The following is a 57,671-nucleotide window of genomic DNA, read 5'->3' as shown; positions in this document are numbered from 1 at the left end:
GTGCTGGCAGGGGTGACATCAGGTGGGGCGGTGACGCTGCTGGTGTCGGCGTTAAGCAAGGCGCCGGTGGCAGTGGTGACGCCCGTGGCGTCGCTAAACCCGATTTTCACGCTGACCATGGCGCACTTATTCCTTCAGAGGCTGGAGCGTGTTACTCTGAGGGTTGTGCTGGGCACTGCCATGGCCCTGAGCGGAGTCCTTATGGTTATTCTGGGGAGCACTTTGCTATGAGTCCTGTATCTAAAGCAGTCCTGGATGAGATAGCCCTCACGCAGGAGGAATACCAGGCTATCGTCGATCTCTTAGACAGAGAGCCGAACCCGGTGGAACTGGGGATGTTTGGCGCCTTGTGGAGCGAGCACTGCGGGTATAAACACTCTAAGCCACTGCTGCGGCTTTTTCCTTCCAAGAGCCCGAGGGTGCTGCTGCCGCCGGGGGCGGAGAACGCCGGGGCGGTGGATATTGGCGACGGGCTAGCGGTAGTGTTCAAAATTGAATCGCACAACCACCCGTCGGCCATCGAACCTTTTCAGGGGGCGGCGACAGGGGTGGGAGGGATAGTGCGGGACATACTGGCGATGGGGGCAAGGCCGATAGCGCTGATGAACTCACTGCGGTTTGGGCCGCTGGCGGAGGGCCGCAACAGACATCTGTTTGGCGGTGTAGTGGGTGGAATATCGTGGTACGGCAACTGCATAGGGGTGCCTGACGTGGGCGGGGAGATACAGTTCGGCAAGCCGTATAGCGGCAACCCGCTGGTGAACGCGCTGTGCGTAGGGTTAGTGGAGAAGCGGAAGCTGGCTCGGGCGACCGTCGGTGGGACGGGGAACCTGCTGCTGCTGGTGGGGTCGGACACTGGGAGAGATGGGATACACGGGGCGTCGGGGCTGGCGTCGCGGACTTTTGAGGAAGAGAAGGAGATGCGGCCTACGGTGCAGGTGGGGAACCCGTTCTTGGAGAAGGTTTTGATAGAGGCCTGCCTGGAGGCTGCTGAAACAGGGTGTTTAATCGGCATTCAGGACCTGGGCGCGGCGGGGCTGACCAGCTCGACGGTGGAGTCGGCGGAGCGGGGAGGCAGGGGCGTAGTGGTGGACGTGTCAAAGGTGCACCGCCGCGAGGAAGGGATGACGCCGTACGAGGTCATGCTATCGGAGTCGCAGGAGCGGATGCTGCTGGTGGTGAGGCCTGAGAATAAGGACAAGATAGCGACGGTGCTGAAGAAGTGGGACCTGCCGTGGGTGGAGCTGGGTAGGGTGGTAGATGGGGATAGAGTGAGGATTGTGGAGGGAAGGAAGCCGGTGGCGGACCTGCCGGTGCATGCGCTGACTCACCCCAAGCTGTACCGGCTGAAGGGGGTCATATCTGATGAAGTACTGAGGGCGCAGGAGTACCCATTAGCCAAGCTGCCGCTGCCGAAGGAGAAGCCGTCGGAGGTATTACTGAAACTGCTGGCGTCGCCGAACATTGCCAGCAAGGAGTTCGTGTACAGGCAGTATGACCACCAGGTGCAGACCAATACAGTGGTCCCGCCGGGTCGCGGCGACGCGGCGGTGCTTCGAATAAAAGGCACGAAGAAGAGCATTGCGCTGTCGACGGACGGTAATGGACGGCTGTGCTGGCTGGACCCGTATCGAGGGGGCGCGATAGCAGCGGCGGAGGCCTGCCGCAACGTGTCGTGCGTGGGGGCGGAGCCTATAGCGTTGACGGACTGCTTGAACTTTGGCAACCCAGACAAGCCGGAGATTTATTATCAACTGGAGTGGTGCATTCGAGGCATTGCCAAGGCGTGCAATGCGCTGGGCGTGCCTGTGGTGAGCGGCAATGTGAGCCTTTATAACGAGACGAGAGGTGAGGCGGTATACCCGACTCCAGTCGTGGGGGCGCTGGGCCTGCTGGAGGATGGGAGTCGATATGTTGGGCAAGGGTTCAAGCGAGAGGGTGACGTGGTTGTGCTGCTGGGAGCGGAGGGGGTGCGGGGGAAGGCGGCGGACCTGGCAGGGAGCGAGTATCTAGAGATATTTCACGGGCTTGTGGCCGGCAGGCCGTCGATTGACCTGTCGCTGGAGGCGAGGGCGCAGGCGCTGTGCAGACGCGGCATTGAGGCGGGGATAATAGCATCGGCGCACGACTGCTCGGACGGCGGGCTGGCGGTGGCGCTGGCGGAGTGCGCGATAGTCGACGGGATGGGGTTTGAGGGGGATATAGAGGTGCGGGGTCGGTGGGACGCGGCTCTTTTCGGGGAGGCGCAGTCCAGGATGGTGGTGTCGATAGCGCCGCAGCGGCTGAAGCGTCTGGAAGCGATGGCCGAGAAGGCGGACGTGCCGATGGTGGTGTTGGGAACGGTGAAGGGACAAGGAGTGAAGATTGGCCGATTGGTAGACCTCTCGCTGTCGGAGGCGGAGGGGGCGTGGAGGAGCGGGTTGCAGCGGGCGTTGGGAGAGGGATAGATGACAGGGTGCCGTAGATGCGGATTGTCAAATGGACGGGGCAAGTGGAGGTGCGTGGGATGCGGAGTGTGGCTGGCGTACCTAGAGCCTCAGCCGGTGTCGCAGGAGCCGGTGACGTGCCCGGCGTGCGGCGTGGTAAGTCCGTGGGATGCGCTGTACTGCGCGAGCTGCGGCAAGTTGCTAGTGACGCCGCCGTCGCAGGCTGCATCGGCGGAACCAACGACGGTCCCGGAAGCGGCGGGGGCGGAATACATGGGGTTCTGGATCCGGCTGGTGGCGGCGATAGTGGACGGAGTCATTCTATTTGTCATACAGACTGTTGTTTTGGGGTTTTTGGGTCTAGCAGTCGCGGTCACTGATGAGGGCATTGGTTTTGGCCTGGGCTTTTTTATCGCACTAGCTGTGAGGTGGGTCTACAATACACTGTTTATCGGCTTCAAGGGGACGACGCCTGGAAAGATGCTGGTGGGGGCTAAGGTGGTGGATCGGAACGGACAACAGCCCAGCGTTGGCACAGCATTTGTAAGAGAAGTTCCCGGAAAGATAGTTTCAGAGTTAACGTTGGGGTTTGGGTACGTGTGGGCGGCGTTAGATGGGAGGAAGCAAGGGTGGCACGACAAAATGGCTGGTACCTACGTGGTGCGCGCTAGGAGGGAGGGCTAGCTTTTGGGGTTGGTGGGCGGGAAGCCCTGCGAAGAGGGGATGGGATTTTTAGGCGCAACTCCAGATTTTGAGAGGGCATCTTGCAGGGCTTGGTGGAACTGTTTGGGGCCTAGGGGCTGCAATAGCAGAGTCCTGCCACGGGCGCGTCGTATTCGAAGCTCGGTCCCCAGAGGGTGGGTAAGCACGTCGACGCTGGCTACGTTGTCGAAAGGGACGGAGAGGATGCGGGGACGACCATAGGTGACAACGAGGCGGTCGCTGTAAACTTGATATTCTCGCGGCACCAAGAACCAGTGGCTGCCTGCCAGAACTAAGCCCAGAGCAAGGGAAAAGGCGGCGTCACTCCAGAGGTCTCGGGTCCCCACAGCGGACATGCCGGCGGCCACGAGGGCTATGATTATCAAAGCCAGGCCCAGGAGGCCCAGAAGGGTGGTTATGAGGGCGCTGCGGTGTTTTTCCGAATAGATTAGCTTGGATGAGGCCACGGGGGTATTTTAGCACAGGGGGTGGGGAAACTATCATCTTGGGCTATGTTTGGCTTTGGAGGTGAGGCCTGTCTTAAATCGGGATACCATCCCCTTTGTCCCCTTCCTGCTGGAAGGGGAAGAGAAGTAAGGAACCACAACCCACTCCTTCGGCATACTCAGGACGGTCCTATTGCATCGGACTCCGCGATATATGCTTTAAGGTAGCGGAGCTCTTCCAGGCCGAAGGGGGAGAACCAGAAATACGGCGCTTTCTCGGTCTAAATATATGCAGGTATTATCTGCGTTGAGAGGCTGATATCACATAACTGTATGGCAAGACATATAGACGCAATGGATATACAAAGAGGATAAGTTGAATGTTGCGGGTGTGGTTTAATGGGGTGGGAACGGGGGGCAGGGACTAGCGGTAGGCGGGGCGACCTACCTCGTCATTCGCCATTTGATCCAGTAGACAGGTGGAGTTGGGGACAGGGGAGTTGGGGGTGTAGAAGGGGGGACGATTTTCGCCCAGGCGGCGGGAGCGGAGCAGTTCATCCTCGACCAGATGGAAGTCTAGTTTGGATATGAGGTGGAGGCTGCCGTGGAAGGCGAGGTACCAGTCTTCCGGCACCCATCGTCGGGTGTAGTCCATTCGAGGGGCGATATGGTAGGCGTAAATGTACTGGCTTTCCTGAAGGACAACGTCCGGCTTGATGCCGACTCGGAAGGGAAAATTGCTGCCGCCTTCGGCTTTCCAGATGGGGGTATGGTCTTCTACGAATGGGGCGGTGACCGTGGCGCTGGTAGTGAAGCATCGCCAGTGGGAGACGTAGAGGAGGACGCGGTCGCCCGGCTCCATGCGCTGGACTTTTTTTCGGTGCTGGCCCACGAGGCCGATGATATCGAAGCCGCGTTGACGGGCGATTTTAAAGTTGTCGGGACTGAGGACCACCATCCAATAACTTTTGGGCATAGGACTCAAAGGAAAGATAAAATGTCAATTTCATTATCCCACAGGGGAATGCCGATGTTAAGGTCTTTGAGGGGCACTTCTGAAAGTAACAAACTTGGCATCTATTGATAGTGGCAGGCCGCTCAGATACAATTTTCATCTAAGAGGCGAAATCCGTAATTGCTGACTGGACTTACGGCTAAGTAGAGAAAAACCCATGGATAGAAAAGAGCGCATAGCCCACATGAAAAAGCTGATGTCCCAGCGTATTTTGCTGGTGGATGGGGCTATGGGCACTCGCATACAGCAGTACAAACTGACGGCGTCGGATTTTGGCGGGACGCAGCTTGAGGGATGCAACGAGTATTTAAACATTACCCGGCCTGACGTCATCGGAGAGATACACCGGTCTTACCTGGAGGCGGGGGCGGACATCATTGAGACAAACTCGTTTGGAAGCACACCGCTAGTGCTGGGGGAGTACGGGCTGGCGGAGCGGGCGGTGGAGATAAGCGCGGCGTCGGCGAGGATTGCGAGAGAGGCGGCGGACGAGTTTTCGACCAACGGGAAGCCGCGGTTTGTGGCGGGGTCTATGGGGCCGACGACGAAGGCGATATCGGTCACGGGAGGGGTCACCTGGAATGAGCTGGTAGAGCACTTCTACACGCAGGCCGCCGGTCTTTGGGAGGGCGGCGCCGATTTTATGCTAGTGGAGACGCAACAGGATACGTTGAACGTGAAGGCTGCGCTGGCGGCTATTGAGAAGCTGTCGAAGGACCTTGGGGAGGAGGTGCCGGTGGCGGTGCAGTGCACCATCGAGACCATGGGCACAACGCTGGGGGGGCAGGACATTGAGGCGTTTTACGTGTCGCTGGCGAATCGCGAGCTGCTGTGGATTGGGATGAACTGCGCCACGGGGCCGGAGTTCATGAGAGACCACGTGCGGACGCTAGCTAGGCTGTCGCGGTTCCCGGTGGCTGTAATACCTAACGCCGGGCTGCCAGACGAAAACGGCCAGTACAACCAGACGCCGGAGATGATGGCGAGGACGTTGGGAGTCTATGCACACGAAGGATGGGTCAACGTCATCGGCGGATGCTGCGGGACGAGCCAAGAGCACATCGCCAGGCTTCACTCCATAACAGAGGTTGAGAAGCCAAGGAAGCTAGCGCAACTGAACATTACTATGATATCGGGGCTAGAGCCGCTGACGGTGGACGAAAGCACGCGTCCCATTTTAGTGGGAGAGCGGACGAACGTGCTGGGCAGCCGCCAGTTCAAGAAGTTGATTGCCGAAGGGAAGTTCGAGGAGGCGTCGGAGGTGGGGCGGCGGCAGGTACGGGGCGGCGCGCACATACTGGACGTGTGCTTGCAGGACCCGGACCGGCACGAGATGGCGGATATTTCGACGTTTTTGGACCACCTGCTTCGCAAAGTTAAGGTCCCGATTATGCTAGACTCGACGGACGCCAATGTGCTTCACCAGTCGCTGAAGAAGCTGCCAGGGAAGGGTGTAATAAACTCGATAAACCTGGAGGATGGCGAGGAGCGGTTCAAGCGTGTGGTGCCGCTAGCCCGGCAGTTTGGGGCGGCGCTGGTGGTGGGATGCATCGACGAGGATAAGAAGCAGGCGCAGGCGATAACGAGGGAGCGGAAGCTTCAGATAGCGGAGCGCTCTTACAAGCTGCTGACGGAGAAGTACGGCATCCCGCCGGAAGACATTATTTTCGACCCCTTAGTGTTTCCCATCGGAACGGGAGACCAAAACTACGTCACGGCAGGGATGGAGACCATTGAAGGCGTGCGGCTGATTAAGGAGAGGTTCCAGCTGTGCAAGACAGTGCTGGGTATATCAAACGTGTCCTTTGGGCTGCCAGCGTCGGGGCGGGAGGTGCTGAACTCCGTATTCCTTTACCACTGCGTCCAGGCCGGACTTGATATGGCGATAGTTAACAGCGAACGGCTGGTGCGGTATGCGTCGATTCCCGAAGAGGAGCGGAGGCTGTCGGAGGACTTGATATGGCAGCGGGGCGAGGACCCGGTGGCGGCCTTCGCAGCCCACTTCCGGGAGCGGAAGGTGGAGCGGACGCTGGAGGATAGGAAGAAGCTGCCGCTGGACCAGCGCATAGCTAACTGCATAATCGAGGGTTCCAAGGAGGGGCTGCTGGAGGACCTGGACGAGGCGATGAAGGGCCGGAGGCCGCTGGAGATAATCAACGGTCCGCTGATGGCAGGGATGGATGAGGTGGGAAGGCTGTTCGCAAGGAATGAACTTATCGTGGCGGAGGTGTTGAGCTCGGCGGAGGCGATGAAGTCGGCGGTGGCGCACCTGGAGCCGCACATGGAGAAGGCAGAGGCGGCGTCGCGGGGGTCTATTATTCTGGCGACGGTGAAGGGCGACGTCCATGACATCGGCAAGAACCTGGTGGACATAATATTGTCCAACAATGGCTATAAGGTAATAAACCTTGGCATTAAGGTGCCGCCGCAGGACTTGATTGCAGCGTACCAGCAGCACAGGCCGGACATGATAGGGCTGTCAGGGCTGCTGGTGAAGTCGGCGCAGATGATGGTGGAGACGGTGCGGGACCTGCGGGACGCGGAGATAGAGTGCCCGATACTGGTGGGCGGCGCCGCGCTGACTAATCGGTTTACTCGACTGCGTATTGCGCCGCAGTATGAAGAAGGTCTTGTGGCTTACGCCAAGGACGCCATGACGGGCCTAGAACTGGCGAACCGTATCCGCGAGCCGGAGGAGCGGGCGAGGATGAAGGCGACAGTGGACGAGGAGGGCCGGCTGCTGGAGGCGGACGAGGCGGCGAAAGAGGCGGGGAGGCGGGACTTGAGGCCGACGGAGCTGCCGAAGGGTACGGTGTCGGTGGTGGAGTCTGTGCCCGCGCCGCCGGACTTGAAGCTGCATATCATCAAGGGCTACGACCTATCGGAGATATTCGACTATATAAACCCGGTGATGCTGTACACACGTCACCTGGGATTCAAGGGGCGGTTTGAGGAGGCGCTGGACGCGGGCGATGCCAAGGCGATAGAGCTTCGTGACCAGGTGAAGGCGGTAGAGGATGCGATGCTCATCCGAGAGGATATAAAAGCTGACGCGGTGTACAAGTTCTTCAGGGCGGCGTCAGAAGGAGATGATGTGGTGGTGTTGTCGCCGGACGGAAGGGATGTGCTGGAGCGGTTCCGATTTGGGAGGCAGTCTGGAGGTGATGGGCTGTGTCTGTCGGACTATTTGCTGCCGAGGTCGTCGGGGAAGGCGGATTACATCGGCGCGTTTGTGACGACGATAGGCCCAGGGGTGAGGGTGCTGGCGGAGATGTGGAAGGGGCATGGACGGTATTTGGACTCGCATATATTGCAGGTGCTGGCGCTGGAGGGGGCGGAGGCCTTTGCCGAGCTACTGCACCAGAAGATGCGTGCTATGTGGGGATTTCAGGACCCCGCTGGCATATCCAAGCAGGACTTGTTCAAGGCCAATTATCAGGGGCGGCGGTTCTCCTTTGGCTATCCGGCGTGCCCTCGATTGGATGACCAGGGACAGTTGTGGAGGCTGCTGGAGCCGGAGAGACACATTGGCGTCGGTTTGACGGAGGGGTTCATGATGGAGCCGGAGGGGTCGGTGAGCGCGCTGGTATTCCACCACCCGCAGGCCAAGTATTTCAACCTGAGCCCTTCGGACGCGGAGAGGCTGGAGAAGGCGCTGGCCGCTAGTTAATCCGTCTCGCCTATTGTTTGGGGAGCTTGTCGGCGGAGAGGATTTGGGTCCAGGTCTTGCCGCCATCAGTGGACTTATATATGGAGGCGTAGGGGCCGACGAGGAAGACAGTGTTGGGGCTGCTCAGGCTCCATTCGATGTCAGTGGGGACGCCTTTATCAAAGGATACATAACCAGGCGTCTTGGCTATATCAGTCCAGGTCTTGCCGCCGTCTTTGCTCTCTTTAATGAACTCGCCTTTGGTGGCCAGCATGTGGAGGCCGGTGGAGTCGTGGGGGTTAAAGGCCATGGTGGACATGCGAGGAGCGCGATTGAAAGTGACGCCGCCGTCGTTAGACCAGTAGGACTGGTTGCTGGAGGCGGTGACGTATACGCGGGAGCCGTTCCTAGTGGACATGGCCATGCCGAGGAGGGCCTGCTCTCGGGGGTCGGGGTTCATGCCGTCGATGGAGGCGGTCCAGGTCTTACCGCCGTCGGTAGAGCGAAGCAGACCTAGCTGCTTGGCGTCGCCGAAGCTACCGGGGCCAGCGAGGTTGGGGGGAAGCTTGGAGAAGGTGGAGGCGATGACGACGTCTGGGTTGTTCTGGTCTATTCGGACAACGTTTACCCGCAAGTCCTTGATATACAGCGCGTCCAGCTCGGTCCAGGTCTTGCCGCCATCGGTGGTCTTGTAGATGGCGCCGGTGGTGTTGTAGTAGGTGCCGACCTCGCAGACGGGAGGGCCGTTGGAGCAGGGGCCGCCGTTGACGCCAGCGTACATGACGTTGAAGTCGCGGGGGTCCGCAGCCAGGGTATAAACAGCGGTGTTCATGGTGTCAGTCATCGTCTGGGTCCAGGTGTTGGCGGCGTCGTGGGAGCAATAGACGCCGTTATTGCCGGCGCTAGAGGGGGTCTTAACAGTGCCGGGGCCGCCGGCCATGGCGATACATATATGATTGGGATTCTTGGGGTTGATAATAGTCTCGTAGAACTCCTCGTAGCAGAAGCCGGTATCGTTCAGGCGCTCCCAGGCTTTGATGCCTTTGGTGGCGCGCTGCCAATTAAGACCACCGTCGGTGGTCTTGAAGAAGCCTTCCTGTTCGACACCAATGTAGAGCTTGCGGTCGTCGGTCGGGTCAACGGCCAGACTGGCCTGGGTGCGCTGGGGAAAGGAGTGAGGACGGCAGTCCAGCTTTATACTTTTGGGTGTGGGGGTGGAGAAGGAGCCGGTGGTGGGCTGTGGCGAGGCGGTGGGACGGGTGGGAGTGGGTGTGGGTGCGGGGACGCGGGTCGGGGTGTGGGAGGGTGTAGGAGAGGCGGTGGGAGATACGAGGATGGGAGAGGCTGTCGAAGGCAAAACCAAAGGCAGAGTAGGCGTAGGGGGAGGAGTTGGAGAAGCGGAAACAGTGGGATTGTCGAGGGTGACTGTGGGATGAGGTGTGAGAGACCCCGGGTCTGGGGAGATGGAGGGGGTGTCGCCGGCTTGGGCGCAGGCGAGGGTGAGAAGTGGAATTGCCGCCAAGGGCAACCGAGCAATGCGGGGTAAAAGCACGGTTGGAATTGTAGCAAGTCGGTTTGGGAGGCATCAAGGGTGGACGCACCCAATTAGATTGACTCTCCACATTTGACTGAATGCTACGGGGGGTATAGAGTCCTGCCAGATCGGGGTTCAGGGGTGAAATATGGTCAACGTTAGCGAGAGGGCCAGGAAGCTGCATTATTCATCGATTGTCATCGATACACATACAGACAGTATCGATAGGGAGACGGACACGCACGAGGATCTGGGGCAGCGGCTGGGGGACGGGTTTTCAGACCTGCCGAGGCTGAAGGAAGGAAACTTAACGTCGCAGTTCTTCGCCTGCTTTGTCGATCCAAAGTACATACCGAGGGGGCAGTCCATCAAGCGGGTGCTGGACATGGCGGACGCGGTGAAGCGGCTGTGCGAACGCTACCCCAAGGATATAGGGCTGGCGAAGACTGCATCGGATGTGAGGGGCCTAGCTAAGCAGGGGAAGCGGTCGGCGATTCTGGCCATCGAGGGCGGACACGCCATTGAGGACGACCTGGCGGTGCTGCGGATTTACCACGAACTGGGCGTTCGGTATATGACGCTGACCTGGAACAACTCCAATAACTGGGCCGACGGGGTGCTGGACAAGTCAAGGCATAACGGGGTCACGGACTTCGGGCGGGAGGTGGTGCGGGAGATGGAGCGGCTGGGGATGATGGTGGACGTATCTCACGCCTCCGAGAAGACTTTCTGGGACGTGATGTCGGCGGCTAAGAAGCCGGTCATCGCGTCGCATTCGTCGGCGTGGGCGCTGTGCCAGCACCCTCGAAACATGAAGGACGAGCAGATCAAGGCAATGAAAAAGAATGGCGGCGTGGTGTGCGTGTGCTTCGTCAGCCAGTTCTTGTGGGAGCCGTACCGGCAGGAGTTCGAGGACCTGACGCAGAAGACCAAGCTGGAGATATGGGAGCTTCGCAACAAATACAAAGACCCGCAGGCGCTGGAAGGCGAGATGAAAAAGCTACAGGCTAGGTTTGACGCGACGTCGGCGCGGTTTGAGAGCAGGCCGCGGTTGCAGCACATCGCCGACCAGATTGACTACGTGGCGAACCTGGCGGGGATTGACCACGTGGGGCTGGGAATCGACCTGAACTTCTACTGCATACCCCAGGACATCGACGACTGCACTAAGCTGCCACTGTTGACGGAGGAACTGCTGAGGCGGGGATATTCGGAACAGGAGGTGCGGAAGGTGCTGGGGGAGAACGTGCTGCGACTGATGGAAGAGACGGTGGGACGTTAACTATAAGCCTTGCATTGTTGTAAGTGAAGGCTTACAATCCTACGACTCTTAAGTTTGCAGGAGGAGTTACATGGCGACGTAGCAGATGCCGAATCCCATTGACCTATTTGAAGCCGCGGCTAAAAACACTCGAAAAATCCTTTCCGGAGTAAAGCCCAATCAGCTTAAGGACTCCACCCCCTGCTCGACGTGGAATGTGTAAGCATTAATTGATCATATTACCGTCGACGTTCCGGACTTCTGCTCTTCGATACTTTCTGGAAAGCAACCCTCGGAGACCAAGCCTGGCTCCGGCAATCTGGCTGCCTACGACGCTGGCATTAAAAATGTAGTCGCCGCAATCAAGGCTCCTGGAGCCCTACAGAAGAGTTATCCAACTCCTTTTGGGCCCATGACCGGCGCTCATTTTATTATGATGCCGTTCATGGATTTGGTCGTCCACGGCTGGGACCTGGCAAAGGCCACCAAGCAGGATACCAAGATGGACTCCAAGCATGCGGAAATTCTTTATAACGCGTTCAACCAGCAGATAGACAAGATGCGGGACCCTCGATTCTTTGGGCCGCGGGTGCAGGTGCCGGCCAATGCCAGCACACAGGATAAACTGCTGGGGGCGATGGGAAGGAAGCCATAAGGCGGGCGATGCGTGGTAGAAAGCTGGCGAATTCAAACTCGCCAGCTTTTCTATTAGCTGCAGGCTTAGCACGCAATAGTTTTTTACTACAAGGAGACATAAATGACGACTCAGCAGATGCCTAACCCGGTGGAGCTGTACGAGGCGGCGGCGAAGAACACACGAAAGATTATCGCGGGAGTGAAATCCAACCAGCTTAAAGACTCGACCCCGTGTGCAAAATGGAATGTGCAAGACCTCGTTGACCATTTAGCTGGCGGGACGGACTTTGCTATAACTATTTTGAAGGGAGGACAGCTGGCGGGCGAACCTAAACCCGGCTCTGGGAATCTGGCTAAATATGATGCCGGTGTTAAAAACGTGGTAGCGACGGCAAAAACTCCGGGCGTTATGCAAAAGACGGTGAATACCCCTATCGGTCCTATGCCCGCTGCTCAGTTCATGATGGCTTGTTTTATGGACCAGTTAGTGCATGGGTGGGACCTGGCCAAGGCCACCAAGCAGGACACGAAGCTGGACGCTAGACACGTGCTGGTATGTTATAACGCCTTTGCTCCGCACATCGACAAGATGCGAGACCCCAGGGTGTTTGGGCCCGCGGTCAAGGTGCCTGACAATGCGAGCGCCCAGGACAAGATGATCGCGATGTTTGGTCGAAAGCCTTAGTCGCAGTTCTGACGCATGCGCAGAAAGCCCGCCATAATTAGGTGGGCTTTTCTATAAGCGGACTGCGTGGCCGCCCTTGAAACAGACGAGACGATGGCCTGGCTGGAGCCAGACCCTGACCCGGGCGCCGGCAGGATAGCTGCGTGGGGAGGCGCTGAGGGCGTGGACGGTCTCGCCGGAGTCCAGGAGGAGGCGGTAGAGGGTGGAGGCGCCCTGAAATCGGCAGGAGATAATGCGCCCCTGGCCGTTTTCAGAAGGCTCAAAGGCCACGTCGTCGGGGCGTACCATGACTTCGAGGCCGTCCTCAAGCGCTTCGATGTTGCCAGGGGGGATGGGGCCGGCGTCGGTGACGGGGGCGCCGCTTTGGGAGACGACGGCGAGGAAGTCGGCGACGCCGACGAACCTGGCGACGAAAGCGGTGGCGGGATGATGGTAGATGTCCTCGGGCGTTCCCGCCTGCTCAAGGCGGCCCTGATTGAGCACGGCGACTCGATGGCCCATATAGAAGGCCTCTTCCTGGTCGTGAGTGACGAAGACGGCGGTGACGCCGCTGGTCTCCAAAATTTCCTTGACCTCCTCTCGGACTTGCTGTCGGAGCTTGGCGTCAAGGTTGGAGAATGGCTCGTCCAGGAGTAGGATGGCAGGCTCGGGGGCCAGAGCGCGAGCCAGGGCGACGCGCTGCTGCTCGCCGCCGGATAGCTGGTGGGGATATCGGGAGTGGAGGAGGAGAAGGCCGACCATGGAGAGAACGTTGCGGACTCGCGCATCCCGGCGAGGGTTATTGGGGAGGCCGAAAGCCACGTTTTGAGCCACGGTGAGGTGAGGGAAGAGGGCGTAGTCCTGGAAGACCATGCCGACCTTTCGCTTTTCGGGAGGGAGGAAGGCGTTGTGGGCAGCCACCGGCCGGCCAGCGATATCGATGGCGCCGGAGTCCGGGGCTTCGAAGCCGGCGACGAGCCTGAGGGTGGTGGTCTTGCCGCAGCCGCTGGGGCCGAGGAGTGCTACGACTTCGCCCTGACGCACGTCCAGGCTTAGGTCAGAGATGCCGCCGCCGCCCGGAAAGCGCTTGGACAGATGGGCGCATTGAAGGGCTAGGGGTGTTGTCATCGTGACCTGTAATCTCGTAGAACGAGGATAGCCATTGGAATAGATGATACCAAAACAAGAATGAGGGCACTGGCGGCGGCCCGGGCGAAGAAGGCCTCGGAGGAGGCGTCCCAGACCTGGGTGGCGAGGGTGCGGAAGCCGATGGGGCTGAGGATCAGGGTGGCGGGGAGTTCTTTCATGGTCAGGAGGAAGACCAGGGCGGCGCCCGCCAGGAGGCCGGGCCGCATGAGGGGGAGGGTGATAGAGCGCATAACGGCCAGCCCGCCTTTGCCTAGGCTTCGTCCGGCCTCCTCCAGCCGGGGGTTAAGCTGAAGCAGGGAGACTCGGGCTGCGCCGACGGCGGCGGGGAGGAAGAGGATGCCGTAGGCGAATATGAGCATAGGGAGGGTCTGATAAAGAGAGGTGGCGTATTTGGCGCCGAAGAAGACAAGAGATAGGGCGATGACGATGCCTGGCAGCCCAAAGCCGATGTACGTAGCCCTTTCCAAGAGGCTGGAAAGCCGGTTGGGAAATCGAACGGAGAGGAAGGCTACGGGGAGGGAGGCCAAGACTACAACTAATGCGGCCAAGGCCGAGACTTTGAGGGAGTTAGCGGTGGCTCCCCATAAGTTAGGAAAGGACTGGTCGGTAGCGATGCCGCGGACGGCCCAGTAGGTGAGGATGGAGAGGGGAAGGGCGAGGGTCAGGGCGAGGACGATGGCGCAGAAGGCGAGGGCAGGCCATTTCCAGGAACCCAGGGGGACAGGTGTGGATTTTCTAGCAGCGCCGGCGGAGCTTTTGTAGTAGCGGCTCTTTCCTCGAGTTCGGGATTCCAAGAGGAGGATAGCTATGGCGACGATTACTAATACCGAGGAAAGGGCCGCTGCCAGGGTGCGGTCAAAGGCGGACTCGTATTGGAGATAGATGGCCCAGGTGAAGGTCTGGTACCGCATGAGCGAGACGGCGCCAAAGTCGCTGAGGGTGTAGAGGGCGACTAGGAGGCCGCCGGAGGCGATGGCGGGTCGGAGGAGGGGGAGGGTGACGCGCCGGAAGGTGGCCCAGCGGGACATGCCTAGGCTGCGGGAGGCTTCTTCCAATGAGGGGTCCATCTGGGACAGGGCGGCGCGCATGGGAAGCATGACGTAGGGGTAACTGAGAAGGGTGAGGATGAGGAGGGCGCCGGGGAAACCGTAAAGATCAGGCAGGCGATCGACACCAAAAAGATTTTCGAGAGCGCCTTGAAGCATTCCATGGGGACCCAGGGCAATGATGACCAGGAGCGCACCCACGTAGCTGGGGATTACCAGGGGCAGGGACATAATGATGGTCCAGAAGCCGCAGAGGGGGAGGTCAGTACGAGTGGTGAGCCAGGCTAGAGTTAGAGCGAGAGCGATGGAGGCGGCGGTCACGGCGAATACTAAGAGGGCGGTGCGGCCAAGAATTTGCAGGGTGCGCATTCGAAAGAGCAGGTCCCAGGCTTCATCGCCAGCGCCAAGGGTACGAATGAAAAGGTAGACAAGGGGGAGGGACACCGCCGCCGCGATCAGGAGGGCGGGGAGAAGCAGGGCCGGGGGCGGCAAGGGCCTGCGGCCCCTCTGTGCAGGGGAGGAGACCGCAGGCCCTAAAGCGATTTGTGGCGCTGTGGACATTGGTGTCCGAGGCTAGGGAAGTATGCCGGCCTCTCGCATGATTTTCTGGGTGCCTTCCAGGTCCGCTAGCTGCTTCATGGTAATGTTAGGCTGGTTGATCTGGTCAATGGGTGTAAGCAGCCGATTTACGCTAATTCCTTCGACTAGAGGGTACTCGTAGGTCTTGCTGGCGAAGTACTGCTGGGCCACGGGAGAGAGCATGAACTCCAGGAACTTCTGAGCGGCCTCTTTGTTTTTGGAGGTATTGAGTATGCCTGCGCCGGAGACCATAACCAGAGCGCCGGGGCCGCCGGCCTTGGTATGGTAGTTACGGGCTGGGAAGGATTCGCCACGCTCGGAGAGGAACTGGTAGAGGTAGTAGTGGTTGACGAAGCCGACATCGATTTCACCTTTGGAGACGGCGTCGACCACGGAGGAATTGTTGTTATAGGTCTTGAAGTCGTTGGCCTTGATCCCTTCCAGCCACTGTTTGGTCTTGGCCTCGCCCCAGAGGCTGCGCATGCCGGTGATCATGGTCTGGAGGGAGGCGTTGGTGGGCGCAAAACCGATGCGGCCCTTCCACTTGGGGTCGACGAAGTTATAGATGTCCTCAGGGAGGTCTGATTCTTTCAACTTGGAGGTGTTGTATACAACCACGCGGGCGCGGCCTGATACGCCAATCCACTTGCCGTCAGGCGAGCGGGCCCATTCAGGAGCCAGGTTGACGACTGATTGAGGCAATGGAGCAAGAAGCTCTTCGACGGAGCCGAGGCCTCCGGGGTCCTGGGCGTAAAAGACGTCGGCGGGGCTGTTTCGGCCCTCTTCCAGAAGGGTGGCGGCGAGCTGGGGAGTGCCGGCGTACTTGACTTCGACCTTAATGCCGGTGGCCTGGCTGAACTGCTTAATGATGGGGTCCACCAGGCTTTCGGCGCGACCGGAGTAGATGGTGAGTGTCCGGGATGAAGCGACGGGGGTGTTGGTAGGACTAGGAGAGGCAACGGGGGAGCCGGTGGCGGCGGGCTGGGTAGTACGTGTTGGGGTGGAGTCCTCGCCGCAGGCGACGGCGCCGAGGGCCAGGGAGGCGAAGAGGGTGAGGAGGAGGAGGGGCAGCCTGGCGCGGGTGAACCAGGCGGGAAGTCCGGGCTTGGATAAGCTCATGACGCTAGCAACTCCTATTAATGTTAATGGGACTCCGCTTATTCCCTAATGGACATAATAAGTAGAGTCTTAATTTAAGACTTAGTATATACTAAGTCCTGGCATTGTGTACACTAAGTTTGGAGCAGTGTCAACAAGAAGCTGGGCGTTGTGACGAGTCGAAAGCCCTGTTTAGTTGGGGTGGTAAGCAGCGACTTCCGCTGTGCCGGGACCCCGATGCCCCTTCCTAGCTGTCCCTGCTCAAGACATGTGATTCGCAATACGTTCCTTATTCTCTTTCGTGATACCATCCCCTAGCCCCTTTCCCGACTGCATCGGGACTGAGTACAGCCTTCTGGAAGGGGAAGAGAAAATAAGGATCACCTCATCACCCTCTAACTCCCTCTTCTCCTTTGCTATAGGAGAAGAGGGAGAACCTGAGGAGAGGATCAGAGGGGCAGGACAACCGCTACCTGGCCTGCCTCGTAACATCCGCAAGTAAATATGACCGGCCAAAGGCCCTATTTACATCAAATGGTCAGAGGCCTGGCGGCCTTTGAATTTTTCGCCCTAAAGTACCTTGACGAGGCATAGGGCTGGTGTTACAGTCCAACCCTCTCGAGTCCAACCCCCCGGAACATCCCTATGCTTCAACTGTCGGATAGGCTTTTGAAGGGAGACCCGCGCGCGCTTTCTAGAGCCCTTTCCCTTTTGGAGCGGGGAGACGTCCAGGTGTCGACTCTAATGCAGGAGGTGCATCACAAAACGGGAAAGGCCTATTGCATCGGCGTCACCGGCCCGCCAGGTGCTGGGAAGAGCACACTGATCGGGAGGCTGACAGAGGCGTATCGTAAAAAGGGTTTGTCGGTGGGGATTATCGCAGTGGACCCGACTAGCCCTTATAGCGGCGGAGCGCTGCTGGGTGACCGGATACGGATGGAGGGCCACTACCTGGACCCCGGGGTGTTTATCCGCAGCATGGCTACTCGAGGCAGCCACGGCGGGCTGCCCAGGATAATTAAGGCTGCGGCGCGGCTGCTGGACGCTTCCGGAAAGGATGTGGTTCTGGTGGAGACGGTAGGTGTAGGACAGACGGAACTGGATATTATGAGCGTGGCCGATACGGTAGTGGTGACCCTGGTGCCTGAGGCGGGGGATTCGATCCAGGCGCTGAAGGCGGGACTGATGGAGGCGGCCGATATATTCGTGGTGAACAAGGCTGACCGCCAGGGCGCCGAGCAGATGGCCGCCGCTGTTAAGGGAGGGATATCCACCGCGTCCACGGATACGGATTGGTCGCCGCCGGTGCTGTTGACCCATGCGCATACGGGCGAGGGGATGGACAGGCTGCTGGGCAAGCTGGAGGAACACAGAGATTTTCTTATAAGCACGTCTAGGCTGGAGGAGCGGAGGCGGCAGCGGCGCACGAGAGAGTTTACGGAGGTGCTGAGAGAAGAACTATACAAGCGAATTGAGCGGCAAATAGAGATGAGTTCGAAGTTGAAGGACTTGCTGGGACGTGTGGAGAGCGGTGATTTGGAACCATATTCCGCGGCTCGGCGTTGTGTGGAAGACGCTTCTCTTTTAGGCGGAAAGGCAACGGCGGCCTAGCGAGTCCGGACGGTTTGAGGCTTCATCCTGGTCTGCGCCTATGTCAATCGGCAACCTAATTTTTTGTTTGGAGTTCAGAAGATGTACAGCGTAGGAATTGATTTGAGCTCATCCCCAAAGCGCACGAGTATTTTCGTGGGCATGGACTGTTCCGGCACACTCACCAGGCTATCTTTGTTCAAGGAAGCGGAGGAGGTGCTGGAGATGCTGGAGGAAAGGAGGCCGGAGGTGGTGGCGGTGGACGTCCCGCTGGGTCTGCCGTCGGGCCTTCACTGTTTGGAAGAGAGCTGCCCATGCAAGCCTTCCAACGGGCGGAAAGGGCGAGCGGGGGAGGTAGAGCTGGCGCAGATGGGGATAGGGTGTTTCTTCACCAACAAGAGGTCGATAATCAAACCTCTAATATATAGGGGCATAAAGTTTCGCAAGCTACTGGTCGAGCGGGGCTATAGGGTCATTGAGGTATATCCTTATGCAACAAAGGTAATGGTCTTCGGGGACCAGATGCCATCGAAAAACAAGCCGGAGGCCCTGGGGTACTTGAGGACTAACTTGCCTTTGTTAGTCCAGGGCGCTGAGGAGTACTCCAAGGGCTTAAACCATGACAAGTGCGACGCTATCCTGACGGCATACACAGCGAACCTCTTTCTCAGGAGGGAGACGGACAGCCTTGGAAACGAGGAGGAGGGAGCGATAGCCGTCCCGAGGCTGCAAAAGGCGTCGAGGAACGGCCGACTGACCTACGCCTAGGCAGGCTTGACTGAGCGTACTTTGTGGCCGCAGACTGGGAGAGGAGGGCCCCCCCCCACATCCTCTCTGTCGTGAAAACTAGATACAGCTATTTCCTGTCTCGTCATCCTTGGTCTTGCAGGAGTTAGGCGTGAAGGTTGATATTCAAGTCAGGGGTCTGGAGCTTACGCCGCAAATACGGGACTACATCGATAAAAAATGGACCGCCTGGCCCGGCACCTGCCGTCGTCGGCGAGGGCGTCGGTAGAACTGGTGAAGGAGGGGGTCAGGGCGCAGGGGCAGCGGCTGCTGGCGGAGATAACGCTGGATGTGAACGGCGTCATTCTCAGGTCAGAAGAGCGGGGCGCCAATGCAAGGGCGGCAATGGACGCGTCAGTAGATGTGATGGACCGCCGGATCGATAAGTATAAGGGGAAGAATTACAGGACGGAGCAGGCTAAACGAAGGGTCCGACGGGGGAGGGCGCGCGCCGCCGCTGCCGAAGGACTGGAGGAGGCGGGGGAGCCTATCGATGGAGTTGTGGTGAAGTACAAGGCGTTTTCCGTAAAGCCGATGACGGTAGATGAGGCGATCTTTCAGATGGAGTTATTGGGGCACTCCTTCTTTCTTTTTTATAACAGCGAGAGCCAGATTTATAACGTGGTGTATGTGAGGAAGGACGGGGCTTACGGGTTGATTCAGCCGGAGCCGCCGTTATAAGCGGGTGATTGGGAGATCGCTTTGACTCAAGCGATACGCTTCAGTGTGTAGCGATTGTTATCCTTAATCGAGATACCATCTCCTTTATCCCCTTCCAGGCCGAAGGGGAAGAACCAGAAAAGATGCTACAAAGCCCCTGCCTGTCGCGAGACCTGACTTAACGCATGACTAGGAAAGAGGAGACGTTCATACGGGAAATGGTTTTTATTCCTTGACCTCTTGTCCCTGGCCACCGTTGCCGCCCAGGTTCAGGAAGGGGCGGAGCATGGAGGTGAACTCCATGGGAAAGATGAATTTAGTGGCGGGGCTGCTGCCCAACTGCTTTAAGACCTCGAAATATTGAAGGCTGAGGGTCTTGGAGTCTATACCGCTGGCTACCTGGAAGATTTTGTCCAGGGCGGTGCTGAAGCCTTCGGCGCGGAGGACGGCGGCCTGCTGGTCGCCTTCCGCCTGAAGGATTTCGGACTGGCGTTTGCCCTCGGCCTGAAGGATGGCGGCCTGCTTCTCGCCCTCGGCGCGATTTATCTGGGCCTGGCGATGGCCTTCAGACTCGGTAATTTCGGCGGTCTTGATGGCGTCAGCGGACTTCTGACGCTCCATAGCGGCCTTGACGCCGGGCGGCGGGTCGATTTCGTTGATCTCCACCTGGCTGACCTTAACGGCCCATCGCCCGGTGACTTCGTCCAGTCGCAGCTGGAGGGCGTCGCGAATACGCTCGCGTTCCGCCAGGGCGTTGGCGAGGGAGGTGTTGCCAATGACGGCCCTCAGGGTAGCCACGGCGAGATTGACCACGGCCTGCTCAAAGTTCTGGACGTTGAGTACAGCCTGCTCGGCCTGCTCTTCGATGATGCGGTAGTAGATGACGAAGTCCATGTCCACCACCACGTTGTCGGCGGTGATGTACTTCTGGGTGGGGACTTTTTGAACGCGCTCCCGGAGGTCCACCTTGCGGGCGTCTTCCATAATAGGGATGACGATGCGGAATCCCGCGCTCACAACTCGATTTAGATGACCCCAGCGCAGTACCACCATTCGTTCGTATTGTCTTACGACGGTAAAGCCTAGAGGCATGATTTCCTCCTTAAGGGGTTATTGGTTTAACCTGGTTGGGGATGGCAAGGGTTCGACGGTAAGAATAGGGCCGTCCATTCCGACAACCCTGACTTTTTCGCCGGCTTTGACAACGGCCCCGGAGGGAGTCTCGGCTGTCCAGGTTTCCGTTTTCAATCGAATGGTGCCGCGGGGATTCAAGTCAGAGAGTACCACGGCTTCGGCGCCAATCAAAGGGGAAAGGCCCAGGGTGGAGGTGACCTTTCGAGTTTTGGCGATGGTCCAGATGAAGAAAGCGCCGATAAGGGTTAACAGAGCGGCTATGGGCACTAGGAGCCAAAGGCTTACTTCAATGGAAGGAGCGGTGGGTGATGGCGCGCCGAAATGCGCAAAGAGCAAGAGGGAACCGATGATAAAACTTACGATGGCGCCTACCCCGAGCAGTCCGAAGCCTGAGACGTAGAATTCGGTAACGAACAGGGCGGCGGCCAGGAGAATCAGGGCCACGCCCGCCCAGTTGACCGGCAGGTTGCCGAGGCTGACGAAGGCCAAGGCGATGAGGATAGCGCCGAGGACGCCGGGAAATATAAGGCCTGGGTTAATGATCTCGATGACGAGACCCAGGCCGCCCAAGGACAAAAGGAGGAAGGCGATGTTTGGGTCGGCGAGGATGAAGAGGAAGCGGTTTATCAGGCCCATGTTCAGGTCTTTAACATCCGCGTCCTGGGTGTCCAGGGTAATAATGCCCTGACTTAGAGTTACTTGCCGCCCGTGGAGCTGTGAAAGCAGGTCCTCAAGGCTGGAGGCAGTGAAGTTGATTATATTCAGGTCAAGGGCCTCGTTGGCAGAATAGGATGTCGCCTCAAGAACGGTGGCTTCCAGCTTTTCGGCGTTGCGGCCTCGTTCGGCGGCGATGGAACGCATGAGGGCGGCGGCGTCGTTGGTGGCTTTGTCGGCCAGAGTGTCGGGGAGGTCTTCGCCGCCGCCTCCGACAGGGGTGGCGGCACCGATGTTGGTGCCGGGGGCCATGACGGCGAAGTGGGCAGCCGCTGTTATAAAGGTGCCGGCCGAGGCGGCGTGGGCGCCGCTGGGAGAAACATAGACGACAGTGGGGACTTCCGCCTCCAGAAGGGCCTCCACGATTTTGCGGGTGGAGGATAGGAGGCCGCCAGGCGTGTCCAGCGCGACGATGACGACTTCCGCATTGTCTTCTTCGCCCTTGTCGATGGCGCGCTGGATGTAGCGCTGGGTGACAGAGTTGATCATGCCGTCGACTTCGGCGACGTACACGGTTTGACCCTGGGCGGCGGCGAGGCCTGTGAGGCCCAAGGCGAAGGAGATGAGGCAGAGGGCCAGGAGGGCAAATCGCAGAGGCTTGCTGAAGGGGCTTTTAGCTCGCACTGGCAAACCGCGCGTACGCAATTTCATCATCTTATAATGTGGCGACAGCGTTCTGGTGTCAACGATAATGGAAAAACTGGTGGAAATGGACGCTTTACATGGAGTTGTCGTTGACAGGCAAAAGAGACTGGCCGTATTCTAGTCTGCACCGAATCGAGATTTTTCAAGGATTTCGTTTCTCTTCGATTCATTAATTACAGCAGAGAAGCCCACATTCGGAGGATTGATGAGCGTACTTTCGGCTGCGGACCCGCAGGTATCGCAGGCAATAGAAAAAGAGAACCAGCGGCAGCGCAATAATATAGTGCTGATAGCTTCCGAGAACTATGCCAGCAGGGCTGTGCTGGAAGCTCAGGCTACGGTGATGAATAACAAGTACGCCGAGGGGTATCCCGGGCGCCGTTATTATGGGGGCTGCGAGAATGTGGACGTGGTGGAGCAGCTGGCGATAGATAGAGCCAAGGCGCTTTTCGGAGCGCAGCATGCCAATGTGCAACCGCATAGCGGCGCGCAGGCCAACATGGCGGCGTACTTCTCACTGATCCAGCCGGGGGATACGGTGATGGGGATGAGGCTGGACCAGGGGGGCCATCTTACGCACGGGAGTCCAGTGAACTTTTCCGGTAAGCTGTACAACTTTGTCGGCTACGGGGTGGACCGGGAGACGGAGACCATTGACTTTGACGAAGTGGAAAAGCTTGCCAATGAGCGAAGGCCCAAGATAATCGTCGCGGGATATACGGCCTACCCCAGGAAGATTGATTTCGAGAGATTTCGTAAAATTGCGGACGGCGTCGAGGCTACGCTGATGGTAGACATGGCGCACATCGCGGGGCTGATAGCGGGCGGGGCGCACCCGTCGCCGCTGCCCCACGCGCATGTAGTGACGTCAACGACACAGAAGACGCTAAGAGGGCCTAGGGGCGGGTTGATATTGACTACGGAGGAGCTGTCTAAAAAGGTTGACCGGGCGGTGTTCCCGTACACCCAGGGCGGGCCGTTCATGCACGTGATAGCCGCTAAAGCTGTATGTTTCGGCGAGGCGCAAAAGCCTGCCTTTGGGAAGTACGCGAAGTCGGTGGTGGAGAACGCGCGGGCGCTGGCGTCGGCGCTGTCCGCCGGGGGACTTCGGATAGTGTCCGGCGGGACGGACAATCATCTGATACTGGTGGACTTGCGGCATATGGGGATCAAGGGAAATCAGGCAGAGCAGCTACTTGAGAAGGCATCCATAGTCGCCAATAAGAACGCGATTCCGTACGATCCTGAACCGCCAAGAGTAGCCAGCGGGTTGAGATTGGGGTCTGCGGCGGTCACCAGCCGGGGCTTTGGCCCTCAGGAGATGGCCAAGGTGGGGGAACTTATCGTGAGGGCGCTGAAGGCAGGAGAGAACGACGCTGCCACAAAAGCGGTGAAGCAGGATGCGGAAAAGCTGGCTTCTTCCTTCCCAATGCCCGGAATTGATTCCTAAGGTTGAGCGGCAATAGGTCGAGTGCTATAATCTGTAGGGTTTGCAAAGCGAAACTTTCAAGAGCAGGGGTATGAAGCAGAATTACGAACTTATGGTGGTATTGAATCCCGCCCTCACCAAAGAGGACAGCGGGAGCGCTAAGGAGCGCATTAAGGACTTAATGGGCAGAAATGGGGCCGAGTTCCTTAATGAAGAGGACTGGGGTACCAGGCGGCTGGCTTACCCCATTCGAAAGACCGGCCACACATATCTGGAAGGCAGCTATTATCTCACCAAGTTTAAGATGGAGCGGTCGGCGATAAAGGAAGTGGAAGGGCAACTACGGATTTCAGAGCAGGTATTGCGGCATTTGCTGGTAAAGATAGAGCCGCCCAAGCCGCAGCCCGTAAAGGCGGAGGCGGCTCCCGCGGCCGCGGAAGCTCCCGCCGCCGCAGCGCCCGCTCCCGCCGGGGCTGAAGTGAAAGAGCCTGAAGAGGCCAAGCAGCCGAGCTAATTATGGCGCCCGGACTGAATAAGATAATGGTTATAGGCAATCTGGGCACTGACCCGGAGATGCGCTACACGCCCAGCGGCAAGCCGGTAACAACCTTTCGATTGGCGTGCACGCGTTCGTTCAGGAATGACGACGGGTCTAAACGGGACGAGACGGAGTGGTTCACTATAGTGGCATGGGAACGCCTAGCCGAGCAGTGCAACCAGTTTCTGTCCAAAGGACGGCGCGCGTATATCGAGGGGCGTTTTAGGAGCCGGCGATGGGAGGGGCAGGACGGCCAGCCTCGATTTGTGAATGAGATAGTAGCGAACTCGGTCCTCTTTTTGGACCAGGCTTCCGCGGCGGAAGAGGGCGGGCAGCCAAGCGGCGAACCTCAAGACGCCGACGAAGTGCCGTTCTAAGAATTATTTCCATAGATTAAGGAGACCCTTAGTTCCATGACCACCACGTCCTCCGGCGGCGGCCAATACGGCGGCGCCCCTGGCAGAAGAGATGCGGGAAGAGGAGATCGACCCCGACGCAGGTTTGTGCCGCGCCGTAAGGTGTGCGCTTTCTGTGTAGAGAAGGTCAGCGATATAGATTACAAGGATGTGCAGCGTCTGCGGAGATATGTATCCGACCGAGCGAAGATAGACCCTCGACGGCGGTCGGGAACCTGCGCAAGGCATCAAAGGGCGCTGTCGAAAGCGATAAAGCGCGCGCGAACTGTTGCGTTGCTGCCTTTTAGCGTCAACCATCGGCGTGCCGCAGGCGTATAGAGACTGTAGGGGGCTTTCAAAATGTCCCGGCTCAAGCAAAATCATGGCCCCTTGCAGGTAGAGGTTTCACATGGCGTCACCCCAGAGGCCCGAACAGTCCCGCAGAAGCGGCAGGGGGCCCAGAAGACCAGATAGGCGTATTGTCCAGTCCAGGAAGGGTTGGAACCCGAAACAGCGCCGCCTAATAATTGGCTTTGGACTGATTGTCCTCCTTTTAGTGGCCGGCGTAATTATTGGGGGATGGTACACGAAATTTTATTCGCCGCCGCGCGTGCAGGCCGCGGTGGTGAACGATACCATTTTCACGCAGGGCGACCTGGTAAAAAGGGTGCGCATGATTCAAGCGGCCCAAGGGTACGAAAGCGCCAACATTGACGTGTCCACTATCCTCAGGGTGCTTTATAACCCCGAGATTGATGTCAGCGCCGGCCCATTCAACCTGGGCATGGTGCAGATGGAGCTGCTCAGGCAGTTCGCGTCTCAGTACAGCGTGACTGTTGAGCCTCAAGAAGTTACCGACGGTATAAGGGCCGTTTTTAGGCCGGAGGTAGAACCCGGGCAGCAGGCGACCGCCGACCAGTTGGAACGGGAGTACCAGGAGCGGTACAGGACGTTCTTAAACCGCTTTCGAACCTCGGACTCGGATTACAGACGCATAGTGGGAGAGCAGCTGTATTTTGTGAAGATGCTCCAGGCTATAGGAGCCGAGGCACCTACTGAGGCAGACCATGTGGAGGTGTCCTGGCTGGAGATACCTGTACGCCCAGACCCGTCCCTGGGCGATCCTTCAAAGTTCCAGGATATCAACGGAATAAAGAGCCGTTTGCAGAAAGAGGACTTTACGAAGGTAGCGGGAGAGTTTGCCGCCGCCTTCCAGCATGCCGAGGACACCGGGTATGTTGGCTGGGTGCCAAGAGGAGCGTTTCCTAAGTTAGACCCGCACTTGTTTGGAAGCAGCAGCCAGCAGGCTCTGGCGGTAAACCAGGTGAGCGAACCTATATTCGCGGGGCAATACTACTACTTTGTTAAAGTTTCCGCGGGGCCCCAGAAGCGCAATGTGGAGTCCGAATGGAAGGACAGGCTGCAAAGAGTGGCGCTGGAGACGTGGCTCTCCAACAAGTTTGATGAGGGGACCTCCGCCGGTTGGCTCAAGGTAAACTACAACAGTGAAATATACTCCTGGGCTGCCAAGCAGTTGAACCAGACCGCCCGTCAGAAGAGGGGCCAGTAGTTGAAAGGCCAGCAATCCATTGGGATAGGTCTTCTCGGGTTGGGTGTAGTGGGTGGAGGTGTGGCTGGGGCGCTGGCAGCTCAAAAAGATGCTCTGTCATTTAGGGCCGGAGGGCTGCTGTCGCTGAGAAGGGTTCTGGTTAGGGATGTTAACAAGCCGCGTTCTCTCGAGATTGAGCCATCGCTGGTGACGGGCAGAGTTGAGGATGTGCTGTCAGACCCGTCGGTACACATAGTAGTGGAGCTGATGGGGGGGGTAGAGCCGGCGGGAGACTATATAAAGCGGGCGTTGAAGCTTGGAAAGCACGTAGTGACAGCGAATAAGGACCTGGTGGCGCAGCAAGGGCCGGAGCTATTCGAGCTTGCCCGGTCGAGCAAGGCGGGGCTGCTGTTCGAGGGAGCGGTGGGGGGGGCGATACCGATCATCGGCCCGCTGACCAGAGACCTGACGGCTAATGACATTCACTCCATCCACGCCATCATAAACGGCACCACAAATTTTATCCTGACCAACATGGCTGAGAAGGGCATGGAGGCGGGCGACGCCTTAGCGCTGGCGCAGAAGCTTGGCTACGCCGAGTCTAACCCGTTCAACGACGTGGAAGGGGTGGATGCGGCGTATAAGCTGTCGATCCTAGCGACTTTAGCCTTTCATTCCAGGGTTTCGCCGCAGCAGGTGTTCAGGGAGGGAATTACCAGGCTACATGCCAGGGACTTCCGGTACGCCAGCGAACTGGGCTACGCGATTAAGCTGCTAGCCATAGCCAAGCGAAACAGCCACACCATAGAGGCCAGGGTGCATCCGGCGCTTGTGCCTGAACGACATCTTCTGGCGAAGGTGGGCGGCGCGTTTAACGCTATTGAGGTGGAAGGGGACTTGCTGGGCAGGGCAGTGTTCCACGGCCTGGGAGCGGGGCAGGGGCCGACCACGAGCGCCGTGCTGGGAGATGTGGTGGAGATCGCGAGGCGCATCGCTACGAAGGCGCCGCCGCCATCGACGCCGACTATGGAGAAGGAGCTGCGGGTGAAGAATATGGCGGAAATCGAGAGCCGCTGTTACTATCGCTTGAAGGTGGCGGACCGGGCCGGAGTGCTGGCCCAGATCACCCGGGTCCTGGGGGATTTGAATATAAGCATTGCTAATATAATTCAGAAGGACACAGATTTAGAGAATCGAACAGCGGAGATAGTGATTACCACGCACCCTTCTAAACACTCGGCGGTGCAAAAGTCCGTGGAACAGATGGAGAGACTGAAGGTGGTGACAGAGGTAAGCAATCTGATAAGAATAGAGGAAATGCCTACCTGAAAAAGCGATATGCCAAAAGGGGTAATCAAAAGATATAGCCAATATTTGCCTGTCACGGAAAAGACGCCTGAGATAACCCTGGGGGAGGGTGACACACCGCTAGTGCGCTCGACGCGCCTGGCGGCGGAAATGGGCGGGCTAGAGCTTTATTTCAAGCTGGAAGGGTGCAATCCCACGGGTTCTTTTAAGGACCGGGGGATGGTGGTGGCGGTAGCGAAGGCACTGGAGGAGGGAAGCCGCGGGATCATCTGCGCCTCCACGGGCAACACCAGCGCGGCGGCGGCGGCTTACGGCGCACGTTTCGACGTGCCTGTGACGGTGCTGGTGCCTAAGGGGAACGTAGCCGCTGGCAAGCTGGCCCAGGCCAGGGCTTACGGCGCGAGGGTGCTGGTGGTCAACGGCAACTTTGACCAAGCGCTTACCATGGTTCGGACTCTGGTGGAGAGGCATCCGATAACGCTGGTCAATTCGGTCAATCCCAACAGGCTGGAAGGCCAGAAGACTGCTGCCTTTGAGGTTGTGGATGAGTTAGGCGACTCGCCGGATTATGTTTGTATACCTGTGGGTAACGCGGGAAATATTACGGCCTACTGGAAAGGGTTTGTCGAATACAAAGGCAAGGGTAAGGCCCGCTCTTTGCCTCGAATGATGGGATTCCAAGCCGAGGGCGCAGCTCCGATTGTGCAGGGACGCCCAGTTGAGAACCCATCGACGGTGGCGTCGGCTATCAGGATTGGGAACCCGGCGAGCTGGCAGGCGGCGATCAAGGCGAGGGATGACTCGGGGGGAATCATCGACTCAGTTAATGACGATGAGATTTTGGAGGCCTATCATAAACTGGCGGCGTCGGAGGGAATTTTCTGTGAGCCGGCGTCGGCGGCCAGCGTAGCGGGACTTATGAAGCTATACAGGGCGGGCTGGGAGCTAAAGGGAAGCCGCATAGTGTGTATAATCACCGGCTCAGGTCTTAAAGACCCGGACCTGGCGGCGCGTTCCATACGCTCGGAGATGATAGAGGTCTCGCCGCGGCTGGAGGAGGTTGAGGCGGCGTTGCTGATCCCTTCGGCCTAGAATTGGGCAACCTAAAGCAGGGGGAACATGATCAAGGAGGAGAAGATACGCCAGAGCGTGGCGGCTATTCTGGCCGCCATTGGCGAGGACACGTCCAGGGAGGGGCTAAAGGATACGCCGTCGAGAGTCGCCAGGATGTACAGTGAACTGTTCTCCGGCGTAGGGCTAGACCCAGCGGAGGCTTTCACCGCGCTTTTCGAGGACAGCGGGGAGTCCAATGCGGTTGTTTTGCGTGACGTGTCGTTTTTCTCGATCTGCGAACACCATCTGCTGCCCTTCTATGGCGCGGCGCAGATTGGGTATATCCCCAAGGGAAAGGTGTGCGGGGCCAGCAAACTGATAAGAGCGCTGGAGATTGTGGCGAGGAGGCCGCAGCTTCAAGAGCGCATGACGTCGCAGCTGGCCGACGCGATTCAGCTAGGCCTGGACTGCCATGGGGTGGCGGTGATTGTGGAGGCGGAACACATGTGCATGACTATGCGGGGAGTGCGCAATCAGGGGAGCAGAATCATGACCAGCGCGGTGCGAGGCCCGTTCCCCAAGGGGCAGATGAGTTCAGCCGAACTTATGAACATGCTGCGGGCCGCTTAGATGTCTTCAGTCGAATGCCATAGCTCTTTCGATGAGGTGTCGGCGGAGTGGAATAGACTATTGCCGCGCAGCGCCGTCAACACCTTATTCCAGACGCCGCAATGGCAGAGAGCGTGGTGGGAAGAGCTGGGCAAGGGGGAGCGGTTGTGTTTTCTTCGAGTCGGCGGCGACAATGGGATGGAAGGGATGGCGTCGCTACGGAGCGGGAACGGCGTACTGACATTTGTGGGAGACAAGAACGTGTGCGATTACAACGACTTCCTGGTGCCGCGCGGCCAGGAAGAGGTTTTTTACCGGGAGCTGGTGGAACACCTGGGGAGCCTGGAATGGCACACGCTGGAACTCTATTCGTTGAACCACTCGTCGCCTACCTTAGGGCTCTTCCCGGACATAGCCCGCGGCAAGGGCTATCGAGTGGAGGTTGTGCAGGACGAGGTGTGCCCGGGCAAGGCGCTTCCTAAGACCTGGGATGAGTATGTGAACAGCCTATCGAAGAAAAACCGCCATGAGCTTCGCAGGAAGCTGCGCCGGCTGGATACCGCGCCCGGAGTGAAGTGGTACGCATTACGGTCGCCGGAGGAGATAGAGGGGGCGATGGACGATTTCTTCAGCCTGCTGAAGATGAGCCGCGAGACGAAGCATAGGTTTCTGACGCCGGAGAGGGAAAGGTTTTTCAGGGGCATTGGGAGAGAGATGGGAGATCTGGACGTGATGCGGCTTTATTTTATGGAGGTGGAGGGCAAGCGGGTAGCCTCCGCTCTGTGCTTCGACTATGGCGCCTCTAGGTTTTTATACAATAGCGGGTATAATCAAGACTACGGTTTTTACAGTGTGGGGTTGCTTTTGAAGGCGTTTACCGTGAAGGATGCCATAGAGGAAGGAAAGGATTACTACGATTTCTTGCGAGGCAACGAGCCGTATAAGTACGACCTGGGCGGAGAGGATAAGCCGCTTTATACCATGACGGTGACTAGAGGGTGAGCAACCTGCGGGTGGCTATGGTGAGCTTCCACACCTGCCCTGGATTAGCGCCTGGAGCGGGCAAGGTTGGGGGTATGAACGTTTACGTTCGGGAGCTGTCCAGGAACCTGGGCGCCATGGGCATGCAGGTGGATATTTTCACTCGCCGCCACAAGGGGCAGAATCAGGATATCGTAAGCCTAGGGGACAGTGTAAGAATTGTTCACCTGGATGGAGGGCCGGAGGATGCGGAGTTAGAAGGTTTGTATCCGGGGGTACACCGTTTCGCGCAGCGCATTTTTGACTTTCAGGCACAGAATGGCATTCGATACGACTTGATTCATGCCCATTACTGGATGTCCGGCCTGGTGGGGCAATGCCTATCTCGTCGGGATAAAGCGCCCATGGTGATGACCTTCCACACGCTGGCAGAGTTGAAGAAGCGGGCGAGGCCGGGGGAGAAGGAACCGCCATATCGCACGGCCATAGAGAGGCAACTTTTAGCCAAGGCCGACGCTGTAACCGCTTCCAGCCGTCACGAAATTGAGGCGATGGTCAATCTCTACCAAGCAGACAGGAACAAGATTAGACTAGTATATTGCGGAGTAGACCTGTCTCTATTTAAGCCGCTGGATATGAAGGAAGCGCGGCACAGGCTGGGACTGAACGGGGAGAAGGTGCTGCTGTACGTGGGGCGCATTGAGGCGCTGAAAGGCGTGGACCTGCTGCTTCGAATAGCGGCGACCATGGAGGTAGAGGATAGGATCAAGGTGCTGATTGTCGGCGGGGACCTGAGCCAGGATAAAGAGGTCCAGCGGCTGAAGTCCCTTTCCGAAGAGATGGGTGTATCTCAACGTGTGAAGTTTGTAGGCCGAGTGGACCGGGAGCTTCTCCCGACGTACTTTTCCGCAGCCGATATTTGCGTAGTGCCGTCCTATTACGAAAGTTTTGGTCTAGTGGCGCTGGAGTCCATGGCCTGCGGCACTCCGGTGGTGGCCGCCCGGGTGGGAGGGCTTCCGACGGTGGTGAAGCACGGCCAGACTGGATACTTGCTGCCGTGGCGCTGCCCGGAGCCCTATGCGGACGCCTTGTCTATTGTTCTGGGGAACGAGGACTTGAGGAAGACTATGAGCCAAGCTGCCCTGGAAAGGGCAAGCTCTATGGGCTGGGACACGGTGGCGAGCAAGGTGGGGGAATTATATAACGGGCTTGTGACTGAGAACTCATCTAGATGATGACACAGGAAGAGCCTAGACCTACCAGGGCAGTGGGGAGGATGGGCAATCACATACGAGAGCGTATGGTGTCGGGTTTGCTGGTCATCCTACCGTTAGCAGCCACGTACCTTGTCCTTAAATTCGTCTTTGATCTCATCGATCCCAATCTGAGAAAGATAATTGAGCGGATATTCGGCAGAGATATTCCTGGGGTGGGCTTAGTCCTATTCTTTATCATCATTTATCTAGCCGGGGTTATAGCAAGCTACGTTATTGGGAGACGGATAATAGATTTTGGGCATCACCTGGCGGACCTTATACCAATCGTAAGGCCGATTTATCGAACGGCGCGTCAAACGGTCGACGCGCTATCGAATGCTCAGGGGAGCTTTCGTTATAGCCGTGTAGTCATGGTAGAGTGGCCGCGGCAGGGGTTGAAGACGATTGGATTTGTGACGGCGTCTTATGTAGATCCGGGCAACAGGCCGATGACTGTGGTATACATACCAAACAGCCCGCTGCCAAACTCGGGATGGATAGCGGTGCTACCCGAAGAAGAAGTCACGCATACAAACTTGAGCGTGGATGAAGCTATGAGAATGGTGCTTTCGGCTGGATCGGTGCTGCCGGAGCACATCAAGGACTACGGCGCTACGCAGGTTGTGTCTAAAGCAACTCAGGACGCCGACGCAAGGGAAGCCTCAAACCACTGAGTTTCCGCAACTTTTTCGAAGCCCAGGGACTGGTAGAGGCTTACAGCGGGACGATTGCCTGAGTCCACTTCCAACTCCACAGCCGATACCTCTTTGGATGTCAGATAGCAGAGGCTTTGCTGGAGGAGGGGGCGGCCCAGACGCTTCGCGCGGTAGTCCGGCTGGATGCCGATCATGGATATGATGCCTACCAAGGCTTCCCGGCGAGGCAGCACGAAGGTCCAGCAGTACCCGGCCACCTTATGATTGTCCTTTAGGAAGATGATGCCCTGAGGCGGCGTAATGCTCATGGACGCCCGGTATTCGATCTCTTCCTCCGTGTTGGGAGAGAAGCCCCAACTGCCGGTGAAGGCTGCATTTTGTATCTGAGTAAGGATTTTGGCGTCCTCGGAGCCTCGATAGGCGCTAAAAGAGTACCCCTCCGGGAGGTCCGGCTGGGGCGTGTCTTGCACGTTCCAACGCATGGTCCAGTAGAGTCGGCATGGCTGGAAGCCTTCCCGGGATAGGGCGGCGCGCCAGTGGGGCTCCGACGGCTTCTGCACGTGCATCATAGCCGCGCCAAGATCCCCGGCCCGTTTTAAAGCGGCACGAATCAAGGCCTGTTCCACGACCGGGCGAGAGCTATCCGGCAACACTTTCAAGTCTAGAACGGCGCGGCGGATCCTAAGCTCCGTGATGACGAGGGCGGCGCCGTTCAGGGTGTCATGGATGAGGCAAAGAAAAAGGTTATCCTCCACGTGAAGGTTGGGCAACCGAAGGTACTCTTTCAGCAACTTTTCGCTGGCAGGAGCGGGGTCGCCGGCGGCACGTCGAAGACTATTTTCCAGCTTTAGGAGGGCGGGGAGGTCAGCCCATCGGAAGGCGCGTATCGATAGATGTTCAGTACACAAAGTAGATAGGAATACTTATCGCTAGAATTTTCCAGGGGTTTCCTAACAGGGTATCGGATACAATCGCCAGCTTGACACTACTGGGCGATTATAGCAGAGTAGCTTTTCGCTAACAATGATGCAGGAGACACGAGTGGAGGAGACGCCTAAGCGAGTCCTTGTGGTAACGCCGCACCCGGACGACGCGGAGATATCATGCGGTGGCACCGTGGCCAAGTGGGTGAAAGCGGGCGCGGAGGCGTATTACGTGCTCTGCACTGACGGGGGAAAGGGGTCCGAGGACCCGAAGATGACACACAAGAGATTAGCCAAGATACGGTTAAAGGAGCAGATGGATGCGGCTGCGGTTCTAGGGGTGAAGGACGTGGTGCCGCTGGGACATCCTGACGGAGAACTGGAGGAGACGCGGGAGTTTAGAGGGCAGATTGTGCTGGCGATACGGCGGTTCAAGCCGGATGTAGTAATTTGCCCTGACCCCTACAGGCGCACGTTTTATTTTCATAGGGACCACCGAATCACCGGCATTGTCACACAGGACGCGGTGTTTCCCTACGCCCGGGACAGACTCCACTACGCCGAGCACGAGAAGGAGGGGCTGGAGCCTCATAAGACGCCAACGATATTGTTTTGGGGCGCTGAAGAGTGCGATACGTATATTGACATAACCGATACGCTGGAACTGAAAGTGGAGGCCCTGAAGAAACACGATAGCCAGGTGGGCGGCCTATCCAGCGACGATACGGAGAAGTGGCTGCGAGACTGGGCCAAGGACATGGGCAAAAAGGCGGGTTACGAGTACGCCGAAGCCTATCGCAAGGTATCCTTCCGCTTTTAGCCATGGACGGTCCTTTGCTTCTGAGGCGAGTTGCTAAAGCGACATTGGACTTGTTGCTGTCGATGCGGTGCCTGGGCTGCGGCAGAGAAGGCGCGGGAATTTGCCTGGACTGCCAGTCCGCATTGCCTCGCTTAGAGCCACCGTACTGCCGAATCTGCGCTCAACCTGACGAAGGTGACCCATGCCGTCGATGCGGGGAATCGCCGCTGGGCATAGACGGGGTGCGCTCACCGTATAGAATGGAGGGCGTGATCAGGGAAGCGATTCACAATCTGAAATACCGTTACTACAGGGCGCTCGCGCCGGAGCTAGGCGGGCTTCTGGCTAGATGTCTCGGTGACAATCCTATCGACGCGACGGTTATAGTGCCGGCGCCGCTGCACCGTCGAAAGCTGCGGGAACGGGGATATAACCAGTCGGAGCTGGTGGCCAGGGAGGTGGGGAGGCTGACGGGACTAAGGGTGGAGCCTGGATGGCTAAAGAGGACAAAGAACTCGGCGCCGCAGGTGTCGGTGGCGAATCGAGGGGAGAGGGCCAGGAACGCGCAGGGAGCTTTCGAGGCGTCCGGAGATTTGCGGGGAGAGCGGGTACTAGTTATCGATGATGTATGCACAACAGGCAGCACGCTGGCGGCCTGCAGCGCGGCGTTGAAGGATAGGGGAGCGGATGCGGTATGGGGGCTGACTGTGGCGCGGGAGGCGTGAGCGTACCAGGCGTGCTAGAATCAGGCCATGAGCAAGATCAAGGCTGTATTCTTCGATTTTTATAACACGCTGGCGAGGTTCTGGCCGCCAGTGGAAGAAATCCAGGTGGCGGCTTGTCGAGAGATTGGGCTGTCAGTGACCAGGGAAGGGATTCTCAAGGGGTATCACGTCGCGGACGACTATTTCAATCGTGAAAACGCTAGGGCGTCGCTGGCGGGGCGGTCGGAAGAGGACAGAGGGGAGTTTTTCGCTCGCTACGAACAGATGGTGCTGCTGGGGGCCGGTCTGGCGGTGACGCTGCCGCTGGCGAGGCAGGTGTGGCGGTTGACGACGCTGGTGCCCAGGGAGTTCGCGGCGTATGAGGATGCTGCGCCGGTGCTGAGGGCACTGAAGAAGAGGGGGCTTACACTGGCCGTTATATCCAACTTGAACAGGGATATGGGGCCTATGGTGAAAGAAATGGGGCTGGGCGAGTACTTGGACTTCTGCGTCACGTCCAAGGAGGTGGGGGAGGAAAAGCCGCACCCCCTGGTGTTCCTAACGGCGCTGCGAAAGGCTGGGGTGGAGCCTAATGAGGCGCTGCATGTGGGAGACCAAGTTTACTCGGATGTGGAGGGAGCCAGGGCGGTAGGGATAACACCGGTGCTTTTAGACCGGCATGGATGGCACGGAGAGGCGAAAGGGTTGATGAGGGTGCGGGGGTTATGGGGAGTGGAGGAAGTGGCGGCGTCCAGGGGTTAACGCAAGGAAGCAAGTGGTGCTCTGCTTGGCTGAGAGCCAGCTGAAATGGGATGCTCCACTGACGGTTTAGGCAAAGGCGACGAGGGCGGACGCTTGAAGGCAGGCTATTAGTCAGGCTATTAATGATAAATAGTAAACACAGGTTAGTAATAAATAGTAAAGGCAAGTTACTAATATTAACTAAACCAAGCTATCCGATTAGATAGTAAAAACTTCCAGCGCCTGGAAGAGAATTAACAACCGAATGTTGCCAAAACTTGGAGACGGTTGAGGAATGTTCTAGTCCTTAATTGCCGAAGTTAGACAACAAATAGGGGTGAGGGGAGGGGCGGTGTCACCTCGGCGATTGCCTAGATTCCAATTTATCGCGCTGGCTGTAGGGCTTGTAGCAACCCTGCAGCTGACTGTGTTTGCGGGGATTACAAAGGCTGACGAGCCTCAAACTCCTGGCGTTTCAGAGGTCCCTGACGTATTTTCTACAGACGACCCAAGCGCAGAAGGCGCAGACGGAGCAGAACAGAAATCTGACCACCCTGGCGCCTCTATTGCAGTAGAAGGCCTTGCCGGGGCGCTGTCCGAAGAGGCTGAAAAACTTCTTGGTGAGACCATTGACGGTGCCGCCTTGGACTTAAAGGAACCCGCACCTGCCACAGAAGAGGCGACGGATGCTGAGACTGGCGCTGCCGCTTCGGAGGATAAGAACAGTGGCAGCGAGGTCCCGTCCACGACTCCCGACGAAACTTTGGAGTATTGCGAGGCCAGGGATGAAGTGGAGGGAGACGGCGGAAAGGCGACAGAGGCGTCGCCATCCATTGCGGAAATCCTCCAAGAGAAGATTGGCGCAGCCATAGACGACCTGATCACCCCGCTGTCTGCAACGGACGAGGAGTGGGCTGCTGCCCTGAAGGAGACCATTGACGAGACGACGGCCGCAGCGATGGAAACCGCCGACGCGGCAATGGAAGCGTCTGAGGAATCGTCAGGAGTATTGGAAGGCTGTGAAAGCGTCGAGCCTCCTGGCGCCGCCAGCGAGTCCGAGACCGAGACAACGGAAGCCGAGGGGCCGGATTCGGATATTAATATTGATGAATCGGATAATGAGAACGCTGCGCAGCGGGAGACACCACTAAAGACCGAGCAAGGCGCCGAGAGCGTCGGCACGAACGGGAACAGCAGCCACTCCAACAGTAACACCGCCACATCAGCCAACGTTAACGAAACAAACCAGCAGATTAAGCAGAAGAACCAGGCAGGAAGCCAGGAGAGCAATGGCGAGGCGGTGAAGCAGGAAAGCGCGGCGGTCAACACCAACGAGACCTATCAAAGCACCGAGGCTAAGGCTGAACAGGACACTTCAACCAGCACTATTGAGGCATCATCTGACAGCATCCCGGCTGACAGCGTTCCGCATCCGATGTCGGATGCGGGGGTTGAGGGGGCTCAGGAGGCCGCCGAGATTTCCGAGGGCGTGGCGGCATCAGAAATAGTCACAGACGTCGGCGAAAACGCTTCTGATGTCCAGACTACAAACGCCGCAGAAGGAACCGTTGAGACCACGGATAAAACTGCAGCTGATGTCACGGAAGAGCCGGTGATCCTAGAGGAAGATGACGGGACCATTGCAGAGGATGAGCAGGGAGGCCAGGATTCTGGAGACGATGTTCCAGCTACAATTCTGGAGATGAGTCACCAGGGGATAGAGGAGCCGGTTGAGAAAGATCCCATAAACATTATGCAGGAAATCAGCGAAGCAATGGGCGGCGCTCAAGACGCCGGAGAAGCGGCCGACGCCGCTCATGCTGATGTTAGAGCGGAGAAGATCTTTGAGAATCTAATGGAGGGCGCGCAACTAGCTGGCGCTTCCAAGGAAAGCCAAGGCCCCGTTAAAGTAAGAGTGCCGCGACAAAGCGCCGACAAAGGTCGACATGTCGACCTTTCGTTAGGCAAACAGTCGGTACAGCAGAGGACGAAAGATGAGGCAGCAGGCGGAGTAAGCGCCGCCAAGGACGCCCCCTGTGACACAAAGGGACAAGGCGCCGAGGAGGAACCAGAAAAAGGGTCCGCCGCGGTGGAAGCCATCACGTGGTCCCATCAGGCGGATTTCTTGGATGCAGGATATGAAGGCCCAGCGGTTTTTGACGGGCACACCGTATCATCGGTGAAGTCTTCGCAGACCGCCGACGAGAGTAGTGGGAAGGCGGCATCGTCTACATCTTCGCCCGGCACTAATCCGGTGGCTCCCAAAAATGAGACGCCTGCCAAGAAGGCACTGCCAACCCTGTCATCCAGCAGCGTCACGTCCAGCCAAGACTATTCCAAATCGACACACGGGCTTGTAGCCGCCCGCAATGAATTTGGGCCTATTTCCTGGCGAAATGTGTACAGCCAGGAGGGTATTACTTACAAAGCTGTATCTCTCAGCTCATCTGTTCCTCCTGGGTGACTACGGTCAGCGCGCAGCACACTACAGACCGCGGCGCGCTTGAAGTGGTTACCTAACTTTGACCCGAAAGGGCAAACAAGGAGAAACAGAACGTGAAACGAATCATTGGGGTATTAAGCATTACTGTTGCGTTACTGGCAGTAGTATTGCTTGCTCCCGCTCTGTTTGCCGGCGGCATCGGCAGTACAGGGTATGTCGGGGGCTGGCTTGAGCAAGACAACACCGGCGGCAGCTTCGACGAGACACTCCAGGCGTGTATAGACGACTCCTGGCAGGTCAACGAAAGCGTAGCTGTTGGTGGGAGCAGCACTCAAGAGAACGAGAATGAAGTCGAGTGCGAAAACGAAAACGAGGTCACCCAGGCGCTCATTCAGGAGAATAGAAAGGAACCACTGTAGATGCCGGGTTTGAGAGCGCCTCCAGCCACGAGGACGATGGCATAGAGCAGGACAACGTTGGAGCCAACTTCAACGAGACCTTGCAACTCTGCGGAGCCTGGGCTGGGCAGGACAACGATAACGCCACTATTGGCGGCATCGGGATCCAGGCTAACGAGAACGAAGCCGAGTGCGAGAACGAGAACACCACCAACCAGACGGTTGGTCAGCTGAACTTGGTCGAGTTAACCGGCAATGGCGGCAACGGCGATCCTGGCTCGGTAGAGCAGGACAACGTCGGCGCCAACGCCAACGGCACGTTGCAACTCTGCGAAGCCGCTGCGGGCCAAACGAACGACCAAGCCACCATAGGCGCTATCGGCATTCAGGCCAACGAGAACGAGGCCGAATGCGAGAACGAGAACGACACCACCCAATCGGTTGACCAGACGAATGAGGTCACATACAGCAGCGGCGCTGCTAGCGAGGGTGTCGAGTCTCAGGAGAATGGGGAATACGGCGACCCTGGCATAGGTCAATCCAACACCGGCGCCAACGCCAACGTGACCTTGCAAGGCTGCGCTGCCTGGGCTGGCCAGGACAACGATCAAGCCACTATTGGCGCTATCGGGATCCAGGCCAACGAGAACGAGGCTGAGTGCGAGAACGAGAACACCACCAACCAGACGGTTGGTCAGGCGAACTCAGTCGTATACAACGGCGGCAGCAACGGAAACTTCAGCACTGTTGAACAGGACAACGTTGGCGCCAACCTCAACGTGACCTTGCAGGGCTGTGAAGTAGCTGCAGGCCAAGTGAACGATAACGCCACCATTGGCGCTATCGGGATCCAGGCCAACGAGAATGAGGCTGAGTGCGAGAACGAGAACACCACCAGCCAGGGCGTTGGGCAAACTAACGCCGTGGAGTACAACGGCGACGGCAATGGCAACTTCAGCACTGTTGAACAGGACAACGTTGGCGCCAACGCCAACGAGACCTTGCAGGGCTGCGCTGCCTGGGCTGGTCAGGACAACGACCAAGCCACCATAGGCGGCACCGGCGTTCAGGCCAACGAGAACGAGGCTGAGTGCGAGAACGAGAACTCGACCAGCCAGGGCGTCGTTGGGGTGAACCAAGCGGTGTATGCCGGGACTGGCAACGGTAATGGCAGCTCGGTAGAGCAGGACAACGTTGGAGCCAACTACAACGGGACGTCGCAAGGCTGCGAAGTCGCTGCTGAGCAAGCCAACGACAATGCTACCATAGGCGGCTCCAGCAACCAGGAGAACGAGAACGAGGCCGAGTGCGAGAACGAGAATGAGACCAGCCAGGACGTTGTCGGCCAGAACGTTGTCGTATACAGCGGGATTGCCAACGGTAATGAAAGCCCTGTCGCACAGGCCAATACCGGCGCCAATTACAACGGGACTGAGCAGGAATGCGGGTCTGGTAACTGGGCCGGGCAGGACGACAACAACGCCACCATTGGCGGCGACAGCAACCAGGAGAATGAGAACGAGGCTGAGTGCGAGAACGAAAACTCTACTGGTCAGAGTGTCGGGCAAGCCAACGTGGTAGTGTACTCGGGCGACGTCAACGGCAACTTCAGCGCCATCGAACAGGACAACGTGGGCGCTAATGCCAATGAGACTAGCCAGGGCTGCGCGGTCGCTGCTGAGCAAGCGAACGACAACGCGACCATTGGCGGCTCAAGCAACCAGGAGAACGAGAACGAAGCCGAGTGCGAGAACGAGGACACGACCGGCCAGGGCGTATCCCAAGCCAACATCGCGGTGTACCAAGGCGACGTTAACGGGAACTTCAGCGCCATCGAGCAGGACAACGTTGGCGCCAACCTTAACGAGACCAGCCAGGGCTGCGAAGCCTGGGCCGGGCAGGACAACGACAACGCCACCATAGGCGGCTCCAGCAACCAGGAGAACGAGAACGAGGCTGAGTGCGAGAACGAGAACACGACCAGCCAGGGCGTATCCCAAGCCAACGTCGTAGTGTACTCGGGCGACGTCAACGGGAACTTCAGCCCCGTGGAGCAGGACAACGTGGGCGTGAACGCCAACGGGACTGAGCAGGGCTGCGAGGTCAAGGCCCGCCAGGAAAGCGACAACGCGACTATTGGCGGCTCCAGCAACCAGGAGAACGAGAACGAGGCTGAGTGCGAGAACGAGAACACGACCAGCCAGGGCGTAGCGCAGGCTAACGTCGTGGCATACGATGGCCAGGTTAATGGCAACTTCAGCCCGGTAGAGCAGGACAACGTTGGCGTCAACGCTAACGGGACCATACAAGGTTGTGAGACCAAGGCCAAGCAGGACAACGAGAACGCGACTATTGGCGGTGAGAGCAACCAGGCCAACGAAAATGAGGCCGAGTGCGAGAATGAGAACGAGACTACCCAGGGCGTAGGGCAAGCTAACGTCGTGTCGTACGACGGCGCAGTTAGCGGCAACGAAAGCCCGGTAGAGCAGGACAACGTAGGTGTCAATGCCAACGGGACCATACAGGGCTGCGAGGTCAAGGCCCGCCAAGAGAACGACAACGCTACTATTGGCGGCTCCAGCAACCAGGAGAACGAGAACGAAGCCGAGTGCGAGAATGAGAACACGATCGGCCAAGAGGTTGGTCAAGAGAACTCAGTTGAGTACACCGGCGAGGGGACTGGCAACGGCAGCGCGGTCGGACAGAGCAACGTTGGCGTGAACGCCAACGGGACTCTGCAGGGCTGCGAAGCCAAGGCCAAGCAGGAGAACGCTGACGTAGCTATTGGCGGCTCCAGCAACCAGGCCAACGAGAACGAGGCCGAGTGCGAGAACGAGAACACGACTGACCAGACGGTCGATCAGGGGAATACGGTTACGTACAGCGACGGCGCTGGCGCTCAGGGTGAAGGCGCTGGTACTCAGAGCGATCACGTCAACGGCGATCCTGGCATAGAGCAGGACAACGTTGGCGCCAATGCTAACGAGACCCAGCAGGAGTGTGCGGCCAAGGCCAAGCAGACCAACGTCAGCGTGGCGGTGTTCGGTGACAGCAACCAGGCCAACGAAAATGAGGCCGAGTGCGAGAACGAGAACACCACCACCCAGGGCGTTACCCAGGACAATACGGTGACCAGTGGCGGCGCTCAGGGTGCTGATGCTGAGACCACCCAGAACGGCGATCCCGGCGTCGAGCAGAGCAATACAGGCGCCAACGCCAACGACACTACGCAGAACTGCGAGGCCAAGGCCAGGCAGAGAAACATCAGCGTAGCCATCTTTGGCAACAGCAACCAGAACAACGAGAACGAGGCTGAGTGCGAGAACGAGAACACCACTGATCAGACAGTTGATCAGGGAAATACGGTCTCGTACGGCGGCGGCGCAGGAGGGTCCGTAGGACAGAACAATACCGGCGCCAATGCCAACAGCACCAATCAGACTTCGAGTGTTAGAGCCAGCCAGGAAAACGTAAGCGTTTCCATCTTTGGCAATAGCACCCAGAACAACAGCAACAAGGCTAAGGCCGAGAACGAGAACACGACCACCCAGAACACCACTCAGAGCAATACGGTCGAGTCCTCAGGCGGAGCCGGAGCTGGCGGAGCTGTTGAGCAGGGCAACACCGGCGGCAACACTAACGGGACCGAGCAGACCTCCGATACCGGAGCCACGCAGGAGAACACGAGTGTAGCTGCTGGCGGGACTGAGACAGAGAGCGCACCATAATGGTGAGGCAAGTCTGTCATGCTCTAAACCCTAACAACCCAGAGCAAGACATGGAGCTAAATAGTAAGGTCTACGTCGTAGCCTGACGAAGGGACGACAAGGACTACGCTAGGCGCTCTAATATAGGGCCCCCCGAGCATTCGGGGGGCCCTATATGGCCGAAAAGGCCGGATGGCTAGACCTTTGAAGCTAAATTCTGAGGGCGCAGCTTAAGGTGATGGGCAGGGCTCGGATCAGCCGACGGGAAGGGCGGCAAGGCGGTACTGGAAGGCTTTCATAGCTTTGAGGATGGTGAGGAGGCCTTTTTGCCACTGAGGTCCCATGAGATGTTTGTCCAGGCGCACTTGCATATTGCCGACCTTGGCCCAGGAGCCAAGGGCTTTTTCCAGGGGCAACCGGGCACCGCCGACGGGTTCTTTGAGGTTTAGAATAATAGCGTCGCTGGAGTGGGCGACGGACTGAACGCCTACATCTCGCGCCAGAGTCTTGACGGTGATGCCGTATAGAAGGTCTTCGACAGCGGGCGGCGGCGGGCCAAAGCGGTCCGCCAGCTCCTCACGTATATCGTCGATTTTGTCGAGGGTATCAAGGGCGGCAAGACGTTTGTAGACAGCCAGCCGGTTGGGCAGGTGGGAAATGTAGTCCTGGGGCAGGTGGGCGGAGAGGGGGAGGTCCACGCGAATTTCATCTTTAGGCTTGAGGCCGTCAACTGGGGCCTGGCCCTGCTGGGCGCGAAGCTCGGCGACGGCTTGGTTGAGGAGCGAGCTATAGAGCTCAAAACCGACGGCGTGGATGTGGCCGCTCTGCTCAGCGCCCAGGATGTTACCGGCGCCTCGAATCTCCAAATCTCGCATGGCGAGCCTGAAGCCGGCGCCAAGCTCGGAGGCCTCAAGGATGGCGCGCAGGCGCTTTTCCGCCTCCTCAGTAATCTTGCGGCCTTTGGGGACAAAGAGATAGCAATAGGCGCGGGAACTGCTGCGGCCCACTCGACCACGGAGCTGGTAGAGCTGGGAGAGGCCGTAGCGGTCGGCGCGGTCGATGATGAGGGTGTTGGCGTTGGGAATGTCTAGGCCGGACTCGATGATGGTGGTGCAGACCAGAACGTCGCTTTCGCCATTAGCGAAGGCGAGCATCTGGGCTTCCAGTTCATCCTCGGCCATACGGCCATGGGCCACAGTAATCCTGGTCTGGGGGACCAGCTTGGAAAGCTCACCGGCGACACGTCGGATGGAGCTGATTCGGTTGTGGAGGAAGAAGACTTGGCCGCCGCGGTCAAGCTCGCGAAGGATGGCTTCCTTTACAGCGTCATCGGAATACTCGCCGACGTAGGTCTTGACGGGGTGCCGTTCCTCGGGAGGCGTCTCCATAGTGCTCATATCGCGGATGCCGGCAAGGGACATGTAGAGGGTGCGGGGTATAGGAGTGGCGCTGAGGGTGAGGATGTCCACCTCCTGGCGGAGGCGCTTGAGGCGTTCCTTGTGGGAGACGCCGAACCGATGCTCTTCGTCGATGATGACGAGGCCGAGGCGCTTGAACCGCACGTCTTTTTGGAGGAGACGGTGAGTGCCAATGACTATATCGACCTCGCCGCTTTTTAGCCGCTCAATAACCGCATCCTGCTCTTTGGAGGAGCGGAACCGGCTGAGGACTTCCACGGTGACGGGGTAGGGAGTGAGGCGGCTGCTGAAGGTGGCGTAGTGCTGCTGGGCCAGGACGGTAGTGGGGACGAGGATAGCGACCTGCATATCGTCGGCGACGGCTTTAAAGGCGGCGCGGAGGGCGACTTCCGTCTTGCCATAGCCCACGTCTCCACAGACCAGGCGGTCCATGGGCCTGGGAGACTCCATATCGGCCTTAACTTCTTCGATGGTGTGGGACTGGTCGGCGGTCTCCTCGAAGGGAAAGGCATCCTCCATTTCCTGCTGCCAGACGGTGTCAGGCGAGTAGGGGTGGCCCTGGGCCATCTGCCGGCCGGCGTGTATATCCAGGAGTTCTTTGGCGAGCTCCTGGGTGGAGGCCTTAGCGCGCTGCTTGGCGCGCGCCCATTCCGGGCTGCTGAGACGTGTGAGGGCAGGAGGCTTGTCACTGGTGTTGACGTAGGGGGAGATGCGATCGAGATGGTCGGTGGGTAGGTAGAGCTTGTCGCCCTCGGCGTATTCGAGGACCAGGTACTCACGCTGCTCGCCGGCGGTCTCCATGCTTTTGGCGCCGCCAAAACGGGCGATGCCATGGTCTTCATGTACTACATACATGCCCGGCTCCAACTGAGAGAGGAATGGAGCCTTTTTGATGGTGCGTTTGGGGTGGATGCGTCGTTCTTTGACCGCGCCGAAGATTTCAGCGTCGGTGAAGAGAGCTACGATGCGGCCACTGGATTCCAGAACCCAACCTTGTTCCAAGGCTCCTTGGATAAGCGCAGCCCGGCCGGGGTTAGGGGAGGTTCCCAGGGTTTCCGCGACAGAGGCGGAGACGCCGGCTTCTGCTAATACCTCGGAGAGACGGCGAGAGTGGCGGGTGACCACTACAATGGACGCGCCGTTTCTGGCGAGGCCCAAGACGGCGGCGGTGAACTGGTCCAATCGTCCGAAAAAGGAGTCCGGGGTTTTGAAGGGAGTATCTCCGTCAGGTGTGGCCCAAGGGGTGAGGGATATAGAAACATGATTGGCGGCGTCCTGCTTAAAGTTGGACCAAGGCAACTGGGGCATTGGGAAGTTGGCTGGGAGCTCGCCGCGGCCGACGCGGGCCTGGCGAGTCTCCTGGACTCGGGCTTCCAGGGAGTCGGCCTCACCATCCAATTGGGTGGGGTGGTCCAGGACGAGGATGGCTTCCGGCGGGAGGTAGTCCAGGATGGTGGAGTTGTTGATGAGGCCATTGTAGAAAGACAGGTCTTCCTGATTGTGGCCGGTGAAGATGGAGGCCAGGTCGTCCTGGATGCGGTCTCGGACCTCGCCGCGGCAGTCGCTAAGATTCAGGTTGGCGATAAGGTCAGAGACGCGCCGGCGGTCGGCGAAGATGGGGAGGACTTCGTGGGCGGGGACAATGCGGATGGCATCGGCAGGCTGGACGGAACGCTGGGTGGCGGAGTCGAAAAGGGTAATGCTTTCGATATCGTTGCCAATGAGGTCCAGGCGGGCGGGGAGGCTGGAGTTCGGGGTGAAGATATCCACAATGCCACCGCGGAGGGTGAAGGTGCCGGGAATCTCTACGGACTCCTCACGTCGGTAGCCCATAGAGACCCATCGCTCGGTAAGTTCTCCGATGCGGATTTGCTGGCCGGTCTTGAGGGTGTGAGCGGTCTGTTTGAAGGTATTTGGGGACAGGGTCTTGCGAAGGGCGGCGGACAGGGAGGCGATTATCATGGGCGAGGCGCCGCCATTGTTCATGAGAGCGTCTAGGGCGGCAAGGCGCTGGTTGTTGGTAGAGGCGTCGGCGGCGAGGCGCTCCAAGGGGAGGACATCGGGCTCTGGGAAGAGATAGAGAGGGGCGTCGTCACCGAGATATAGGAGGAGCTGCTCATGGAGGCGGCGGGCTGACTCCGTCTTAGGGGTGATGATTAGCAGGGGAGCGCGCAAGTCCCGGGCTAGAGCGGAGAGGAGGAAGGGCTTAGCGCCGGCGGCGAAGGGAGCGAGGGACGAACGACGTTGACGGGCCTCTTCCAGCAGGCGCTGGTAGCCCGGGAGTGTGGTGAGGACCGACAGGAGACCTGTAAGACTCAAGGACGACCTTCAATTAACAACGTTAAGCGGGCTGCTCCGCATAACGGAGAGCCCTGTAAGTTAATTATACACCTAGGGGTGCATCGAGGGATGATTACTTTCCATTGTTGGCTTTGAAGGGCCACTGTTATAATTAAGACCATTCGTAAAGAGGGGCTTGGTTTACGCATGGATATCGCAGAGCAAAACAATACGTCAGCGTCAATGTCGCCCAACGGGGTGGCGGCGCTGCGCTACAAGCGGGTGGTGGTTAAGGCTGGGACCAGCGTGCTGACCGGCGGCAGCGATATGCTCCACTTGCCCACGGTAAGTGGACTGGTGGACCAAATAGCGGCTATACATGACCTTGGAGCCGAAGTAATGCTGGTGACTTCGGGAGCTATTGCGGCGGGACGGAAGCCTCTGGGCGTCAAAAGCGACCTGCCGAACGTGAACTTTCGCCAAGTGCTGGCGGCGGTGGGACAAAATCGCTTGATGCACGCCTACAGCCTGCTATTTGAGCCCAAGGGGATAAATATTGCCCAGGTGCTGCTGACCTGGGACGATCTGGCCGACGTGGAGCATTCTCGGAATGTACATAGGACGTTGGACTCGCTGCTGGAACTCCGGGTGGTGCCGGTTATCAACGAGAACGACGTGGTGGCGGTGGAGGAGATAGGGGAGGTGTTTGGCGACAACGATATGCTGTCTGCCATGGTGGCGAAGCTGATGAAGGCGGACCTGCTGGTTATACTGACGGACGCCGATGGGCTGATGACGGCGGACCCGAGAATAGACTCAAAGGCCAAGCGGATACCCCGGGTGGATAATATCGATGGGCAGGTGGAGTCTTTGGCGGGGAAGAAGCTGAACCCGTGGTCTCGCGGCGGTATGAAGACCAAGGTGGAGGCGGCGCGGCTGGCGACGTCGGCGGGGGTGACGGTGGTGGTGTGCGACGGGCGGCGGCCCAACGTGGTGGGGCGCGTGGAGGCAGGGGAGGATGTAGGGACACTGTTTGCGGCGGGGAGGGTTTAAGGTTGAAAATCTCCTGCTCCCTTGTGTAGTACACTGTCCCCAACATCCCTTACCGTAGGAGATAAAATGGCAGATATCAAAACTAATGCCCTCTACTACGGTGATAACCTAGAGATTTTACGTCGGTATGTTCCAGACGAGTCTGTTGATCTCATTTATTTAGATCCACCCTTCAACAGCCAACAGCAGTACAACGTATTGTTTAGGGAGAGCAGCGGTGTGCCTTCTGAGGCTCAGATTAGGGCTTTCACCGATACGTGGAAGTGGGACATAAAAGCTGAAGCTACTTACCAAGAAATAATCGTAAACTCACCTCTAAAGGTCTCAAAGGCTATAGAGGCATTAAGGGCCTTCATTGGTTCCAATGACGTAATGGCCTACCTAACGATGATGACAGTCAGATTAGTTGAACTACACCGAGTTCTCAAGTCTGAGGGTTCACTGTATCTTCACTGTGATCCCACCGCTAGTCATTATCTGAAAGTAATTTTGGATACCATATTCGACCCTGTGAACTTTAGGAATGAAATAATCTGGAGACGCACTGGTACCCATGGAAAATCTCATCGATTTGCGCCGATTCATGATGTAATTCTTTTTTACTCAAAGTCCGAGAAATACAAATGGACCTTTCTTAAGAAACCTTTCATGAGAGGCCATGTTGAGCAGTTCTTTATGAAAGATGAAGTTGGATGGAAAACTAACTATTATGGCAATGTTCTAACTGGTTCGGGTCTCCGTGGTGGAGAGTCTGGAAAGCCATGGCACGGATTTGATCCTAGTGCAAAGGGAAGACATTGGGCGATACCAAGTACATTATTTAATGATATTGATGAAGATGTATCTGGCCTAAGTCAACATCAAAAACTTGACCTTCTGTTTAAATTAGGCCTAATAAAAATAATTCCTGGGCAAGCCTGGCCAATATATGAGAAACGACTCAAGCCTGATGACGGGCAGGCGGTTCCGGATATTTGGGCATATCAGCCATATACTGAAGGAACCGTACTCGGCAGTGCGAATGGGGTAGACCAAGAGGTAAGATGGCTTTCACCAAAAGACCAGGAAAGGCTTGGTTATCAAACTCAGAAGCCTGTTGCGCTTCTTGAACGAATCATAAGTGCCTCGTCTCAGGAAGGAGATGTGGTGTTGGACCCCTTCTGTGGTTGCGGCACCGCAGTGGTGGCTGCCCAGACCTTAAATCGCCGCTGGGTTGGCATTGACGTAACGCACTTAGCTATTACAGTGATGAAGAAGCGGCTGGAAGACAGCTTCCCTGGACTTAAATATGAGGTTGTAGGCGAGCCTAAGGACGTAGCGGGGGCGGAGGCATTGGCGCGGCAGGACAGATACCAATTCCAGTGGTGGGCTTTGAGCTTAGTAAATGCTCTGCCACAGAGCGGGGAAAAGAAAAAGGGCGCTGATCAGGGAATAGACGGGGTTTTTTCTTTCATGGACGACCGTAAGGGGAGAGCACGAAGGGTCATAGTATCGGTAAAAAGTGGCGGGGTGACTGTAAAGGATGTTCGTGAGTTAAAATCGATTATTGGGCAGGATAACCTGGGACTGCTGATAGCGCTACGGCCGTCCACTGAACCCATGAGGGTTGAAGCTGCCACTGGCGGCTTCCACCATTCGATTTTGTGGGAGCGGGACTTTCCACGTATTCAGATAATGACGATAGAAGAACTGCTACAGGGCCAAAGGCCCGCCTTGCCACAGGGTGGTAAGCTACGGGGTTTTGCCAAGGCGCGGCGTGTCGAGACGCATGGTGAGCAGATGATGATGGGTGAGGCCAAAGAAACCTATGTTGTAGGTCAAGGTAACGGCAAATTTGCAGGGATGCTAGAGGACGAGGAATCTGAAGAGCTAGTCGGTGAAATTGAAGAGTGACTTGGATGGACAGATGAAATGACTAACGCATCCATAGAAACCCTCCATTCCCAGGGACAGGCGGCGCGAGCGGCTAGCCGGAAGCTGGCGAGGCTGCCCTCCAGCGTGAAGAATCGCGCGTTGGAGGGCGTGGCGGACGCGCTGGTGAAGTATTCGAACAAGATACAGGAAGCGAACAAGAAGGACTATGCGGCGGGGCGAGAAAAAGGCTTGTCGGAGGCGATGCTGGACAGGCTGTTACTAACCAAGGAACGCATTAATGGGATGGCGCAAGATGTGAGGGCCATCGCGCTGCTGGAAGACCCGGTAGGTGAGGTCTTCGACATGCAGAACCGGCCAAATGGACTCATGATAGGGAAAAAACGGGTGCCGCTGGGGGTCATCGGCTCGATATATGAGAGCAGACCAAACGTGACGGTGGACATATCGGCGTTGTGCTTGAAGTCGGGGAACGCGTGCATATTGAGAGGCGGCAGCGAGGCTATCAACTCGAACCGGATACTGGCGCGGCTCATTCGTGGGGCTATCGCCGAGGCAGGGGCGCCGGAGGACGCGGTACAGTATGTTGATGACCCGGACCGCAAGCTGGTGGAGGCGATACTTCGCATGAACCAGCACATTGATCTGATGGTCCCTCGCGGGGGAGATAAGTTCATCAAGTTTGTGGCGGCTAACGCCACAATGCCTGTGGTGGCGGGGGGCGTTGGTGTGTGCCATACATACGTGGACCGCGCGGCGGACTTGAAGAAGGCGGTGGCGATTGCTTATAACGCGAAGGTTAAGCGCCCCACGGTGTGCAACGCTTTGGACACGTTAATTGTCCATGCCGAAGTGGCACCCAAGTACCTGCCGGCCATCGGCAAGGAGTGGGCCAAGGCTGGGGTGGAGATGCGGTGCGACCATCGCGCCATGAGTATACTGGGGCCTCTGCAGGAGATGAATGTGCAGCCTGCTACGAGCGAAGACTGGGGAAAGGAATTCCTGGCCCTGGTGGCGGCTGTGAAGGTGGTGGACTCAGAGGAGGAGGCGCTGGAACATATACAGACCTTTGGATCAGGCCATTCCGAGGCAATTGTGACAGAGGACTACAGCGCCGCCATGCGATTCCTGGATGAGGTGGACGCGGCGGCGGTGTACGTGAATGCCAGCACTTATTTCACAGACGGAGGACAGTTTGGGCTAGGGGCGGAGGTAGGAATCAGCACTCAGAAGTTCCACGCCCGGGGCCCTATGGGGCTGAAGGACCTGACATCTTATAAGTGGATAGTTATGGGCAACGGCCAGGTACGGGAGTAAGGAGTCTTTTATGCCAGATTACACCTTTGAGCGGGACTGCCGGACGGCCAACTCGGAGTCGTACACGATTGTCGAGGATACACATCCGGTGGGAAGGATAGATATTCATTTCACGCCTAACATGGTGCATGGGACTCTGTGCGTGGTGGAGAGCCTGACACAGGAGTCGATTGAGGACCTGCTAGAGATCATAGATGAGGAACTGGTGGATGTGGCGGGCGTTAATCGAGAAGAGTTCATTGTCCACGTGTTTCAGGGGAGGGAGGCGGGGGTCTACAGCGACCAGGGGTTTGAGCGTAACGGAAACGGCCGGGAAGCGATATAATATACGCAGGTTTCTTTCTAACTAAATGGTAACGGAACGCAGCCATATCCCCGCTCCCGGCCCTGTCGCGCGTCTTATTCAAGAACTGAATCGCCTTCCAGGTATTGGCCCGAAGACAGCCCAGCGGCTGGCTTACCACATCATCAGAGCGTCATCGGACGACGTGCAGTCGCTGGCGGACTCGATACTGGGCGTCAAGGACAGGATTATCTTTTGCTCGTCGTGCCACAACCTGACGGAGATAGACCCGTGCGATATTTGTGCCGACCCAAGACGGGACCGGAGCCTGATATGCGTGGTGGAAGACCCGCTGGACGTGCTTACGATGGAGAAGGTGGGGTTCTACAGGGGACTGTACCATGTACTCCACGGGGTAATTTCTCCCATGAACGGGATAGGCCCTGAAGACCTGAAAATTCGAGAGATGCTGCCGCGTTTGCAAGACGGTACGGTTAGAGAAGTCGTTATCGGAGTAAACCCGACGCTGGAGGGCGATGCCACGGCAATGTATATCCAGCGCCTCATTTCCCCGCTGGGAGTGCGCGTGACTAACCTGGCCAGGGGACTTCCAGTGGGGGGCCAGCTAGAATATGCCGATGAGGTAACATTGACTCGAGCTTTCCAGGGCCGGCGAGAGCTTTAACCCGTGTCCAGCCGGATTTACAAAACAGAAGCCATAGTGCTGAAGTCTTCGCCATACGGCGAAGGGCACTTGTTGGTGACGCTTTTGACTCGCGACGGCTCAAAGGTTCGGGCCATGGCGTGGGGGGCGAGGAAGCCGACCAGCCGGAAGGTGGGACACCTGGAGCCGCTTACGCGCGTCGATTTGGCGCTCAGCAAGGGCCGAGACATGGACAGCATCAGCCAGGCGCAAAACCTGGAAGGGTATGTAGCTATCAAGAGCAACCTGGAGGCTACGGCCATGGCCCTGTATCTGGCGGAGCTGGCCGAGGCTTTCGCCAATCAAGACAGCCCTAACCCCGCGCTTTACAGGTTGTTCTCAGTCATGCTGCGAGAGATTCAGTCATCGTCGCCACCCGAGGTTATAGTGCCTTATTACCAACTCAACCTACTGAAGGTCACAGGCTTCATGCCGGAGATATATCGATGTGTAGAGTGCCGGAAAGGGGTGACCCCGGGGCAGCACCGCTTCAGCGTGGACCTGGGGGGACTTGTATGCACCCAGTGCCGGCCGACAGGCAACGTGCGACTGGCGCCGCTATCAATTGAGGCCTTGAGGGCGCTTCGCTTTCTGCATATCAGCGAGGTGCCGGCTCTGGCGACGGTGGACATGCCGGCGGCGCTGGTAAGGGAGCTAAGGTCTCTGCTGGACAGCAGTTTGCGTTACTGGCTGGACAGGGAGGTGAGGGCGAAGGGGTTCATGGACCACATAGGCGCTACAGCGGGCTTAAAGGCCTAGCTTCGATTGGGGATTCTGTGTGTATAATGGCGGGGGAGAGCTATGTTCAGCAAGATACTTATAGCTAATCGCGGCGAGATAGCCTGTCGGGTAATCCGCACTTGCAAGAAGATGGGGATTCCGACAGTGGCGGTGTATTCGGAAGCGGACAGCAACGCCCTTCACGTGCAGATGGCGGACGAGGCTTATTACATTGGAGCGGCACCCCCGTCGGAGAGCTACCTAAACATTGTAAAGATAATTGATGTGGCAGAAACCTCCGGCGCTGAGGCGATACACCCAGGGTATGGATTCTTGTCTGAGAACGCCGCTTTTGCGGTGGCATGCCGCGAGGTGGGAATAAAGTTCATAGGGCCGACGCCGGAAGTTGTCGAGAAGATGGGGGACAAGCTGGAGGCCCGCAAACTGGCGGAAAAGGCGGGCATACCCATTATTCCGGGCACCAACACCGCAGTGGGGGACCGCAACGCCCTAAAGCGAGCGAAGAAGCTGGGTTTTCCGTTGATGGTAAAGGCGGCTGCGGGTGGTGGCGGCATCGGCATGCAGATTGTGAGGTCGGCAAAGGAGCTGGTGCCTATACTTGAGCGTGCCAGGCATCAAGCCGAGAATTCGTTTGGCAGCCCGCGACTGTATTTCGAGCGCTACCTGGAACACGCGTCGCACATCGAGGTGCAGATACTGGGGGACGAGAAGGGAAACGTGGCGCACCTTTATGAAAGGGACTGCTCAGTGCAGCGCCGCAACCAGAAGGTGCTGGAGGTGGCGCCTACCATAAAGATCAACGGCAAGCTCCGCAAGACGCTGACAAAGAATGCGCTGAAGCTGGCTAAGCACATTGGCTACACCAACGCGGGCACGGTAGAGTTCCTAGTTTCCAGCGATGGCGAGATGTATTTTCTAGAAATGAACAAGCGGCTCCAGGTGGAGCACGGCATAACCGAGATGATTACCGGCATTGACTTGGTGGAGATGCAGATAAGGATTGCCGCCGGCGAGACGCTGCCGCTGAAGCAAAAGGTTATCCGAACGCATGGATACGCGATGGAAGCCCGAATATACGCGGAAGACCCGGAGACCTTTTTCCCATCGGCGGGGACAATAACGCAAATCAAAGAACCTAAGGTGGATGATTTTGTTCGAATAGACGGGGCTATCTACCCAGGTTATGAGGTCAGCATCTATTACGACCCGTTACTGGCGAAGCTGATCTGCTGGGGGGAGTCGAGGGAGGAGGCACGGTCTAGGCTGGCGGCGGCGCTGTCGGAATATCAGATAGAAGGAGTCAGCACCAACATCCCGTTTCTACATCGAGTAATTTCCAGCCATGAGTTCATCTCGGGCAAATACGATACGTGGCTGGTGGCTAACCTTCAAGCCGAGGCTTTGCAAGGGGCGGCTTCGGAGAATGGGGCCGGGGAAATAGACGTGGATGAGAGGGAACTAGCCGCCGCCGCGGCAGTGGCTATGATGGCGGCCAAGAACGGTTCTCATAACGGCGCCAATGGGAGCGGTGGCGTGGCGAGTCCGTGGAAGATTTATGGTCGGTCGCAGCAGATGGCCGTGAGGCCTATGGGGAGAGCAGGGTGGCGGTAAGGGAGGTCAGGGTCAAGGTTGGGGAACGGTGGTTTACGGTGGAGGTGGAGGAGCCGATAGGCGCTACAGCCAAAGTGACCGTGGAGGGTCAGAGCTATGTGGTGGAGGTAGAAGGTCTTACGGTACGGCCGGCTCACCGGCCCGCAGCGTCGAAGCCCGCCCAGCCCGTCGCCGCGCCAAAGCCTCACGCGGCGCCTAAGCCACAGCCAGCGGCGGACACCGGTTCCATAACGTCTCCGATGTCAGGGAAGGTGCTGGCGATTAAGGTGAAGCCAGGGGCAACAGTGTCGGCAGGTGACGAGGTGTGTGTGGTGGAGGCGATGAAGATGGAGCAGAGCATTCGGGCGCCGCGGGACGGGAAGGTGAAGAAGATTCATGTGAAGCCGATGCAGCAGGTGGCGATACATGCTCCCCTGGTGGACTTAGAGTAAGTTTACATATCTGAAAGCAAAGAGAGAGGCCCCCGACTGGGGCCTCTCTCTTTTGTGGCAGGGAAAGGGCTACTGGACCGGTGAGAAGGAGGCGGGGAGCATGATTTTGTTTTCCTGGGCCAAGAGCCATTCCTGGGTAGGGGCGGGCCATTTGCTCCGGTCTTTGAAAGATTCGACGCGGATGCGCGCGCGCTCATCGAGGCTCTTATAGGCCCAAATGTGGACAAAGCGATTTAACTCGCCGAATTCGCTGTACCAGCAGGCCACCATGGGGGAGAGCTTTTCCCGCCAGGCGATTCGTTCTTCCCAAAGCTTCAGGACCTGGGACATGGCGCCGACTTTGTAGGTGTAGGTGCGCATTTCAAAGATGGGGCCGACCTTTTGTGTATTGAGGGGCCGCATGAAGGGTGCAGGGGTGAAAACCTCACTGCGGGTGTCGACATACAATTCGGACGCCTTAGGTGGCCAGACGCCTTCCTTCACAGCAGCGGCCCTGACCTTGCGACGCTCCTCAAGGTCGTTATAGGGCCAGACGTGGATAACCTGGTTCAGGGGGCCGATGTCGGTGTGCCAGAAGGCGGCGAGCTTGGAGAATTTCTCACGATGGGCGAGGCCTTGGGCAAAGCGTTTTTCGTACTCGGGTATAGCGTTGGGGATAAGGGTGTAGGTGCGGACTTCGTAGAGCATTAGCGACCTCTTTAGTTGCTTAGGGGCGCTGGGAGTGTAACAAGAGGGGGAAAGGGGGTCAATGCAAATACTTTTATACCTTCAGCACCAGCTTGCCAAAGAACCCTCGGGATTCCATGGTTTTGTGGGCTTCGGGGGCTTGCTGGAGGGGAAAGACCTGGTGAACGACGGGTTTTATCTTGCCTGCGTTGAGCATGGCCACAACCTGCCGCATGTCCTCCTTGGAGCCCATGTAGACGCCGAAGAGCTTAAGCTCCCGGGTAAAGAGTGTGCCCATCTGGAGCTGCGCCTGGTAGCCGGTGGTGACACCGCAGTTGCCGTACCGTCCGCCGCGTTTGAGAGAGTTGTAAGCGGCTTCGAAGAACTGAGCGCCTACGTGGTCGACGACAACGTCCACGCCTTCGCCGCCGGTCAGGTCTTTGACTCGCTGGGCCATGTCTTCTTTGGTGTAGTCGATGACATGGTCAGCGCCGAGCTCTCTTGCCCTGGCGGCTTTCTCAGGGCTGCTGGTGGTGGCGATGACCCTGGCGCCGATGACGCGTTTGGCGACCTGAATGGCGGCGGTACCCACGCCGGCGGAGGCGGAGAGGACCAGGACTGTTTCCCAGGGCTTTAGTCTGGTCTTGCGGATAAGCATGTTCCACATCGGCAGGTAAACGGTGGGCATGGCAGCAGCTTCTTCGAAAGAGACGGAGTCGGCGATTGGGTGGACGTTGACGGAGGGGACGACGACGTATTCGGCGTAGCTGCCGTCGATGGCGCTGCCCATAAATCGAGAATTGGGGCAGAGGTCGTCATCGCCGGCCAGGCAGTAAGAGCAGACGCCGCAGGAGACGCGAGGGTTGACGACGACGCGCTGGCCTTTTTTGATGGCGGAGACGCGGCTTCCTACATCAATGACTTCGCCGGCGCAGTCGCCACCTATAATGTGAGGTGGGGGGAATTGGCGCTTCTGGCCTCGAATGCCTGCGCGGACGTAGGTGTCGAGCCGGTTGATGCCAGCGGCGCGGACCCGGATTTTTAACTCGTGGGGCTGGATGTAAGGCTCCGGGCGTTCGCCGTACTTGAGGACTTCGGGACCACCGTGGCTTTCGATATAGACAGCTTTCATAACGCGCTAGTCTTCTGTTTCTGTGTAACAGTTGTTGCAGAGGAAGACGATGGCCAGGGCCTCGCTGTGGCTGATGAGGTGGCCACAGGCTTCGTCCTCCTTTTTAAGCCAGGGCTGGTGGAAACGGCCTCCGCAATACTGGCAGGAAGCTTGCGCGTAATCCCCCAAGGGTTCGCTGCAAACAATGCAAGTCTGTTGCTCGAGAGTCGTAGGAGCCTCCTCAGGAAGCCAGCCAGGCTTTAGCCAGCTTCACTTCATCATCTTTAGTATTTGTTTTTCCTTCCAACCTGGATATCTGGAGCCGCCGCAGTATCTGGCCGACTTTGGGCCCGGGAGCATACCCCAGTGCCAAAAGATCGTCACCAGTCAGGACAGGCTTCATGCGCTGATAAAGACTAATGTACTGCCGCAGCCTGTCTTTTGCCAGGGGATTTTCTGCCACGGCGGCGGCGGCCTTAACGCAGACAAGGGGTCGATGCTCCAGCAGTTCCCACAGGTCTCGGCGGGTCAGGTCCGGCCTGGATAACTTTTCTTCGATGGAGTGAAGGTCGGCGGACTGGCGGGCGGCGACGGCCCAGGGGTGGGTCATGTTGATGCGGGCAATAAAGGCTTCAGCCTCATTGGCGGTGAGGCGGTAGGCAAGGGCGGCGATAAAGACCAGAGGGACGCTTTTTTCGGGGATGAGGGTGATGGGTGGGGTGCGGACAAGGGGTGGGAAGAGGGCCTGGAGGAGGCCGAGGTCATGAGTGCGCTGGAGCATTTTGCCGGGGCTTGCTTCCGCAAGCATGAGTTCAAGCTCGTTACGCAGGCGGTCGGCGCTGATGGTGGAGAGCATGTTTTTATCTAAGGCTTCGCTAATAAGAGCCTTGGTCTGAGGCTCGATCTGGAAGTCCAGGCGCTGCTCGTATCGAACGGCGCGAAACATGCGGGTGGCGTCGTCATGAAAACTGGAGTCGTGGAGGACGCGGACAAGACGCTGACGCAGGTCGTACATGCCCTGGTGGGGGTCCAGCAGATGGCCATGATGGGGTCCCGCGAGACCCAGAGCCATGGCGTTCAAGGTAAAGTCGCGGCGGCGTAGGTCGTCTTCGATGGTGCTGGGGGACACGGTGGGTAGAGCGCCCGGGCGGGCGTAGGTCTCCTTGCGAGCTGTGGCAATGTCGATTTGCACCGAGCCGGCCTTAATTGTGGCGGTGCCGAAGGCGTGGTGGATGGTAGGCTTGATGCCGAGGGTTCCAGCTGCCGATGAGACCAAGGAGATGGCGTCGCCTTCGACGACCAGGTCGAGGTCTTTCGTCGGATTGCGGAGGATAAGGTCTCGGAGGGCGCCGCCGACGAGGTATAGAGGTAAGGAATGGCGCGAGGCGTGTCGAGCCAGGGTTTGGAAGACCTGTTGGGCTTCAGCAGAGAGGGATTGCTGGAAGGGGACGAGGAGGTCAGAAGAGGAAGGGGCTTTGCGTTTTCGGGAAGGGGGCATGGTCGACCGTCACATTAGGATTATAGCATGGCTGAACTGTTCTTTTGCCTTTTAGCGCGGTGTAGTAAAATCAGCGAATAAGGGCTAATGGGGGCGTTATGGCAAAAGAAAAGATGACCATCTTCTACGACTACACTTGACCCTACGTTTATAACGCGACCGTCTGGCTGCGTAACGTGGAGGAGTTGACAGGGGAACGTCCCGAGGTGGAATGGAAGCCTTTTGTGCTGGCCCAGATCAACAGCAAGGAAGGGCCGGAATGGAAGGCGTGGGAACATGACGACACGAAGGTGCGGGGAATGCTGGCGCTGAAGGCTGGCCTGGCGGCTATGCGGCAGGGCAGAGAGGCGTACGATAAGTTTCACCTGGCGCTGGTGAAGGCGCGCCACGAGCAGCGTAAAGAGCTGACAGACATAAACGTTGTCTTAGACTGCGCCAAGCAGGCGGGTCTGGACATTGGAAGGCTTCAGAAGGATATGAAGGACCCGAAGATTGTGCAGACCATTGCTGAAAGCCATGACGAAGGCGTGAAGAGGTATGGCGTTTTTGGGGTGCCGACCTTTGTTTTTCCGAATGGACAGAGCGCATTTCTCAAGATGTTCTACCCTGACAAGAAGGATTCGGTGGAAATATACGAAAGTTTGTCCAAGCTGATGTCATTGTGGGTAAACATTGGCGAGATTAAGCGGCCCCAACCGCCCTGGCCCGCGGGTGTCCAGGCCAGAACATAGGGTCCTTTCGATTGGCTTTATCGAGGAAAGTGGAGAAAAGGCTGGGCTTAAGATTTCAAGAGCCCAGCCTTTTGATTGAGGCCCTGACGCACCCTTCATTCCTGAATGAGAACCCTGCCACAAAGCAGGTCTCGTATGAGCGCCTGGAATTTTTGGGAGATGCAGTCCTAGGAGCGATTGTGGCGGCGGAGCTTTACCAGAGGTTTCCGGACCTGCAAGAGGGGCAGATGACCAAGCTGCGGGCCTACCTGGTACAGAGGGAATCGCTGGCGAAGGCGGCGGGTAAATTAGGGTTGGGCGAGGCCCTGCACATGGGCTACGGCGAGGAGCTGGGAGGGGGTCGGGAGCGGGGGTCCAACCTAGCTTCGGCGTTGGAGGCGGTGGTGGGCGCGGTGTTCCTGGACCAGGGGTATGAAAAAGCGAAGGGGCTTGTTTTAGAGTTGCTGGGCAGTGAGATTGACGACGTTGGGAGCGCGGGCTTGCCGAAGGACCCCAAGTCCCACTTGCAAGAGATTGTACAGGCAAAAGTCGGCATCCCGCCGCAGTACGTGGTAGTCGCTGAGGAGGGGAAGGACCATAGCCGCCAGTTCACAATAGAGGTGCGGATGGACGGCAAGCCTCTGGCGGCAGGGACTGGGCGTCGGAAGGCGGACGCCGAGAGGCAGGCGGCCAGCAAGGCAATTAAAATTCTAACGGGCGACTCGTCTAAGAAAGAGCAGCTATATGTTGAGGA

51 protein-coding genes (3 of these 51 running past the window's edge) are annotated in these 57,671 nt (G+C 58.0%); 38 read left to right on the top strand and 13 right to left on the bottom strand.

Annotated features, from left to right (window positions below; translation table 11 throughout):
- The 3 genes in view from FJ320_00485 to FJ320_00475 are tightly spaced (each overlapping or abutting the next) and all read left to right on the top strand, a layout consistent with a single transcriptional unit that may run on beyond the window.
- Positions 1-231: the final stretch of a DMT family transporter gene (locus FJ320_00485; protein MBM3924458.1), read on the top strand. 240 nt of this gene lie to the left of the window's left edge; the window shows 231 of its 471 coding nt (coding positions 241-471); its start codon lies off the left edge, out of view; the stop codon is at positions 229-231.
- Positions 228-2,447, top strand: a complete 2,220-nt coding sequence (gene purL / locus FJ320_00480) for a phosphoribosylformylglycinamidine synthase subunit PurL (GenBank protein ID MBM3924457.1) — start codon at positions 228-230, stop codon at positions 2,445-2,447. Before FJ320_00485 ends, purL begins: the two co-directional genes overlap by 4 nt.
- Positions 2,448-3,110, top strand: coding sequence for an RDD family protein (locus FJ320_00475; protein ID MBM3924456.1), 663 nt, complete (start codon positions 2,448-2,450; stop codon positions 3,108-3,110). It begins immediately after the preceding gene.
- Here FJ320_00475 and FJ320_00470 read toward each other — a convergent pair.
- Entirely contained in the window at positions 3,107-3,595 is a 489-nt protein-coding gene (locus FJ320_00470; protein ID MBM3924455.1) for a hypothetical protein, read from the bottom strand. The genes FJ320_00475 and FJ320_00470 overlap by 4 nt on opposite strands.
- Before the next feature lie 403 nt (positions 3,596-3,998).
- Complete coding sequence (locus tag FJ320_00465) at positions 3,999-4,550, bottom strand: EVE domain-containing protein (GenBank protein ID MBM3924454.1); 552 nt, start codon at positions 4,548-4,550, stop codon at positions 3,999-4,001.
- A gap of 223 nt (positions 4,551-4,773) precedes the next feature.
- On the opposite strand from FJ320_00465, the gene metH reads away from it, so the two are divergent.
- Positions 4,774-8,259, top strand: coding sequence for a methionine synthase (gene metH / locus FJ320_00460; protein MBM3924453.1), 3,486 nt, complete (start codon positions 4,774-4,776; stop codon positions 8,257-8,259).
- A gap of 10 nt (positions 8,260-8,269) precedes the next feature.
- On the opposite strand, the gene FJ320_00455 is transcribed toward metH, so the two are convergent.
- Positions 8,270-9,595: a hypothetical protein gene (locus tag FJ320_00455; protein ID MBM3924452.1), complete on the bottom strand. Its 1,326-nt coding sequence runs from the start codon at positions 9,593-9,595 to the stop codon at positions 8,270-8,272.
- A 325-nt stretch (positions 9,596-9,920) separates the two neighbouring features.
- Between FJ320_00455 and FJ320_00450 the strand changes: the two genes are divergently transcribed.
- The 3 genes from FJ320_00450 (at position 9,921) to FJ320_00440 (ending at position 12,354) form a co-directional block, all read left to right on the top strand.
- Positions 9,921-11,054 (top strand): membrane dipeptidase, encoded by a 1,134-nt coding sequence (locus tag FJ320_00450; GenBank protein ID MBM3924451.1) that lies wholly within the window; start codon positions 9,921-9,923, stop codon positions 11,052-11,054.
- Between the two features lie 208 nt (positions 11,055-11,262).
- Entirely contained in the window at positions 11,263-11,688 is a 426-nt protein-coding gene (locus FJ320_00445; GenBank protein MBM3924450.1) for a TIGR03086 family protein, read from the top strand.
- Positions 11,689-11,790: 102 nt separating this feature from the next.
- Complete coding sequence (locus FJ320_00440) at positions 11,791-12,354, top strand: TIGR03086 family protein (protein ID MBM3924449.1); 564 nt, start codon at positions 11,791-11,793, stop codon at positions 12,352-12,354.
- A 51-nt stretch (positions 12,355-12,405) separates the two neighbouring features.
- Here the strand turns inward: FJ320_00440 and FJ320_00435 are convergent, their stop codons facing one another.
- From FJ320_00435 to FJ320_00425, 3 genes are read right to left on the bottom strand one after another with little or no spacing between them, the layout of a single operon-like run.
- On the bottom strand, positions 12,406-13,461 hold the full coding sequence (locus tag FJ320_00435; protein ID MBM3924448.1) for an ABC transporter ATP-binding protein: 1,056 nt from the start codon (positions 13,459-13,461) through the stop codon (positions 12,406-12,408).
- Entirely contained in the window at positions 13,458-15,089 is a 1,632-nt protein-coding gene (locus FJ320_00430; GenBank protein ID MBM3924447.1) for an iron ABC transporter permease, read from the bottom strand. The genes FJ320_00435 and FJ320_00430 overlap by 4 nt, the downstream gene beginning before the upstream one ends.
- Positions 15,090-15,101: 12 nt before the next feature.
- Positions 15,102-16,226 carry an iron ABC transporter substrate-binding protein gene (locus FJ320_00425; protein ID MBM3924446.1) on the bottom strand — a complete coding sequence of 375 codons (1,125 nt, stop codon included), beginning with the start codon at positions 16,224-16,226 and terminating at the stop codon, positions 15,102-15,104.
- A gap of 624 nt (positions 16,227-16,850) precedes the next feature.
- Between FJ320_00425 and meaB the strand changes: the two genes are divergently transcribed.
- The 3 genes from meaB to FJ320_00410 all read left to right on the top strand — a co-directional run bounded on the left by meaB (position 16,851) and on the right by FJ320_00410 (position 19,262).
- Positions 16,851-17,816, top strand: coding sequence for a methylmalonyl Co-A mutase-associated GTPase MeaB (gene meaB / locus FJ320_00420; GenBank protein MBM3924445.1), 966 nt, complete (start codon positions 16,851-16,853; stop codon positions 17,814-17,816).
- Positions 17,817-17,897: 81 nt separating this feature from the next.
- Complete coding sequence (locus FJ320_00415) at positions 17,898-18,563, top strand: DUF429 domain-containing protein (GenBank protein ID MBM3924444.1); 666 nt, start codon at positions 17,898-17,900, stop codon at positions 18,561-18,563.
- 198 nt (positions 18,564-18,761) lie between these two features.
- Positions 18,762-19,262, top strand: coding sequence for an HPF/RaiA family ribosome-associated protein (locus tag FJ320_00410; GenBank protein MBM3924443.1), 501 nt, complete (start codon positions 18,762-18,764; stop codon positions 19,260-19,262).
- 204 nt (positions 19,263-19,466) lie between these two features.
- Here the strand turns inward: FJ320_00410 and FJ320_00405 are convergent, their stop codons facing one another.
- Both FJ320_00405 and FJ320_00400 read right to left on the bottom strand, forming a co-directional pair.
- Positions 19,467-20,333, bottom strand: a complete 867-nt coding sequence (locus FJ320_00405; GenBank protein ID MBM3924442.1) for an SPFH/Band 7/PHB domain protein — start codon at positions 20,331-20,333, stop codon at positions 19,467-19,469.
- Between the two features lie 18 nt (positions 20,334-20,351).
- Positions 20,352-21,743 (bottom strand): nodulation protein NfeD, encoded by a 1,392-nt coding sequence (locus FJ320_00400; protein ID MBM3924441.1) that lies wholly within the window; start codon positions 21,741-21,743, stop codon positions 20,352-20,354.
- 196 nt (positions 21,744-21,939) lie between these two features.
- On the opposite strand from FJ320_00400, the gene FJ320_00395 reads away from it, so the two are divergent.
- The 11 genes from FJ320_00395 (at position 21,940) to FJ320_00345 (ending at position 31,526) form a co-directional block, all read left to right on the top strand.
- Positions 21,940-23,184: a serine hydroxymethyltransferase gene (locus tag FJ320_00395; GenBank protein ID MBM3924440.1), complete on the top strand. Its 1,245-nt coding sequence runs from the start codon at positions 21,940-21,942 to the stop codon at positions 23,182-23,184.
- Positions 23,185-23,254: 70 nt separating this feature from the next.
- Positions 23,255-23,677 (top strand): 30S ribosomal protein S6, encoded by a 423-nt coding sequence (rpsF, locus tag FJ320_00390; GenBank protein ID MBM3924439.1) that lies wholly within the window; start codon positions 23,255-23,257, stop codon positions 23,675-23,677.
- A 2-nt stretch (positions 23,678-23,679) separates the two neighbouring features.
- Positions 23,680-24,078 carry a single-stranded DNA-binding protein gene (gene ssb / locus FJ320_00385; GenBank protein MBM3924438.1) on the top strand — a complete coding sequence of 133 codons (399 nt, stop codon included), beginning with the start codon at positions 23,680-23,682 and terminating at the stop codon, positions 24,076-24,078.
- 36 nt (positions 24,079-24,114) lie between these two features.
- A complete protein-coding gene (rpsR, locus tag FJ320_00380; GenBank protein ID MBM3924437.1) occupies positions 24,115-24,435 on the top strand; it encodes a 30S ribosomal protein S18 in 321 nt (106 codons plus the stop codon).
- A 217-nt stretch (positions 24,436-24,652) separates the two neighbouring features.
- Positions 24,653-25,666: a hypothetical protein gene (locus FJ320_00375; protein ID MBM3924436.1), complete on the top strand. Its 1,014-nt coding sequence runs from the start codon at positions 24,653-24,655 to the stop codon at positions 25,664-25,666.
- Positions 25,667-26,974, top strand: coding sequence for a homoserine dehydrogenase (locus FJ320_00370; protein MBM3924435.1), 1,308 nt, complete (start codon positions 25,667-25,669; stop codon positions 26,972-26,974).
- 9 nt (positions 26,975-26,983) lie between these two features.
- On the top strand, positions 26,984-28,045 hold the full coding sequence (locus tag FJ320_00365; protein ID MBM3924434.1) for a threonine synthase: 1,062 nt from the start codon (positions 26,984-26,986) through the stop codon (positions 28,043-28,045).
- 27 nt (positions 28,046-28,072) lie between these two features.
- Entirely contained in the window at positions 28,073-28,636 is a 564-nt protein-coding gene (gene folE, locus FJ320_00360) for a GTP cyclohydrolase I FolE (protein ID MBM3924433.1), read from the top strand.
- The gene (locus FJ320_00355; protein ID MBM3924432.1) at positions 28,637-29,617 is read left to right on the top strand and encodes a GNAT family N-acetyltransferase; all 981 of its coding nucleotides are present in this window, start codon (positions 28,637-28,639) and stop codon (positions 29,615-29,617) included.
- On the top strand, positions 29,614-30,831 hold the full coding sequence (locus tag FJ320_00350) for a glycosyltransferase family 1 protein (protein ID MBM3924431.1): 1,218 nt from the start codon (positions 29,614-29,616) through the stop codon (positions 30,829-30,831). Before FJ320_00355 ends, FJ320_00350 begins: the two co-directional genes overlap by 4 nt.
- Positions 30,828-31,526 (top strand): DUF502 domain-containing protein, encoded by a 699-nt coding sequence (locus tag FJ320_00345; GenBank protein ID MBM3924430.1) that lies wholly within the window; start codon positions 30,828-30,830, stop codon positions 31,524-31,526. Before FJ320_00350 ends, FJ320_00345 begins: the two co-directional genes overlap by 4 nt.
- On the opposite strand, the gene FJ320_00340 is transcribed toward FJ320_00345, so the two are convergent.
- The gene (locus FJ320_00340) at positions 31,490-32,416 is read right to left on the bottom strand and encodes a GNAT family N-acetyltransferase (GenBank protein MBM3924429.1); all 927 of its coding nucleotides are present in this window, start codon (positions 32,414-32,416) and stop codon (positions 31,490-31,492) included. The genes FJ320_00345 and FJ320_00340 overlap by 37 nt on opposite strands.
- Positions 32,417-32,531: 115 nt before the next feature.
- Between FJ320_00340 and FJ320_00335 the strand changes: the two genes are divergently transcribed.
- From FJ320_00335 to FJ320_00310, 6 genes are all read left to right on the top strand, one after another.
- Positions 32,532-33,251, top strand: coding sequence for a PIG-L family deacetylase (locus tag FJ320_00335; GenBank protein ID MBM3924428.1), 720 nt, complete (start codon positions 32,532-32,534; stop codon positions 33,249-33,251).
- Between the two features lie 2 nt (positions 33,252-33,253).
- Positions 33,254-33,955 carry a ComF family protein gene (locus tag FJ320_00330; protein MBM3924427.1) on the top strand — a complete coding sequence of 234 codons (702 nt, stop codon included), beginning with the start codon at positions 33,254-33,256 and terminating at the stop codon, positions 33,953-33,955.
- 27 nt (positions 33,956-33,982) lie between these two features.
- The gene (locus tag FJ320_00325) at positions 33,983-34,696 is read left to right on the top strand and encodes an HAD family hydrolase (protein ID MBM3924426.1); all 714 of its coding nucleotides are present in this window, start codon (positions 33,983-33,985) and stop codon (positions 34,694-34,696) included.
- Between the two features lie 346 nt (positions 34,697-35,042).
- Positions 35,043-37,139, top strand: a complete 2,097-nt coding sequence (locus FJ320_00320) for a hypothetical protein (GenBank protein ID MBM3924425.1) — start codon at positions 35,043-35,045, stop codon at positions 37,137-37,139.
- Between the two features lie 92 nt (positions 37,140-37,231).
- Positions 37,232-37,537, top strand: coding sequence for a hypothetical protein (locus tag FJ320_00315; GenBank protein MBM3924424.1), 306 nt, complete (start codon positions 37,232-37,234; stop codon positions 37,535-37,537).
- An 80-nt stretch (positions 37,538-37,617) separates the two neighbouring features.
- Positions 37,618-41,244, top strand: coding sequence for a hypothetical protein (locus FJ320_00310; protein ID MBM3924423.1), 3,627 nt, complete (start codon positions 37,618-37,620; stop codon positions 41,242-41,244).
- 233 nt (positions 41,245-41,477) lie between these two features.
- On the opposite strand, the gene mfd is transcribed toward FJ320_00310, so the two are convergent.
- Complete coding sequence (gene mfd / locus FJ320_00305) at positions 41,478-44,960, bottom strand: transcription-repair coupling factor (GenBank protein MBM3924422.1); 3,483 nt, start codon at positions 44,958-44,960, stop codon at positions 41,478-41,480.
- Between the two features lie 168 nt (positions 44,961-45,128).
- Here mfd and proB point away from each other — a divergent pair, with 168 nt between their 5' ends.
- The 8 genes from proB (at position 45,129) to FJ320_00265 (ending at position 52,932) form a co-directional block, all read left to right on the top strand.
- Positions 45,129-45,974, top strand: coding sequence for a glutamate 5-kinase (gene proB / locus FJ320_00300; GenBank protein ID MBM3924421.1), 846 nt, complete (start codon positions 45,129-45,131; stop codon positions 45,972-45,974).
- A gap of 66 nt (positions 45,975-46,040) precedes the next feature.
- Positions 46,041-47,867 carry a site-specific DNA-methyltransferase gene (locus tag FJ320_00295; GenBank protein ID MBM3924420.1) on the top strand — a complete coding sequence of 609 codons (1,827 nt, stop codon included), beginning with the start codon at positions 46,041-46,043 and terminating at the stop codon, positions 47,865-47,867.
- 18 nt (positions 47,868-47,885) lie between these two features.
- A complete protein-coding gene (locus tag FJ320_00290; protein ID MBM3924419.1) occupies positions 47,886-49,163 on the top strand; it encodes a glutamate-5-semialdehyde dehydrogenase in 1,278 nt (425 codons plus the stop codon).
- 10 nt (positions 49,164-49,173) lie between these two features.
- Positions 49,174-49,488, top strand: a complete 315-nt coding sequence (locus FJ320_00285; GenBank protein MBM3924418.1) for a hypothetical protein — start codon at positions 49,174-49,176, stop codon at positions 49,486-49,488.
- A gap of 46 nt (positions 49,489-49,534) precedes the next feature.
- On the top strand, positions 49,535-50,131 hold the full coding sequence (gene recR, locus FJ320_00280; GenBank protein ID MBM3924417.1) for a recombination protein RecR: 597 nt from the start codon (positions 49,535-49,537) through the stop codon (positions 50,129-50,131).
- A 3-nt stretch (positions 50,132-50,134) separates the two neighbouring features.
- Complete coding sequence (recO, locus tag FJ320_00275; protein ID MBM3924416.1) at positions 50,135-50,908, top strand: DNA repair protein RecO; 774 nt, start codon at positions 50,135-50,137, stop codon at positions 50,906-50,908.
- Positions 50,909-50,950: 42 nt separating this feature from the next.
- The gene (locus FJ320_00270; protein ID MBM3924415.1) at positions 50,951-52,501 is read left to right on the top strand and encodes an acetyl-CoA carboxylase biotin carboxylase subunit; all 1,551 of its coding nucleotides are present in this window, start codon (positions 50,951-50,953) and stop codon (positions 52,499-52,501) included.
- A gap of 56 nt (positions 52,502-52,557) precedes the next feature.
- Positions 52,558-52,932 (top strand): acetyl-CoA carboxylase biotin carboxyl carrier protein subunit, encoded by a 375-nt coding sequence (locus FJ320_00265; GenBank protein ID MBM3924414.1) that lies wholly within the window; start codon positions 52,558-52,560, stop codon positions 52,930-52,932.
- A gap of 69 nt (positions 52,933-53,001) precedes the next feature.
- Here the strand turns inward: FJ320_00265 and FJ320_00260 are convergent, their stop codons facing one another.
- From FJ320_00260 to FJ320_00250, 3 genes are all read right to left on the bottom strand, one after another.
- Positions 53,002-53,619, bottom strand: coding sequence for an NIPSNAP family protein (locus FJ320_00260; protein MBM3924413.1), 618 nt, complete (start codon positions 53,617-53,619; stop codon positions 53,002-53,004).
- Between the two features lie 73 nt (positions 53,620-53,692).
- Positions 53,693-54,730 carry a zinc-binding dehydrogenase gene (locus FJ320_00255; protein ID MBM3924412.1) on the bottom strand — a complete coding sequence of 346 codons (1,038 nt, stop codon included), beginning with the start codon at positions 54,728-54,730 and terminating at the stop codon, positions 53,693-53,695.
- Positions 54,731-54,950: 220 nt separating this feature from the next.
- Entirely contained in the window at positions 54,951-56,207 is a 1,257-nt protein-coding gene (locus FJ320_00250; protein ID MBM3924411.1) for a CCA tRNA nucleotidyltransferase, read from the bottom strand.
- 206 nt (positions 56,208-56,413) lie between these two features.
- On the opposite strand from FJ320_00250, the gene FJ320_00245 reads away from it, so the two are divergent.
- Positions 56,414-56,938, top strand: a complete 525-nt coding sequence (locus FJ320_00245) for a hypothetical protein (GenBank protein ID MBM3924410.1) — start codon at positions 56,414-56,416, stop codon at positions 56,936-56,938.
- Positions 56,908-57,671 carry the 5' portion of a ribonuclease III gene (rnc, locus tag FJ320_00240; protein ID MBM3924409.1) on the top strand. Its footprint extends 7 nt past the window's final position, so only the first 764 of its 771 coding nucleotides appear in the window; it begins with the start codon at positions 56,908-56,910; the stop codon falls past the right edge of the window. The genes FJ320_00245 and rnc overlap by 31 nt, the downstream gene beginning before the upstream one ends.
- Positions 57,662-57,671, top strand: partial view of a signal recognition particle-docking protein FtsY gene (ftsY, locus tag FJ320_00235; GenBank protein ID MBM3924408.1) — the start only. 947 nt of this gene lie beyond the right edge of the window; the window shows 10 of its 957 coding nt (coding positions 1-10); the start codon lies at positions 57,662-57,664; its stop codon lies beyond the right edge, outside the window. The genes rnc and ftsY overlap by 17 nt, the downstream gene beginning before the upstream one ends.

The sequence above is a fragment of the SAR202 cluster bacterium genome (genome assembly GCA_016872285.1).
Classification (GTDB): Bacteria; Chloroflexota; Dehalococcoidia; order Lucifugimonadales.
This window is presented reverse-complemented; position numbering and strand designations above follow the sequence as displayed.

Bases quoted from the DNA above. Each gene is read 5' to 3' on its own strand.
- purL (MBM3924457.1), top strand. From the start codon at position 228: ATGAGTCCTGTATCTAAAGCAGTCCTGGATGAGATAGCCCTCACGCAG.
- FJ320_00475 (MBM3924456.1), top strand. From the start codon at position 2,448: ATGACAGGGTGCCGTAGATGCGGATTGTCAAATGGACGGGGCAAGTGG.
- FJ320_00465 (MBM3924454.1), bottom strand. From the start codon at position 4,550: ATGCCCAAAAGTTATTGGATGGTGGTCCTCAGTCCCGACAACTTTAAA.
- metH (MBM3924453.1), top strand. From the start codon at position 4,774: ATGAAAAAGCTGATGTCCCAGCGTATTTTGCTGGTGGATGGGGCTATG.
- FJ320_00450 (MBM3924451.1), top strand. From the start codon at position 9,921: ATGGTCAACGTTAGCGAGAGGGCCAGGAAGCTGCATTATTCATCGATT.
- FJ320_00440 (MBM3924449.1), top strand. From the start codon at position 11,791: ATGACGACTCAGCAGATGCCTAACCCGGTGGAGCTGTACGAGGCGGCG.
- FJ320_00435 (MBM3924448.1), bottom strand. From the start codon at position 13,461: ATGACAACACCCCTAGCCCTTCAATGCGCCCATCTGTCCAAGCGCTTT.
- FJ320_00430 (MBM3924447.1), bottom strand. From the start codon at position 15,089: ATGTCCACAGCGCCACAAATCGCTTTAGGGCCTGCGGTCTCCTCCCCT.
- FJ320_00425 (MBM3924446.1), bottom strand. From the start codon at position 16,226: ATGAGCTTATCCAAGCCCGGACTTCCCGCCTGGTTCACCCGCGCCAGG.
- meaB (MBM3924445.1), top strand. From the start codon at position 16,851: ATGCTTCAACTGTCGGATAGGCTTTTGAAGGGAGACCCGCGCGCGCTT.
- FJ320_00415 (MBM3924444.1), top strand. From the start codon at position 17,898: ATGTACAGCGTAGGAATTGATTTGAGCTCATCCCCAAAGCGCACGAGT.
- FJ320_00410 (MBM3924443.1), top strand. From the start codon at position 18,762: ATGGACCGCCTGGCCCGGCACCTGCCGTCGTCGGCGAGGGCGTCGGTA.
- FJ320_00405 (MBM3924442.1), bottom strand. From the start codon at position 20,333: ATGCCTCTAGGCTTTACCGTCGTAAGACAATACGAACGAATGGTGGTA.
- FJ320_00400 (MBM3924441.1), bottom strand. From the start codon at position 21,743: ATGATGAAATTGCGTACGCGCGGTTTGCCAGTGCGAGCTAAAAGCCCC.
- FJ320_00395 (MBM3924440.1), top strand. From the start codon at position 21,940: ATGAGCGTACTTTCGGCTGCGGACCCGCAGGTATCGCAGGCAATAGAA.
- rpsF (MBM3924439.1), top strand. From the start codon at position 23,255: ATGAAGCAGAATTACGAACTTATGGTGGTATTGAATCCCGCCCTCACC.
- ssb (MBM3924438.1), top strand. From the start codon at position 23,680: ATGGCGCCCGGACTGAATAAGATAATGGTTATAGGCAATCTGGGCACT.
- rpsR (MBM3924437.1), top strand. From the start codon at position 24,115: ATGACCACCACGTCCTCCGGCGGCGGCCAATACGGCGGCGCCCCTGGC.
- FJ320_00365 (MBM3924434.1), top strand. From the start codon at position 26,984: ATGCCAAAAGGGGTAATCAAAAGATATAGCCAATATTTGCCTGTCACG.
- folE (MBM3924433.1), top strand. From the start codon at position 28,073: ATGATCAAGGAGGAGAAGATACGCCAGAGCGTGGCGGCTATTCTGGCC.
- FJ320_00355 (MBM3924432.1), top strand. From the start codon at position 28,637: ATGTCTTCAGTCGAATGCCATAGCTCTTTCGATGAGGTGTCGGCGGAG.
- FJ320_00345 (MBM3924430.1), top strand. From the start codon at position 30,828: ATGATGACACAGGAAGAGCCTAGACCTACCAGGGCAGTGGGGAGGATG.
- FJ320_00335 (MBM3924428.1), top strand. From the start codon at position 32,532: ATGATGCAGGAGACACGAGTGGAGGAGACGCCTAAGCGAGTCCTTGTG.
- FJ320_00330 (MBM3924427.1), top strand. From the start codon at position 33,254: ATGGACGGTCCTTTGCTTCTGAGGCGAGTTGCTAAAGCGACATTGGAC.
- FJ320_00325 (MBM3924426.1), top strand. From the start codon at position 33,983: ATGAGCAAGATCAAGGCTGTATTCTTCGATTTTTATAACACGCTGGCG.
- proB (MBM3924421.1), top strand. From the start codon at position 45,129: ATGGATATCGCAGAGCAAAACAATACGTCAGCGTCAATGTCGCCCAAC.
- FJ320_00295 (MBM3924420.1), top strand. From the start codon at position 46,041: ATGGCAGATATCAAAACTAATGCCCTCTACTACGGTGATAACCTAGAG.
- FJ320_00290 (MBM3924419.1), top strand. From the start codon at position 47,886: ATGACTAACGCATCCATAGAAACCCTCCATTCCCAGGGACAGGCGGCG.
- FJ320_00285 (MBM3924418.1), top strand. From the start codon at position 49,174: ATGCCAGATTACACCTTTGAGCGGGACTGCCGGACGGCCAACTCGGAG.
- FJ320_00270 (MBM3924415.1), top strand. From the start codon at position 50,951: ATGTTCAGCAAGATACTTATAGCTAATCGCGGCGAGATAGCCTGTCGG.
- FJ320_00260 (MBM3924413.1), bottom strand. From the start codon at position 53,619: ATGCTCTACGAAGTCCGCACCTACACCCTTATCCCCAACGCTATACCC.
- FJ320_00255 (MBM3924412.1), bottom strand. From the start codon at position 54,730: ATGAAAGCTGTCTATATCGAAAGCCACGGTGGTCCCGAAGTCCTCAAG.
- FJ320_00250 (MBM3924411.1), bottom strand. From the start codon at position 56,207: ATGCCCCCTTCCCGAAAACGCAAAGCCCCTTCCTCTTCTGACCTCCTC.